Annotated in this window: 50 protein-coding genes (2 of these 50 cut by a window edge); 29 read left to right on the forward strand and 21 right to left on the reverse strand. The window is 35.1% G+C overall.

Annotated features, from left to right (window positions below; genetic code table 11):
• Nucleotides 1–334, reverse strand: the 5' portion of a protein-coding gene (locus tag C7377_RS07580; protein WP_116496752.1) for a DMT family transporter. The gene continues 605 nt to the left of window position 1, outside the view; the window shows 334 of its 939 coding nt (coding positions 1–334); its start codon is at nucleotides 332–334; its stop codon lies beyond the left edge, outside the window.
• A 78-nt stretch (nucleotides 335–412) separates the two neighbouring features.
• On the opposite strand from C7377_RS07580, the gene C7377_RS07585 reads away from it, so the two are divergent.
• From C7377_RS07585 to C7377_RS07595, 3 genes are read left to right on the forward strand one after another with little or no spacing between them, the layout of a single operon-like run.
• On the forward strand, nucleotides 413–1,189 hold the full coding sequence (locus C7377_RS07585) for a 5'-nucleotidase C-terminal domain-containing protein (protein WP_165806873.1): 777 nt from the start codon (nucleotides 413–415) through the stop codon (nucleotides 1,187–1,189).
• Nucleotides 1,182–2,045 carry a bifunctional metallophosphatase/5'-nucleotidase gene (locus C7377_RS07590; protein ID WP_116496970.1) on the forward strand — a complete coding sequence of 288 codons (864 nt, stop codon included), beginning with the start codon at nucleotides 1,182–1,184 and terminating at the stop codon, nucleotides 2,043–2,045. The genes C7377_RS07585 and C7377_RS07590 overlap by 8 nt, the downstream gene beginning before the upstream one ends.
• Nucleotides 2,046–2,060: 15 nt before the next feature.
• A complete protein-coding gene (locus C7377_RS07595; protein ID WP_207778468.1) occupies nucleotides 2,061–3,392 on the forward strand; it encodes a deoxyguanosinetriphosphate triphosphohydrolase in 1,332 nt (443 codons plus the stop codon).
• 325 nt (nucleotides 3,393–3,717) lie between these two features.
• Here the strand turns inward: C7377_RS07595 and C7377_RS07600 are convergent, their stop codons facing one another.
• Both C7377_RS07600 and C7377_RS07605 read right to left on the reverse strand, forming a co-directional pair.
• Nucleotides 3,718–4,269 carry an FKBP-type peptidyl-prolyl cis-trans isomerase gene (locus C7377_RS07600; RefSeq protein WP_116496755.1) on the reverse strand — a complete coding sequence of 184 codons (552 nt, stop codon included), beginning with the start codon at nucleotides 4,267–4,269 and terminating at the stop codon, nucleotides 3,718–3,720.
• A 4-nt stretch (nucleotides 4,270–4,273) separates the two neighbouring features.
• Nucleotides 4,274–5,242, reverse strand: coding sequence for a DHH family phosphoesterase (locus C7377_RS07605; protein ID WP_165806874.1), 969 nt, complete (start codon nucleotides 5,240–5,242; stop codon nucleotides 4,274–4,276).
• 97 nt (nucleotides 5,243–5,339) lie between these two features.
• Between C7377_RS07605 and C7377_RS07610 the strand changes: the two genes are divergently transcribed.
• Nucleotides 5,340–5,762 carry a nucleoside-diphosphate kinase gene (locus C7377_RS07610; RefSeq protein WP_116496757.1) on the forward strand — a complete coding sequence of 141 codons (423 nt, stop codon included), beginning with the start codon at nucleotides 5,340–5,342 and terminating at the stop codon, nucleotides 5,760–5,762.
• Nucleotides 5,763–5,778: 16 nt separating this feature from the next.
• Here C7377_RS07610 and C7377_RS07615 read toward each other — a convergent pair whose 3' ends face one another.
• The gene (locus C7377_RS07615; RefSeq protein ID WP_116496758.1) at nucleotides 5,779–6,417 is read right to left on the reverse strand and encodes a hypothetical protein; all 639 of its coding nucleotides are present in this window, start codon (nucleotides 6,415–6,417) and stop codon (nucleotides 5,779–5,781) included.
• Between the two features lie 160 nt (nucleotides 6,418–6,577).
• On the opposite strand from C7377_RS07615, the gene aroB reads away from it, so the two are divergent.
• From aroB to C7377_RS07630, 3 genes are read left to right on the forward strand one after another with little or no spacing between them, the layout of a single operon-like run.
• Nucleotides 6,578–7,591, forward strand: a complete 1,014-nt coding sequence (aroB, locus tag C7377_RS07620) for a 3-dehydroquinate synthase (RefSeq protein WP_116496759.1) — start codon at nucleotides 6,578–6,580, stop codon at nucleotides 7,589–7,591.
• Between the two features lie 3 nt (nucleotides 7,592–7,594).
• Nucleotides 7,595–8,587: a chorismate synthase gene (locus tag C7377_RS07625; protein ID WP_116496760.1), complete on the forward strand. Its 993-nt coding sequence runs from the start codon at nucleotides 7,595–7,597 to the stop codon at nucleotides 8,585–8,587.
• A 5-nt stretch (nucleotides 8,588–8,592) separates the two neighbouring features.
• Nucleotides 8,593–8,781, forward strand: coding sequence for a hypothetical protein (locus C7377_RS07630; protein WP_133241473.1), 189 nt, complete (start codon nucleotides 8,593–8,595; stop codon nucleotides 8,779–8,781).
• Nucleotides 8,782–8,785: 4 nt separating this feature from the next.
• On the opposite strand, the gene C7377_RS07635 is transcribed toward C7377_RS07630, so the two are convergent.
• Both C7377_RS07635 and C7377_RS07640 read right to left on the reverse strand, forming a co-directional pair.
• Entirely contained in the window at nucleotides 8,786–10,036 is a 1,251-nt protein-coding gene (locus C7377_RS07635) for a glycosyltransferase (protein WP_116496762.1), read from the reverse strand.
• Between the two features lie 80 nt (nucleotides 10,037–10,116).
• Nucleotides 10,117–10,752, reverse strand: a complete 636-nt coding sequence (locus C7377_RS07640; protein WP_116496763.1) for an OmpH family outer membrane protein — start codon at nucleotides 10,750–10,752, stop codon at nucleotides 10,117–10,119.
• A gap of 256 nt (nucleotides 10,753–11,008) precedes the next feature.
• On the opposite strand from C7377_RS07640, the gene C7377_RS07645 reads away from it, so the two are divergent.
• The 5 genes from C7377_RS07645 to C7377_RS07665 all read left to right on the forward strand — a co-directional run bounded on the left by C7377_RS07645 (nucleotide 11,009) and on the right by C7377_RS07665 (nucleotide 14,363).
• Nucleotides 11,009–11,914, forward strand: a complete 906-nt coding sequence (locus C7377_RS07645) for a proline dehydrogenase family protein (protein ID WP_116496764.1) — start codon at nucleotides 11,009–11,011, stop codon at nucleotides 11,912–11,914.
• Between the two features lie 70 nt (nucleotides 11,915–11,984).
• The gene (locus C7377_RS07650; protein ID WP_116496765.1) at nucleotides 11,985–12,545 is read left to right on the forward strand and encodes an FKBP-type peptidyl-prolyl cis-trans isomerase; all 561 of its coding nucleotides are present in this window, start codon (nucleotides 11,985–11,987) and stop codon (nucleotides 12,543–12,545) included.
• A gap of 14 nt (nucleotides 12,546–12,559) precedes the next feature.
• Entirely contained in the window at nucleotides 12,560–12,826 is a 267-nt protein-coding gene (locus C7377_RS07655; RefSeq protein ID WP_116496766.1) for a hypothetical protein, read from the forward strand.
• 4 nt (nucleotides 12,827–12,830) lie between these two features.
• Nucleotides 12,831–13,535, forward strand: coding sequence for a M48 family metallopeptidase (locus C7377_RS07660; protein ID WP_165806875.1), 705 nt, complete (start codon nucleotides 12,831–12,833; stop codon nucleotides 13,533–13,535).
• A 393-nt stretch (nucleotides 13,536–13,928) separates the two neighbouring features.
• Nucleotides 13,929–14,363, forward strand: coding sequence for a helix-turn-helix domain-containing protein (locus tag C7377_RS07665; protein WP_116496768.1), 435 nt, complete (start codon nucleotides 13,929–13,931; stop codon nucleotides 14,361–14,363).
• Here C7377_RS07665 and C7377_RS07670 read toward each other — a convergent pair.
• Entirely contained in the window at nucleotides 14,353–15,543 is a 1,191-nt protein-coding gene (locus tag C7377_RS07670) for an S-adenosylmethionine:tRNA ribosyltransferase-isomerase (protein WP_116496971.1), read from the reverse strand. The two genes, C7377_RS07665 and C7377_RS07670, sit on opposite strands and share 11 nt — an antisense overlap.
• Nucleotides 15,544–15,668: 125 nt before the next feature.
• Between C7377_RS07670 and C7377_RS07675 the strand changes: the two genes are divergently transcribed.
• Nucleotides 15,669–16,625: a Smr/MutS family protein gene (locus C7377_RS07675; RefSeq protein ID WP_116496769.1), complete on the forward strand. Its 957-nt coding sequence runs from the start codon at nucleotides 15,669–15,671 to the stop codon at nucleotides 16,623–16,625.
• A gap of 1 nt (nucleotide 16,626) precedes the next feature.
• Here C7377_RS07675 and ypfJ read toward each other — a convergent pair whose 3' ends face one another.
• Nucleotides 16,627–17,496, reverse strand: a complete 870-nt coding sequence (gene ypfJ, locus C7377_RS07680; protein WP_116496770.1) for a KPN_02809 family neutral zinc metallopeptidase — start codon at nucleotides 17,494–17,496, stop codon at nucleotides 16,627–16,629.
• A 45-nt stretch (nucleotides 17,497–17,541) separates the two neighbouring features.
• Complete coding sequence (locus C7377_RS07685) at nucleotides 17,542–18,423, reverse strand: lysylphosphatidylglycerol synthase transmembrane domain-containing protein (RefSeq protein ID WP_165806876.1); 882 nt, start codon at nucleotides 18,421–18,423, stop codon at nucleotides 17,542–17,544.
• A gap of 176 nt (nucleotides 18,424–18,599) precedes the next feature.
• Here C7377_RS07685 and C7377_RS07690 point away from each other — a divergent pair, with 176 nt between their 5' ends.
• Together C7377_RS07690 and C7377_RS07695 are read left to right on the forward strand one after the other, a co-directional pair.
• A complete protein-coding gene (locus C7377_RS07690; protein ID WP_116496772.1) occupies nucleotides 18,600–19,328 on the forward strand; it encodes a superoxide dismutase in 729 nt (242 codons plus the stop codon).
• Between the two features lie 68 nt (nucleotides 19,329–19,396).
• Nucleotides 19,397–20,479, forward strand: coding sequence for a CNNM domain-containing protein (locus C7377_RS07695; RefSeq protein WP_116496773.1), 1,083 nt, complete (start codon nucleotides 19,397–19,399; stop codon nucleotides 20,477–20,479).
• On the opposite strand, the gene C7377_RS07700 is transcribed toward C7377_RS07695, so the two are convergent.
• From C7377_RS07700 to C7377_RS07710, 3 genes are read right to left on the reverse strand one after another with little or no spacing between them, the layout of a single operon-like run.
• Complete coding sequence (locus C7377_RS07700; RefSeq protein WP_116496774.1) at nucleotides 20,472–20,906, reverse strand: hypothetical protein; 435 nt, start codon at nucleotides 20,904–20,906, stop codon at nucleotides 20,472–20,474. The genes C7377_RS07695 and C7377_RS07700 overlap by 8 nt on opposite strands.
• Nucleotides 20,907–21,170 (reverse strand): hypothetical protein, encoded by a 264-nt coding sequence (locus tag C7377_RS07705; RefSeq protein ID WP_133241474.1) that lies wholly within the window; start codon nucleotides 21,168–21,170, stop codon nucleotides 20,907–20,909.
• Between the two features lie 9 nt (nucleotides 21,171–21,179).
• On the reverse strand, nucleotides 21,180–21,878 hold the full coding sequence (locus C7377_RS07710) for a hypothetical protein (RefSeq protein ID WP_116496776.1): 699 nt from the start codon (nucleotides 21,876–21,878) through the stop codon (nucleotides 21,180–21,182).
• A gap of 156 nt (nucleotides 21,879–22,034) precedes the next feature.
• On the opposite strand from C7377_RS07710, the gene pheT reads away from it, so the two are divergent.
• Nucleotides 22,035–24,485 carry a phenylalanine--tRNA ligase subunit beta gene (gene pheT, locus C7377_RS07715; protein WP_116496777.1) on the forward strand — a complete coding sequence of 817 codons (2,451 nt, stop codon included), beginning with the start codon at nucleotides 22,035–22,037 and terminating at the stop codon, nucleotides 24,483–24,485.
• Between the two features lie 72 nt (nucleotides 24,486–24,557).
• Here the strand turns inward: pheT and C7377_RS07720 are convergent, their stop codons facing one another.
• A complete protein-coding gene (locus C7377_RS07720; protein WP_116496778.1) occupies nucleotides 24,558–28,016 on the reverse strand; it encodes a hypothetical protein in 3,459 nt (1,152 codons plus the stop codon).
• 311 nt (nucleotides 28,017–28,327) lie between these two features.
• Between C7377_RS07720 and C7377_RS07725 the strand changes: the two genes are divergently transcribed.
• From C7377_RS07725 to C7377_RS07745, 5 genes are read left to right on the forward strand one after another with little or no spacing between them, the layout of a single operon-like run.
• Complete coding sequence (locus C7377_RS07725; protein WP_165806877.1) at nucleotides 28,328–28,675, forward strand: MarR family winged helix-turn-helix transcriptional regulator; 348 nt, start codon at nucleotides 28,328–28,330, stop codon at nucleotides 28,673–28,675.
• Between the two features lie 43 nt (nucleotides 28,676–28,718).
• Nucleotides 28,719–30,086, forward strand: coding sequence for a TolC family protein (locus C7377_RS07730; protein ID WP_116496780.1), 1,368 nt, complete (start codon nucleotides 28,719–28,721; stop codon nucleotides 30,084–30,086).
• Between the two features lie 29 nt (nucleotides 30,087–30,115).
• Nucleotides 30,116–31,297 carry an efflux RND transporter periplasmic adaptor subunit gene (locus C7377_RS07735; RefSeq protein ID WP_116496781.1) on the forward strand — a complete coding sequence of 394 codons (1,182 nt, stop codon included), beginning with the start codon at nucleotides 30,116–30,118 and terminating at the stop codon, nucleotides 31,295–31,297.
• A complete protein-coding gene (locus tag C7377_RS07740; RefSeq protein WP_116496782.1) occupies nucleotides 31,284–34,748 on the forward strand; it encodes an efflux RND transporter permease subunit in 3,465 nt (1,154 codons plus the stop codon). Before C7377_RS07735 ends, C7377_RS07740 begins: the two co-directional genes overlap by 14 nt.
• Nucleotides 34,720–35,937, forward strand: coding sequence for a 3-phosphoshikimate 1-carboxyvinyltransferase (locus C7377_RS07745; RefSeq protein WP_116496783.1), 1,218 nt, complete (start codon nucleotides 34,720–34,722; stop codon nucleotides 35,935–35,937). The genes C7377_RS07740 and C7377_RS07745 overlap by 29 nt, the downstream gene beginning before the upstream one ends.
• 28 nt (nucleotides 35,938–35,965) lie before the next feature.
• Here C7377_RS07745 and C7377_RS07750 read toward each other — a convergent pair whose 3' ends face one another.
• A complete protein-coding gene (locus C7377_RS07750) occupies nucleotides 35,966–36,838 on the reverse strand; it encodes a polyphosphate kinase 2 family protein (protein ID WP_116496784.1) in 873 nt (290 codons plus the stop codon).
• On the reverse strand, nucleotides 36,828–38,144 hold the full coding sequence (gene hemA, locus C7377_RS07755; RefSeq protein ID WP_133241475.1) for a glutamyl-tRNA reductase: 1,317 nt from the start codon (nucleotides 38,142–38,144) through the stop codon (nucleotides 36,828–36,830). The genes C7377_RS07750 and hemA overlap by 11 nt, the downstream gene beginning before the upstream one ends.
• A 328-nt stretch (nucleotides 38,145–38,472) precedes the next feature.
• On the opposite strand from hemA, the gene C7377_RS07760 reads away from it, so the two are divergent.
• The 4 genes from C7377_RS07760 to C7377_RS07775 all read left to right on the forward strand — a co-directional run bounded on the left by C7377_RS07760 (nucleotide 38,473) and on the right by C7377_RS07775 (nucleotide 44,914).
• Nucleotides 38,473–40,335: a methylmalonyl-CoA mutase family protein gene (locus C7377_RS07760; RefSeq protein WP_116496786.1), complete on the forward strand. Its 1,863-nt coding sequence runs from the start codon at nucleotides 38,473–38,475 to the stop codon at nucleotides 40,333–40,335.
• Between the two features lie 57 nt (nucleotides 40,336–40,392).
• Nucleotides 40,393–42,534, forward strand: coding sequence for a methylmalonyl-CoA mutase (gene scpA, locus C7377_RS07765; RefSeq protein WP_116496787.1), 2,142 nt, complete (start codon nucleotides 40,393–40,395; stop codon nucleotides 42,532–42,534).
• 164 nt (nucleotides 42,535–42,698) lie between these two features.
• Entirely contained in the window at nucleotides 42,699–43,511 is an 813-nt protein-coding gene (locus C7377_RS07770) for a glycogen/starch synthase (RefSeq protein ID WP_116496788.1), read from the forward strand.
• Between the two features lie 14 nt (nucleotides 43,512–43,525).
• Nucleotides 43,526–44,914: a DUF4270 family protein gene (locus tag C7377_RS07775; RefSeq protein WP_116496789.1), complete on the forward strand. Its 1,389-nt coding sequence runs from the start codon at nucleotides 43,526–43,528 to the stop codon at nucleotides 44,912–44,914.
• Nucleotides 44,915–45,004: 90 nt separating this feature from the next.
• On the opposite strand, the gene C7377_RS07780 is transcribed toward C7377_RS07775, so the two are convergent.
• Complete coding sequence (locus C7377_RS07780) at nucleotides 45,005–45,688, reverse strand: hypothetical protein (protein WP_116496790.1); 684 nt, start codon at nucleotides 45,686–45,688, stop codon at nucleotides 45,005–45,007.
• 176 nt (nucleotides 45,689–45,864) lie between these two features.
• Here C7377_RS07780 and C7377_RS07785 point away from each other — a divergent pair, with 176 nt between their 5' ends.
• Both C7377_RS07785 and hemH read left to right on the forward strand, forming a co-directional pair.
• The gene (locus tag C7377_RS07785) at nucleotides 45,865–48,351 is read left to right on the forward strand and encodes an ATP-dependent Clp protease ATP-binding subunit (protein WP_116496791.1); all 2,487 of its coding nucleotides are present in this window, start codon (nucleotides 45,865–45,867) and stop codon (nucleotides 48,349–48,351) included.
• Complete coding sequence (gene hemH, locus C7377_RS07790) at nucleotides 48,344–49,384, forward strand: ferrochelatase (RefSeq protein ID WP_116496792.1); 1,041 nt, start codon at nucleotides 48,344–48,346, stop codon at nucleotides 49,382–49,384. The genes C7377_RS07785 and hemH overlap by 8 nt, the downstream gene beginning before the upstream one ends.
• Nucleotides 49,385–49,452: 68 nt before the next feature.
• Here the strand turns inward: hemH and hemL are convergent, their stop codons facing one another.
• The 5 genes from hemL to C7377_RS07815 form a co-directional block, all read right to left on the reverse strand.
• Nucleotides 49,453–50,748 (reverse strand): glutamate-1-semialdehyde 2,1-aminomutase, encoded by a 1,296-nt coding sequence (gene hemL / locus C7377_RS07795; RefSeq protein WP_116496793.1) that lies wholly within the window; start codon nucleotides 50,746–50,748, stop codon nucleotides 49,453–49,455.
• A gap of 4 nt (nucleotides 50,749–50,752) precedes the next feature.
• Nucleotides 50,753–51,427, reverse strand: a complete 675-nt coding sequence (locus C7377_RS07800; RefSeq protein WP_116496794.1) for a uroporphyrinogen-III synthase — start codon at nucleotides 51,425–51,427, stop codon at nucleotides 50,753–50,755.
• 14 nt (nucleotides 51,428–51,441) lie between these two features.
• The gene (locus tag C7377_RS07805) at nucleotides 51,442–52,491 is read right to left on the reverse strand and encodes a DUF2179 domain-containing protein (RefSeq protein WP_116496795.1); all 1,050 of its coding nucleotides are present in this window, start codon (nucleotides 52,489–52,491) and stop codon (nucleotides 51,442–51,444) included.
• 174 nt (nucleotides 52,492–52,665) lie between these two features.
• Nucleotides 52,666–52,842 carry a (2Fe-2S)-binding protein gene (locus C7377_RS07810; protein WP_116496796.1) on the reverse strand — a complete coding sequence of 59 codons (177 nt, stop codon included), beginning with the start codon at nucleotides 52,840–52,842 and terminating at the stop codon, nucleotides 52,666–52,668.
• Between the two features lie 4 nt (nucleotides 52,843–52,846).
• The gene (locus C7377_RS07815; RefSeq protein WP_116496797.1) at nucleotides 52,847–54,301 is read right to left on the reverse strand and encodes an aminoacyl-histidine dipeptidase; all 1,455 of its coding nucleotides are present in this window, start codon (nucleotides 54,299–54,301) and stop codon (nucleotides 52,847–52,849) included.
• Nucleotides 54,302–54,431: 130 nt separating this feature from the next.
• Between C7377_RS07815 and C7377_RS07820 the strand changes: the two genes are divergently transcribed.
• Together C7377_RS07820 and C7377_RS07825 are read left to right on the forward strand one after the other, a co-directional pair.
• Nucleotides 54,432–56,381: a glycogen debranching enzyme N-terminal domain-containing protein gene (locus C7377_RS07820; protein WP_116496798.1), complete on the forward strand. Its 1,950-nt coding sequence runs from the start codon at nucleotides 54,432–54,434 to the stop codon at nucleotides 56,379–56,381.
• 19 nt (nucleotides 56,382–56,400) lie between these two features.
• Nucleotides 56,401–57,671, forward strand: partial view of a glycosyltransferase family 4 protein gene (locus C7377_RS07825; RefSeq protein WP_116496799.1) — the 5' portion only. 16 nt of this gene lie beyond the right edge of the window; only the first 1,271 of its 1,287 coding nucleotides appear in the window; its start codon is at nucleotides 56,401–56,403; its stop codon lies off the right edge, out of view.

The raw sequence follows: 57,671 nt of genomic DNA on the forward strand, positions 1-57,671 counted from the left end.
GGGCTACAAATAATGGTGTTGTTGCAATAATGATAGAACCTGTTGTTGGAGACACCATGGAGATGCCATAGCTTTCACCGATGTAATACAACAAAGGCTCGAAAAAGGCAAGTAGCATTAAGTTCTTTACAGTGCCTTTTTTTATGGGGTTTAAACGCTTTAGAAGTTTTCCTATGACCAGTAATAAAATGGTGGAAAGAAGAAGCCTAAAAAAAACTAAAGTAATAGGAGTAAAGCTATCATAAGCCTCTTTAACCCAGACGTAGGAAACTGCCCAAAATAGCATAGCTGTAACTAAGCCCGCATATGGTAATAATTCTTTTCTTTCATTCATGCCACAAAGTTAGTAAATTGAAAGTGTATGTTCTCATATTTTTATTATTTTGCAGTAAAATTTTTGATGCTGAATAATATGTTAAAAAAGCTTTTGTCTTTACCGTTTATATTCGTAGTCCTATTATCGGTTGCCTGCAATACTACTCAGGTTGATAATAAAACGATTGACTATCAGAATTATCCTATTACAGAAGAAATTCAAGTTGATAGTTTGAGTGATTTCGTAAATACCATCAATACTTATCGAAAAGAATTAATAGATGAGATGAGTGTTGTAGTTGGATATTCCTCGATGTACATGCCCATTGAACGACCTGAGAGTTTACTGAGTAATATGGTGGCTGATTTTACGTGGAAATTAGGCAAGGAATATTGTAAAGAGAATCATTTACCTTACACGGTTGATGCTTCTATTATAAATATTGGTGGTCTGCGGAAACCATTGCCTGAAGGAGAGATAATTTTGAGTGATATTTATGAGATATCTCCCTTTGAAAATAAACTCTACATCGTTGCAATGTATGGAAAAGACTTGAGAAAGTTATTTGACCATATAACGAGGAGTGGTGGCGAAGGTGTTGGTAATATTCGATTGATTGCTGATAAAGAGACCCATAAACTAAAAGAAGCTTATATTAACAATGAGCCATTAAACGATGAAAAAATATATCACATCATATCTATAGATTACTTAATTTCCGGCGGGGATGGTATGGTTTCATTTAGTAAGAAAATTGATGAAATAGATATGAACTTGAAGTCCAGAGATGCATTATTGGAATATGTGAAACAAGAACATGCAGCAAACCGACCTCTAACCTCCAGATTAGATAAACGAATCAGTTATGAGTAGAAGAACTTTTTTAAAGCAACTCACTTTAGGTACAGCAGGACTTGCTTTAGCTCCAACATTAGCCACTGCAAAACCAAAGCAAAATAATGTAAAATTGACCATACTTCATACGAATGATATGCACAGTCGTATAGAACCATTTCCGGTGTCTGATAAGAAGTACGGAGGTAGAGGAGGCTTTGCTCGTATCCATTCTTTAGTTAATAGAATTCGCCAGCAGGAATCTAATGTATTATTGCTCGATAGCGGTGATGTTTTTCAAGGAACGCCTTACTTTAATATGTTTGGTGGTGAATTAGAGTATAAATTAATGAGCAAGATGGGTTACGATGCAGGAACTATTGGTAATCATGAGTTTGATAATGGAATGGATAATATCTTAAAGCAGATGAAGCATCTAAATTTCCCGTTAGTTAGTGCGAATTATGATTTTTCAAAGACCGTTTTGGCAAATAAAATTCCTGAATATACTATTGTTAAAAGAGCAGGTAAACGAATAGGTGTATTTGGACTTGGTGTGGCACTGAAGGGCTTGGTTGATAAGGGAAGTTATGGTAAGACGGTTTATAATGACCCGGTAATAGTGACTAATAGAGTAGCCAAGCATTTGAAAGAAGTCGAAAAATGCGATTTGGTTATATGTTTATCTCATATAGGATATTCTTATGACAATAGCCGAATTTCTGATGTTACTTTGGTGAAGCAGATACAAAATGTAGATATTATATTAGGAGGGCATACGCATACGTTCTTAGAACAAGCCGAAAAACATACTGATGCTTCAGGCAGAGAGGTTTTGATCAACCAAGTGGGTTGGGCAGGTATTGCCCTCGGTCGTATAGATTATTATATTTAGTTTGAAATTTAGATGATGAATTGGAAGCAATTATTGACAACAAAACGCCTAGGGCAAGAAGATTATATTTCTCATAGGATTGATGCCCGGACACAATTCCAAATGGATTATGATCGGTTGATATTTTCATCTCCTTTTCGTCGTTTGCAACATAAAACACAGGTATTTCCACTCCCTTCGGGAATATTTGTGCACAATCGGCTCACACACAGTCTTGAAGTGGCGAGTGTAGGACGCTCTCTGGGGAATATGGTGGCTTCAGGCTTAAAAAACAAAGGAAATGAAGAACCTTTGCTTCAAGAAATTGGAAGTATTGTATCTGCAGCATGTTTGGCTCATGATTTAGGAAATCCTCCTTTTGGTCATTCTGGTGAGGATGCTATTTCAAATTATTTTCGTTCGCAAGAGCGAGAAATACTAAAAACCCAAGTAAAAACAGAAGAGTGGGAGGACTTGAAGTGGTTTGAGGGCAATGCTAATGCATTACGCTTACTTACACATTCATTCAACGGATATAGAAAAGGAGGTTATGCGATGACTTATAGCACCTTAGCCTCTATTGTAAAATATCCTTATGATTCGTCTCAACGGGGAGATAAAAAGAAATATGGTTTTTTTCAAAGTGAAAAAACTATTTATGAAAAGATTGCTAATGAGTTAGGATTGATAAAAAGTGATGGAACTTTTATGCGTCATCCATTGGTGTATTTAGTAGAAGCCGCCGATGATATCTGTTATCAAGTGATGGACGTTGAGGATGCTTATCGGTTAAAATTATTCTCTGCATCTGAGACAATAACTTTATTCCGTAAATATTTTGAAGGTAATGAAAAGGCACAGCAAAGCATTTGTAAAGTCTTTAATATGGTAACTGATGAAAGTGAGCGAATCGCATATCTACGTTCTAAAGTTATCGGAAAATTAGTTGAGGAATGCAAGACGGTTTTCATTGAAAATCAAGATAAAATTATGACTGGTAATTTTCATTCTTCTTTAATAAAAAGCACACCAACTAATACAGCACAGACTTATAATGAAATTGCTAAGATTAGTTTTGAACAAATTTATAAACACCCTATGGTTGTGGAGATAGAAGTCTCTGCTTATAAAATTATTGAAACACTTTTAGATAAATTAGTCAAAGCTATATTGAATCCTTCTAATTCTTATGCTAAAAGTATATTACGCTTAATTCCTTCAGAGTATCGAGTAGCTGAAGAATCGAGCAATTATGATAAAATACGTTCTGTTTTGGATTTTGTTGCTGGAATGACCGATGATTATGCTTTGAATATGTACCGAACATTCGAAGGAGTGCAGTTACCCTACGCAAAGCGAGTTTATTGATTCAAAAATGAAATTCATTATTTTTCTGTAGTATAGATTTTGGAATAATTCTTGTTTTACATATTCTGAGATATAAAAACTAAAAAAAACATTATTATGAGAAATGTAAAGAAGTATTTGTTTTTATTATTAGCTACCTATATTGCCAAAAAGATTTTTGGGAAGTAATATAGGTACTATACATTCAAGCTGGTTGCATGTTTTTTTTGATTAAGGCTGTTATTTGCAGTTTGGTCATTTAACAATACGACTGTCAGTATTAATAAAACCAAAGGGAAGATGCTACGCATCTTCCCTTTGGTTTTGAAAACATATATTTTATTGGTTAGATTCCTTTACGAACCTCTTCGACCTCTATTTCAAAAACAAGCGTGGTATATCCAGGAATGTTTCCATTGCCATAATATCCATAGCCCATGTTCGATGGAACTACTATACGAGCTTTTGTGCCTTCGTGCATCTCTAGTAATGCTGGAGGCCATCCTCTTATTACACTTCCTGCAGCAACTCCTTGTCTTATGATTTGTGCATTATAGTTATCTTGTATATGGACAGTCATAGGCTCGAATTTACCGTACAATACATTTGAATCGAATACTAGTCCATCCAAAAAGTATCCTGTATAATAAACGACAACATGATCACCGGCTTCAACTTTCTTCGATTCTGTAGTGTCTGTAGGTACATACAGTTCTTGGTAATAAATTCCTTCGTCCAAGAGGTGTTCCTTAGTTATACCATGCTCATTTAGATATCGTTTCCGATCATTTCGCTCATCTTCTATACGTGTTTGGTATGTTTCATTATCATCGCAAGAAGCAGAGAAGAATACAATACTACTAAAAGCAAATAGGTACAAAATATATTTACGAATCATGGTTTTAAATTATGTTTTTACTATATAAATCAGTAGCTTCTTGAAGTGTTCCATAAAAACGTCCTCCGGAAGCATTTTGATGACCACCACCATTAAAATGGTTGCGCGCCAGCAAATTTACATCAAATTCTACTCTTGAGCGAAGAGATATCTTAATATAATCATCTTTTTCAATAAAAATAGCAGAAATATATACATCTTTAATTGTCAAAGGGTAGTTTACAAAATCTTCAGTGTCGTTGTATTTAGCATTCAATGAAGAGATTTCTTGTTCAGTAAGTGTGATATAAGCTGCATGATTACCAACTCTTTTCATTTTTTCATTTAATACAAATCCTAGAAGTCGTAACCGGTTTTCTGTATTGCTATAATATATTTGCTGAGTAACCTGTTCCTTATCAATTCCCAATATGATGAGTTCAGAAGTGATGCGAAATAACTGAGCCATACCTTTCCCATAGCGAAAATTGCCAGTATCAGTTATGATTCCGGTATATAAACATGTGCCCATTGTTTTAGATATGTGAGCATTTAATGCTACAAATATTTCATACAAGACACAGCAAGTTGCTGCGCTTTCTACTTCAGATATAGCTATTGCTACCTCTAAGTTAGGCGAAGGATGATGATCAATAAACACTCGTTTTTCTGTAGGCGCTGTTAGGTAATCTGACACAGAGCCATTTCTTCCGTCACTGCTATGGTCTACGAATACAACGGTATCAAACTCTTGAAGTTGTTTTTGGTGTGATTGTAAAGTCTCGTCAAAAATAAAAATATGTTCGCTATGTGGCATCCATAACAGATTCTCGTTGATAGGAGTAGGGCTAATGACTGTAGCTGAAGTTCCCGAATCATTAGCATACTCATAAAGAGCTAAAGCCGAACCCATAGCATCTCCATCAGGATTTTGGTGCATGACTACAGCTAGACGAGTAGACTCTTCAATCAGTTTTTTTAATCTTTTTATCATAGCTGTCATTATTTTCAGTCAAAGATAAGAAAACCTTATATATTCCACATTTTTTCCTATTTTTATGCTGAAATAATCAAAAGATACTATATATAATATGAGAACAAACAGAACTTTTACAATGATTAAGCCTGATGCAGTAAAAAATGGCTACACAGGAGAGATTTTAGACAAAATTATTAAAGCTGGCTACAAAGTTATTGCATTGAAATATACAAAGCTGACTAAACAAGAAGCTGAAGGTTTCTATGCAGTCCATTCTGATAAGCCTTTCTTTGAAGAACTAACCAATTTTATGAGTTCAGGACCTATTTATGCTGCTATTTTAGAAAAAGAAGATGCTATCAAGAGTTTTCGAGCATTCATAGGTGCTACCAATCCTGTGGATGCAGCTGAAGGCAGTATTCGTAAGTTGTACGCTACTTCCTTAGGGGAAAATGCTATTCACGGGTCTGATAGTGATGAAAATGCACTTATTGAGGGTAGTTATTTCTTTTCAAAATTAGAAGAAGTAGAATAGCTTGGTAGTTATTATATTAATGATGGTGTCCTAATGCATCATGTGTTCCGCTGAGAAAAAAGATGACAATAAGGACACCTAATGCAATTGATACAATTCCACTCCATTTGCAGATTTTCTGGTATAATTGCTCTTTGCTAGTGATTCTTGTTGGGATAAAGCAAAGCAGATAGGTAAATAGTACAACTGAGGCAATACTTCCGAAAGCAAAACCACCAAAATAACTAAAGAAGTCGGTATCATTCATTGAAATAGTGGGGGCTAAAGAATAAATGTGTGAAAAGCCTGCAAAACCATGTACAACTCCGGTTCCGATACTAATGCGTGAGAGATGTTTGTGGGTTTTGGGTGATGGTTTTAGTTTTATTCGTCCGCTTTTTACGACTACCCATATTCCAATAAGAATGAGTAGAATCCCTATATACAATAATGAGTAATGTGAAAAAGCATCAATGTTTATCAGCGATTTGAAGTAGTAAAGAAGAATTCCAAGTAGCAATAAGCCAATTAAATGACCAAATCCCCAAAGTAATCCTACTCGCCAACTTTTTTTGCTGTCCATTAGACTCAAAGGAATGAGAGCAGCTAAATGATCTGGTGAAGTAAATATATGGATAGAACCGATATAAAGTCCTGTGAATAGTAATTCTAACATGATGCAAAAATAGCTAAAAAGAATGAATGTTTTTTTTCGTAACGCAATATATTGAATATTTATAGCGACATATTTATTCTTTTAATTTTAGTGTCGAAAAGCAAAAACTGCTTATATTGTAGATGAAAATTATCAAAAAGGTGATTATTAGAAAGATTATATGCGAAAGATTGAGATAGAAGGCAGTAAAATTTATGTAGGTGAATCCTATCAGAATATAACCAAATATCTGCCAGATGCACAAATAATTATGATTTCGGATATGAATGTTTATACTCATTATAAGCATTTTATAGACAAATACGATAATATTATTATCCCCACAGGAGAGAAATCCAAAAACTGGAGCACTGTGGCCTTAATTGTAGAAGAACTACTTAAACTAAAGGCAGATCGAAATACTTTTCTTGTGGGAATGGGGGGTGGAGTTGTAACCGACATTACAGGTTTTGTTGCTTCTGTATTTATGAGAGGTGTACGCTTTGGATTTATTGCAAGTTCTTTATTAGCTCAAGTTGATGCGAGTTTGGGAGGTAAAAATGGAATCAATTTCCATACATTTAAGAATATGATAGGTGTTTTCAATACTCCTGAATTTGTTATATGTGATGCTGAATTACTTAAAACTTTGCCAAAACGAGAGGTGCAGAGCGGTTTTGGTGAGATAATAAAGCATGCACTTATCAAGGATCATGAATTGTTTGTTTACTTAAAAGAAAATTATAAACTTCTCTTAGAATTAGAAAATAGGACTTTAGAATTTGTAATTTGGAAGGCTATTGGTATAAAAGCACTTGTCGTTTCAAATGATTGGCTGGAAAAAGGAGAACGTAAGCAACTCAATTTTGGTCATACATTAGGACATGCCATTGAGAACAATAGCGACTACACACATGGTGAAGCTGTTGCAGTTGGAATGTATTGGGCAAGTAAATGGTCTGTAGAAAAAGGCATTCTTTCAGAAACGGATTTTGCAGAAGTACAACACATTTTGAAACTTTATCGATTGCCAATAAATTTCTCTTTAGATAAATATATTTTAACATCTTATCTTTTGAAGGATAAGAAAAAGCATGGAAGTGCTATAGATTTTGTATTTTTGAAAGAAATAGGAGCAGCTCAAGTAATGAGCGTACCTATGGAGGAATTAGTCAGAGCGATAGAACGTTTATAGATTATGAATCATTGGGGACGAATATTTTCAGTAAGTATTTTTGGCGAATCGCACGGTGCTGGGGTTGGTGTAACCATTTCGGGTTGCCCAGCGGGTATCTCTTTGAAATTAAAAGATTTCGAAGCAGACTTGTCACGTAGAAAATCAGGTGCTAAAGGTACTACACCAAGAATTGAAAGTGACAAGCCTCAGTTACTATCTGGTGTTTTTGAAGATAAGACGACTGGAGCCCCACTGACTGTCTGGTTTGAAAATAGGGATTCAAAATCCAAGGATTATGCTACAGTAATTAAGCAACCTAGACCGGGACATGCAGACTTTGTTGCGAAACAAAAATTTGCAGGATTTAACGATTACCGTGGTGGCGGACACTTTTCAGGCAGACTCACTTTAGCTTTAGTTGTCGCAGGCGTGATTGCCAAAAAAATTGTGAGTGAAGTTGAAATAGATGCATTTATTGAATCAATTAAGGGAAGGACTGATTTTGATGAAATTATAGAGGAAGCTTTGGCTAAACAAGACTCGGTAGGTGGGCTGGTGCGCTGCGAGGCAAAGAATATACCTGTAGGTTGGGGTGAACCATTTTATGATAGTATAGAATCTGTGATCTCACATTTAGCATTTGCAATACCTGCCATAAAAGGCATTGAATTTGGCAATGGTTTTAGTTGTACAGAACTATGGGGAAGTGAACATAATGATTTGATAATAAATGAGAAAGGGGAGACGGAAACCAATAATTCAGGAGGTGTTTCAGGAGGAATCACGAATGCGAATACGCTAACTTTCAAAGTCGCGGTAAAACCGACTTCAAGTATCGGTAAGGAGCAAAATACGATGAATTTTGAAGAAGGCAGAATTAAACCACTGATAATAAAGGGGCGCCATGATGCTTGTATTGCATTGCGAGTGCCTGTAGTTTTAGAAGCAATTACAGCTATGGCATTAGCAGATTTTAAATTGATACGAAAAACACAAACACAACCTAATAAATGAAACTAATGAAAAAAAAATTATATAGAAATGCAATTATTCTTTTTGTTGTAGTCTGGTTTATATTGGCTTCTGTATTGGTATATATTGTAGGTATTCCTTTCTCCTTTGCACTTGCCTTTAAGATAATGATTGGTTGTGCTATGATTGCGATGTCATACTACTATGTAGTGAGCCGGAACCATGATTTAGATTAAAAAACTACCCTTTTATAAAAGTTGTTTTTGTTAATTCTTCTCGCAGATAGTGGAGTAATACTTCGGGATTTGAGTATTGCCTTTTCCCTACGCTTGGCAGACATGCAATAGCATGAAAAATGCCTACTTTCTGCAAAAAATGAGTGTGCGTAAAGTTCAGATACTTTATGATTTGAAAAATAGAAAAACTTTCAAAAAACTTTTTTGAAAACATCGCTTTTGATGCACAATTTGCATTTATCTGTTCTAGTTCTTTAAAGAAATCATTGGCAACAAGCCAACTTTTTATTAAGCCCCCTAAGTCATTATAAATAATGTCTTCATAGGCTTCTTTTGTTATTTTGTAAAATGATGTGTGTTTATTAAAAAATACTTTAAGTTCTTCGAAGGCTTTGAAACTATGGGTTTGAAGTTCCATATTATTACTAATTAATTCTTGTATTGCTTTACCAGTACCAAAAGGAACACGATTAGATATTCGTGAAGAAGGATAAACACATGTAGAATTTAACTCAGAACATCTTCCTAATTGTAACATCTTTTGAATGAAATAAAAATCTTCACCAGCTTGTCGTCGGTTCATGCCATTTTGTTTACAATAGGCTGTTGCTTTTACTGCAAAAGCAGAACCAATAGTGTGAAATGCATTTGGGTGACCTACATATCTGTATGCTAGCGTCATATACCGTAAATACAATTCGTACTGAATGATTGCTAGTTGTTGCTCTTCAGACAGATTTTCTAGTTGATGCTGGTAGTTTATGATTAGGGTGTTTGTTTTAGTAAAGGTTTTAAAATGGCGATAAATTTCCGACAAATAATTGTTTTCACAAAGAGTATCAGCATCTAAACTTACAATGATGCCGTCTTTTTGATGATGAGCATATTGATTAATTGCTTCGTCCATGCCTAATTTTCTTGCTTCACCTACACCTGATGTGTTTTTTGGAAATTCAACCACAATAATTTCCAAAGTGCGCAAGCTGGTTTCGTACTTCTTTTTCCAGTTAACGAGTTCATGTAGAGTTTTTTTATTTTGAACTTTCACTGTATCAGGACTGTTGCTACTTTGATTTATAACAACAATAGTGAGCAAATATTCATCATAAGATGTGTTGTTCCAAAGTGACGAAAGTGTATCTAAAATATGAGGTTCATCATAACAAGGAATCACTACGATTATAGGAGCATAGTTAGAAATTGTGAGTCTTGGCTTAAAGTGTTGCCTGTTTAAATAGTCATTAAAAACTCTCATGATTTTGTGAAAATAAAAAACTCTCTACAATTAGGATTGTAAAGAGTTTTAGAATTTATGAGTAGTAGAAACTCTTAAATTTATTTTTCGGTATTTCCCTCTATTGTTTCTTCTGTGCTAACTTTCATATCATTAGAATCATCGTCAGAAACATCCCCTTTATACCCTTTATTTAATTGATTTACGAATTCTTCAGTGATGTCTAATTCAGGTTTTCCATACAAAACATTACCACCCTTAGTTGTACGTAGGATAAGGTCGTAGCCTGCCTTCTCATTGAACAATTCAAGCTCTTTCGAAATAGTGTCTTGCAATCTTGTGATTATAGCTTGGTATTCTTCAGAAAGTTCATTTTTCAAGGTCTGGTCTAGTTCCATTAACTCTTGGCGTTTTTTCTCAATCTGCTTTTGCTCGTTTTCGGCACGAGTTCTGCTGGCAAAACCGTTATTCTGAAGACGATATTGGAAAGATTTTACCATATCTTCAAATTTCCTGGCTTTCACATTCAAATCAGCAGTCATATTTTCCTGCTTTTTTGTGAATTCCTCGTTAAGATCTTTAGCAAACTGGTACTTCTCCATAAGTGTATCTACATTCACATAGGCGATATTTCCTGTGCTTGAATCTGCATTTTTAGTAGAGTTAGATTGTGGTTGATTACACGCTACTAAACTTAAAACTAAGATAACCCAAAGAGTTAAATATTTACTTTTCATATCCAGTATTTCTTTTGAAATTATTAGTGGGACAAATATAAACTTATTATTCGAAATTAGAAAATGGAATCATTTTACATTATTGTATTTTTATAATGAATGCCAAAATATGTTAAACAACTATTGAATATTGATACTGAATTGATATTCAGTATGAAATAAAAAGCTATTTTTGCTATACTCTAAAGATGGTGAATGACATCGTCATTATGCCTTGGATTTAGTCTTATTGTTAAAATTCTAAAACCGTAATGTTATGTTAACAAAATTAATATTGGCAATAATGCCAAAACTTCCCCAAAGTTTTATATGGAAATTTTCAAAGAAATATATTGTAGGCAAAACTCTTGATAAAGCCTTGGAAGTGTCAAAGTCGATGAATGATGATGGTTATATTATTACCATTGATTTGTTGGGAGAGTTTATAAAAGACCGCAGTGAAGCGGAACAAACGAAGGAGGACTATTTGGAGATTGTAGAAGCACTTCACAAACATAATATCAAAGGAGGAATTTCTGTAAAACCTACATTTTTCGGCTTGTTGATTGATGAAGAACTATGCTTTACGAATATTAGGGAAGTCGTTAGAAAAGCCAATGAGTACAATATATTTGTTCGTATCGATATGGAAGATTCTTCATGTACCGATAGGGAATTAGAGATATACGAAAAACTTCATGTTGAATTTCCCGGCATCGTTGGTATAGTACTTCAGGCATACCTGCACCGCACGTATGATGACATAGAAAGACTCCAGAAGATTCATACCACTGAGAATCCTATTAATATCAGATTGTGTAAAGGTATTTATATAGAGGATAAAAGCATAGCTTACCAGTCGTATGAGGATATCAATAATAATTTTATCAAGTTGTTGGACAAGCTCTTTGAGATAAGAGCATATGTGGGTATTGCTACACATGACAAAAACTTAGTCAAAGCTGCTTATGAATTGTTAGAAAAACATGAGGTGAGCAAGTCTCTTTATGAATTTCAAATGCTTTATGGCGTAGAAACGAGATTACGCAAACGGATTCACAATCAAGGACATTTGATGAAAGTCTATCTGCCTTTTGGGAAAGACTGGTTTGGCTATTGTGTGCGCCGATTGCAAGAAAACCCCAATATGGTTAGCGATATCATTAAATCAATATTCAAGTAGCATTTCGTCATTATTTTATATTTCAATATTAAATACTTACTTTTGATACGTATTTAAAAATTATAATAATATGAAGATTGCAAAAGATGCTATGGTAGCATTACAATATGAATTGTATGGTAATGAAAAAGGTGACCTTATTGAGAAAACAAAAAAGGAAGAACCTTTAGTTTTTTTATTTGGTCAAGGCACTATGTTACCGTCATTTGAAAATCATGTGGAGGGGTTGAGAGAAGGAGATACTTTTGATTTTAAATTGAAACCGGAAGAGGCATACGGAGAGTTCAATGAAGAAGCTGTTCAGGATTTAGATATCAATATTTTTAAGGGAGAAGATGGAAATGTAGATACGAATATTATCAAAGAAGGTAATGTAGTTCCATTGATGACTCAAGATGGACAACGTCTACAGGCCGTAGTCATAGGTGTAACAGAAGATAAAGTAAAAATGGATTTCAATCATCCATTGGCAGGTGAGACATTGCATTTTAAAGGAACTGTTGCTGAAGTTCGTGAAGCTACTGAGGCTGAATTGTCTGCAGTTCAAAGTTGTGGCTGTGGAGAAGGAGGCAATTGCTGTGAAGATGAAAAAGGTCATGGTGAATGTAATGATGGTAATTGTTGTCACTAAAAAAATAAAAACTTATGGGAAGCATTAGAAGATTAAAGAAGGATATTAATTATCTCACTGATGAGATTGTTCAGCATAGTTTGTTAATAAATTTGCTTTATAAAGACAATGATGATGAAATAAAGAAAGTGATAGAAACGGCTATGGAGAATAGAAATGATCTCATAAAGCGTGTGAATATTCGAAATCAATCAAAATCTGAATATAAGCAGATAAGAGAAGACCTTATTGCTAAAACTGATAAGGCTTTCGAAGAATTATCTAAACTCACTGAAAAGTAGGTTTTTGGCTGATGTAAAAATACACATAAAGGGAATTTCACAAGATATTACCCTAAGAAGAAACACCCGAATCAAACGATTATCGATAAAGATAAGTTCACATTCGGGTGTTGTTGTATGCATTCCTTACTTAATTAGTGACAAAAAAGCCTTGCAATTTATCCACTCACAAAAAGAGTGGATAAACGAACATCTTAAGAGTGACAAATATAAGTCCCAAGAAATTCCTTCAAAAATACTTCTTGTCAATGATAAGAAAATTATCTTCCAAGAAACTGAACATAATGTATTCGATATCTCTGAGATAAATACTGTTACTGTTGTAACTTTTCCAAAGGCTCTAAATTTCAAAGAGAAAGAGCAGTTGAAAAAAAAAGGTTTAGAAAAGATTTTAAGAAAAGAAGCAAAGATATTTTTAACACAGAGAGTGGAGCAACTTGCTTCTATACATGGATTTACATACAGCAAACTCAGCTTTAGAAATCAAAAAACAAGATGGGGAAGTTGTTCCTATCATAATAATATTAGTCTAAATATTCAATTAATGAGACTTCCTATCCATTTATTGGACTATGTTATTATTCATGAATTGTGTCATACAGTTCATAAAGATCATTCTGCCAAATTCTGGCAATTAGTTTACAATAAAATAGGCAATAGTCTTTACAAAAGTAAAGAAGAAATAAAGACAGTAAGGATAGAATTGTAAATACAGAAATCTACAATTATTGATTTACATATATATATACACTTCTGTTTATAGTTTGTATAATAATGTATATCTAAACATTTAATTACAAAAACAAGATATTATATCAGATTAATCATCATAATATCAACAACTTATAATGTTTATATATATTGTTTTATAGGTTTGACTCATTATAGAGTTATTCAGAGTCTATAAAGTAAGCTAGTAACTTACTTTGAGTGTTTTTAGTCAGTTACTTATAAATATTAATTCATCTTTATTATAGCGTTGTGGGCTGATAATTACATATTAATTTTAGCTCAATTTACAAGATGTATATAATTGTAAATCGTTAATGGTTTACAATTGTATTTATATGTTTGTAAATAAAATTATATATTTGTAATTGCTATGGAACAGGAAGATAAAGATGTATTAGATAGTATTACAGAGCGGATATTTCAATTTATAGATGCTGAAGGCTTAAGCAATGCTGATTTTGCAGCCTCTATTGATATTGGAGCTGCTGTAGTGTCGCATATGAAAAACGGACGAAATAAGGTTAGTTTAAATGTTTATGCAAAAATTTTAGATAGTTTTCCTAATTTGAATCCAGATTGGTTGCTTTTTGGAGAAGGAATAATGTATAGAAGCGTAAATAAGCTAAAATCAGGGAATCCAATTACTGACGAGCCCAATTTATTTAATACTATTCGTAAGCAAGAAAGCAATGAAGTGGAAACCGATAGAGAAAAAACATCATCAGCACCGCCTGTTACTTCGAAGCGAGTACAGAAAATTGTTGTCTTTTATGATGATAATACTTTTCAAGAGTTTAGCTCTTAAATAGCAGAGAGCTGTCTCCATAGCTCAGAAATCGGAAGTTGTTTTTTAAAGCATAGTCGTAAATCTCCTTCCATTTATCTCCTACTAAGGCAGAAACTAAAAGAAGTAATGTACTTTGAGGTTGATGAAAATTAGTTAGCATTCCTGAAATAATGTGGAAATCATAGCCTGGTGCAATCAATATATCTGTTTTTGCTGTGAGTTCATTCACTCCTAAGCTCTTCATATGATTTTTTATGGCATTAATTGCTTTATCTTTATTATATTTTGGCAACTCATAGCTTTCCCACTGGGATATATGCAAAGGACTTGCACTTTCCTGTATTAATTTAGCTCCGATTTGGTAAATACTTTCTAAGCTACGTACAGCAGTAGTGCCTACAGCAACTATATGTTCGTATTCTAAAATTTTGTCTAATAATTCAATTGAAAAACTAAACACTTCAGTGTGCATATGATGTTCTCCAATAGTTTCTGTTTTCACGGGTTTGAAAGTTCCTGCACCTACATGTAGCGTAAGTTGTGTAATATCTATTTGGTTTTGAGGTAATTTTTCTAAAAGCTCTGGAGTGAAATGTAGTCCAGCGGTAGGAGCAGCAACAGAGCCTTCATATTTAGAAAAAACAGTTTGATATCTTAATGTATCTATCTCTTCCGATGCTCTGTTTAAATATGGCGGAATCGGTATAGCTCCGGTTTTTTCTAATATCTGACTAAATGTAAATGTTTCGTTCCAATCAAACTGGATAATAAATGCGTCTTCCTTTCGTTCGATGATGCGGGCTTTGAGTGTGCAAGTATTATCAATCTTTAAGGCTATTTCAGATTCTTTCCAGCGTTTTAAATTACCTATTAAGCATTTCCATTGGCAAGTGTTTTTAGCCTGCAAGGCAAGAGCATAGTCTGAGGGCTGAAATGGTTCCAAGCAAAATATCTCAATAACGGCTCCTGTAGATTTTTTGAACTGCAATCTTGCACGTATCACTTTTGTTGTATTAAAAACAAGCAGACTATTTTCAGGCAATTGGGCAGGCAATTCTCTAAAAATATGTTCCTGAATCGTTTCATGATTATAGACAAGCAGTTTTGATTCATCACGAACTGGTAACGGATATTTGGCAATTCGATTTTCTGGTAAAGGGTAATTATAATCTTTAATACGGATATTTTTAGCTTGCATTGCTGAAATGTTTATGATTGATTGCAAAAATAGTAACTTTGCAGGACTTCTATCACTTTGATCAGACCAATCTGGTAGAATAATAAATCGAATGGATAAATTGACTGTTAAAATAAGAGAATAATATGGCATTGCAAATAGGTGATAAGGTAAAGTTTTTAAATGAAGAGGGAGGAGGTAAAATCACACAATTAATTGATAAAGATACCGTTATGGTACTCTCAGAAATAGATGATTTTGAAATCCCTGTATTAATAAGGGAATTGATTCCTCTACAGTCTAATGAAAGCGTTGACAACCAAGAAGTTAAAAATCTTGAAAGTCATAAGCGAATATCTAAGGTGGAGCCATCTTCAGTGCTATTCGCAGAAGAAAAAGACTACTATAATTGCTACCTTTACAATGGAAAGAGTACAACTTTGGTTTGTGCAGTTTTTGAGGAGATAGGTGAAAAAATTGAAGGTATTTTTTCGGGTATGATAGCTCCAGATTCTATACAAAAGATAGGGAGTTACTCTCTTAAGGATTTTGATAGAATATCACAATGGAGATTACATGGTTTTTACTTTGAAAAGCATCCCGACACTCTGCAAGCGCCTATAAACTGTGTAGTTAAATTGCATAGTAAGAAATTGTTTAATGAAGGAAGTAAAATATTTATTGAAAAGCTTAATCAAAAAGCGATTTCTGTGCCAATTGAAGGAAAGGCGAAAGAAGTGAAATTAACTGCGAACGACTTGTTTGAGAGTGTACCAGAGCTTGCTAAGCCGAAAGAGGAAAAGGTAGTACGCAAGGATACTAGGGAGTTGTTAGAGGTTGATTTGCATATCCACCAATTGCTTGATACAACCCAAGGTATGACAAACGCAGAGATGCTAGAATACCAATTGGATACTTTTCGAAAAGTTTTAGATGAGAATAAAAAGTACAAAGGGAAGAAGATTGTCTTTATTCATGGAGTGGGCAACGGTGTCTTAAAACAGCGCATACGTCATGAATTACAGAAACAACCAAGATATATGGTGCAAGATGCTTCATTCCAAGAATATGGCTGGGGAGCTACTATGGTTATCATCCGATAGATTACAATTCTTCCGAAAATGTATCGTGCTGTCTTAAGTCGCCCGTTTGAAATCCTTTCATAAACCATTTCATGCGTTGCTTAGAGGAACCGTGTGTGAATGAATCTGGCACGATGTGTCCTTGCATACGTTTTTGTATGGCATCATCACCAACAGCACGCGCTGCATCCATAGCTTCTTCAATATCACCTCTGTTGACTTCTAGGTAGTCCTTAGAGTAATGCGCCCAAAGTCCGGAATAAAAGTCTGCTTGCAACTCTAATGCCACAGAATATCTATTGGCTTCAGCTTCTGACCTGCTATTTTGTTGTGCTTTGTGTACCTTTTGTGATGTACCCAGCAATGTTTGCACATGATGTCCTACTTCGTGTGCTATAACGTAAGCCACAGCGAAGTCGCCTCCTTTTGCGCCAAAGTCAGTACGCAACTTTTTAAAAAAATCCATATCTATGTACAGTTTGCGATCGGCAGGACAGTAGAATGGTCCAGTAGCAGCACTCGCACCACCGCAAGCAGATTGCGTAGATTGGCTAAAAAGGACCAACGTAGGTTTTTGGTAAACACCTAACTCGTATTTTCTAAAAATTTTTGTCCAAACTTCATCAGTGCTTGTGAGGATAACATCAACAAATTGACCTATTTCTTTTTCTTCTTGGGTAAGTTTTCTGCTTTCTGCAGTTTGCTGTACTTGAGTTTGTTGGTTAAGTTGTTCTAATACCGGGGCAAGTTGTCTACCAGTATCACCTCCAAATATTTGAAACAATAATATTATAATACCAATTGCACCCCCGCCAATAGCAACTCTGCCTTTGTTGCTCATGCCTCTACGATCCTCAATATTTCCACTTTGTCTTTTTCCTCGCCATTTCATAAGATTTAATTTTAATGATATTTATTCAAAAATATATCTTTTTGTTTAAACTATAACATTTGAATTCAAATACATTTTCTTTTTAGTAAAAAGGATAGGATAGATGCCTGGAAGGGAAACTATCAAGCTTACAATAGTAAAAATGACTCCTACAGACACAGAGATCTGTGGTTCAAAATTAAAAAAAGGTGAAAATTTTAAAAAGATAAATTCTCTAATTCCTATTCCAGAGAATGAAAATATGCTTAACAGGGATGAGACAAAAAACAGGATAAAATATGCCATGAATTGTTCATGCTGATGCAGTGACAGCAGTATAAAGTAAACAGCTCCCAATTGTAATCCTTGTATGATAAAGGAATAAAGTAATAAATACGTATACTTCGGTGTGAAAGATGGAAATATTTTTGAAAACAAAACTTTCCCAATAATTACTCCGATGATAAGGAGGAGAGGTAGCCAGAGCAGACTATAAACAGTATGCAATTCTTTGATACTCATTGATAAGAGAACAATCCAACAGCAGATGGCTATTAATCCACTAGCTCTATCAGCAAGTACTACTGCGCTTAATTTTTTTATTGACCACCTAAATTGCTTATTGAGTAGGTAAACTTTATATGCGTCGCCACCTATACCTCCGGGTACAAAAAAATTATAAAACATTCCAACTAAATAAAGTAATCGGTTACTCTTGGGTGAAATGTAAAAATCCATTTGATAAAAACACAGTAATAAACGTTTCGCTGATAACAATTGGGATAGTGCATAAAAAACTAGTGCTATTATAAAAAAAATAGCCTTCGTCTCCTTAATGGTTTCAAGTACCAAAACAAAAGAAATTTTTGAATAAACGAGCCATAGGAGTACCAGACTTATACTAATTTTCAATGAAGTTGAAAATGTTTTTTTGAGTATCTTATTCACTTTATGTTTTATAATGTTACATATGATTAGCTGCGAATGTACTAATTTTAAAAGTATCTACCGATTTGTAAGTTTTCAGAGAGGTTTATTGCATAATTTTTGAGGAATTCTCTAACTAAAATATTTGTATAGTTTTCAATAGAATGTTACTTTTAACAAAATAAAAAGCGAATACTATGAAAAGGAAAGATTTTTTAGTAAAAACAGGAATAGCATGTGTAGGTGTTAGTTTACTGCCTACGGTTTCTTGTACAAATTCAAAACAAAAAGATACGAAACAGATCGGATCATTTGAACTGCCTGAGTTGGGTTATCCTTATGATGCATTAGAACCAGCTATAGATGCGCGTACTATGGAAATACACCATTCCAAACACCATGCTGGTTATGTGAAAAAACTAAATAAAGCACTTGAGAATCATCAGTTAAAAGGTCAAAATATAGAATCTATTTGTAAAAATGTCACTGCTAAAGATAAAGATACTGCTGTATTGAACAATGCAGGCGGTCATTATAATCATTCTCTTTTCTGGGAAGTAATAAAGCCCGGGGGGAGTAAAAACCCTGAAGGCGATTTGATGAAACGCATTAAACAAGATTTTGGTAGCTACAGTACTTTTGAAGATGAGTTTTCTAAAGCTGCGTCTTCAGTATTTGGTTCAGGATGGGCATGGTTAATTACTGATAATAAAGGTAAACTATCCATAACAGCAACTGAAAATCAAGAAAATCCATTGATGGAGAACGTAGTAGATCAACTTGGTACTCCGATTTTAGGCATAGATGTATGGGAGCACGCATATTACTTGCATTATAAAAATAAGCGTACTGACTATATCTCTAACTTTATGTCCATCATTAATTGGGATATGGTAGCAGATAAATATCAAAGTTCTTTATCTTAAAATTCTAAATACTTTTTAATAAAAGTGCAATACTTATTGTACTTTTGCAGGGAATTAATAAACTAGCTATGACATTACTTCTATTATATCTATTTTTAGCATTATTCGTTTCAGGACTCTGTTCTATTATGGAATCTGTTTTGCTTTCCACGCCAAAGGCTTTTTTAATGGTCAAAGAAGAGAAAGGCAATGCATGGGCAACGAGTTTTTTAAATCTTAAAACCAATGTAGATAAGCCTTTATCTGCGATATTGTCTCTGAATACAATTGCTCATACAATAGGTGCTGCCGGAGTTGGTGCACAGGCAGTTAAGGTATTTGGAGAAGAGTATTTTGGTCTCGTTTCCGCTATTTTAACGATATTAATCTTAATAGTTACTGAGATTATTCCGAAAACGATAGGTGCTAGGTATTGGAGAAAACTAGCTAAAGCTACTTCAAAAATAATAGGAGTGATGATTATCATTACCTACCCATTGGTTTGGCTTTCCGCTTTCATTACTAAATTATTTTCAAAGAATGCTCATTCCAGTTCTACCAGTCGTGAGGAGATTTCAGCTTTAGCTAGCTTAGGAGCTGACGAGGGAGTTTTTAATGAAAAGGAGCATAAAATCATTCAAAATCTACTTCGACTAAAAAATGTTTTCGTTACAGAAATCATGACACCGCGTATTGTAGTTGAAAAGGCTGATGATACAATGACATTACAAGACTTTTTTGAGAATAAAGATTTGTTGAGATTTTCACGTATTCCTGTCTATCATGAAAGTGAAGAAAACATTACCGGATATGTTTTCAGACAAGAGGTTTTTGAAAAAATAGCTGAAGGCGAATCTGAGCTTCAGTTGAAAAGTATAAGCAGACCAATTGTAACTGTCTCAAATAACAAAACTCTTTTTAGAGTTTGGGAGACTCTTTTAGAAAAAAGAGAACACATAGCACTCATCAGAGATGAGTTTGGTGGAATGGAAGGTATTGTAACTCTAGAAGATGTTATCGAAACCTTGCTCGGTTTGGAAATTGTCGATGAAAAAGATACAGTTGATGACATGCAAGAGTACGCCCGTAAACGTTGGAAGCAACGTCAAGCTAAGTATAATCAAATAAAAAATCTCAAGAAAAAGAATGACGAAAGTTCTCCGGCTAATTAGCCAGATTATTGTAATAATCTATTACTTTACTTAAATCTTTTGGGTCTTTTGTAGAAATTTTATTCTTCTTGATAAATTTTGACAACTCTTCCTGATGTGAAGGGAAGAGTTTAGCTAAATCACGTCTTCGTTTTATTAATTGTGCAGGTTTATCTCCAAATTTTACATAAAGTGTACTGCTTACTACTTCAAATCTAGGATGTTTTGCTACTATATATCCTTTAGATTTTTCAGCTTGTTTAAAAAACACCTTTTCTTTTTCTAGCAGTTGTACTTCACCATCCTTGTTAAGGATAAAATACGTAGTGTGAACCTTATTATTATGTATGTAAGCGGTATGCGTATAAACTTTGTCACCTATCTTTATAGTGGCTATTTTAGAAGGATTAACAATGTAGTAAGGTGTATTATCTTTTTCAAACTCCATCTACTCTTTATAAATGTTATAACGAAGAGGTATATTTGAGAAGACGTAGCTATCTTTCATCTTGACTTGACCTTTGATAAATTTTTCATTACTATAAGGTGACCCTTCGTAATTGACGTATCTTTCAGTGCCTGTTGCTTTTTCTACATTTTTAGATGAGCGAAACTGGTTGAAAAAGTCATAGGGTACAGTACTACTCTTTTGAGAAAAGAGAAAAATACAAGACATGAGTAAAAGGACAATAAAAAAAAGTAGTCTTTTCATGTAACTTTTCTAATTTCTAGCGCTAATCGAATTGAAATACTGAATTGCCTCAATTAAATCATCTGTATCTTTTGTAGAAATTTTCTTCTGCTTTACAAATTTCTCTATTTCTTCTTGATGAGAAGGGAATAATTTTAGAAAACCTTTTTTATTTTTTATTTCACGTGCAGAGTTTTCACCTACTTTTAAGTAAAGATCACTATTCTTTTTTGCAAATCTAGCCGGTTTTGCCTCTTTAAAGACATCTGGTTTTTCAGCTTCCTTAAATTCAACTTGCTCTTTCTCCAAGAGTTGAGCTTCTCCAGCATTATGGAGTAAGAAGAACGTATTTTTAAGTTCATTCTTATATTCATATGGAGCATATACGTAAGTTTTCCCATTAAAGTTAACTCTTGATATATTTTCAGGGTTTGGAACTTGGTAAACTTTTTTGTCTTTCACAAATTCTATAGCATCATCAAAGATGTTATATCTTAATGGTATTGCATCATAGGTATCACCGTTTTTCATCGTGATACTACCCAATACAAAATATTCATCATTATATGGTGAGCCTTTAATATCCCCATATCTATCTTTCATAAACTCTCCATTAATGTATCTCTCATTTTCGACATTTTCCACCAAATCTCTAAGATTAAAGCCTGTTTGTGCCCAGATGGTAGTTGTTATGCAAATGGTAACTAAAATCAATAATATACGTTTCATTAGATACTTTTTTTTATTGTTGATTCTCAAAGATAATGAAATATAAAAAACGAGACTAATAAATTGCCCCAAAAGTGATACTTAAAAAATTACTTTTAATCAATGAAATCTTGTATTTTTGTAGGAATTTAAAATTTGTATAGAATTTAATGCCTTATGAAGATAGCGTACAGTTGGTTAAAAGATTACATTAAGACAGATATTGCACCTGAAAAGATTGCAAACATACTTACTCAAACAGGCTTAGAAGTTGGAAGTATTGAAAAAATAGAGGCAATAAAGGGTGGATTAAATGGTGTTGTCGTTGGTGAAGTAAAGGAGTGCATGCCTCACCCCAACTCTGATCATCTAAATTTAACGAAAGTTGATGTAGGAAGTGGTGACTTATTACCAATTGTTTGTGGGGCACCTAATGTTGCTACCGGACAAAAAGTTATGGTTGCTACTGTTGGTACGATTTTCTATGATGAGGATAAAGAGTTTGTCATAAAAAAAGCGAAGCTCAGAGGAGAACCATCGGAAGGGATGATTTGCTCTGAAGCAGAATTGGGTGTAGGTAACGATGCCTCAGGAATCATGGTTTTACCACAAGAGGCAGTTATAGGCACACCAGCAAAGGAGTATTTTAATTTAAAAGACGACTATGCTATTGAAATAGATTTAACACCTAATCGCATAGATGGTGCATCGCACATTGGTGTAGCTCGGGATTTAGCAGCTTTTCTGAAAGTACATAATGAACCTACAGAATACACGAAACCTTCAGTAGCTGATTTCCATGAAGCTACAGCTATGAATCCTGTGAAAATTGTGGTAGATAGTTCTGAAAGCTGCCCTAGATATGCAGGAATAAGCTTGGATAATATCACAGTGAAACCATCACCCGATTGGTTGCAGAACCGCTTAAGAACAATCGGACTTACACCGATAAATAATGTAGTAGATATTACAAATTATGTGCTTTTTGAGACAGGACAACCGTTGCATGCGTTTGACAGAGTTCAAGTAGGTGATACTATACAAGTGAAAACACTTCCTGAAGGAACTAAATTTATAACACTTGATGGTGTTGAGCGTGAACTAAATGGCGAGGATTTGATGATTTGCAATTCTGAAAAACCGATGTGTATTGCAGGAGTTTTTGGAGGTATTGAGTCTGGCGTTACTGATGAGACGACATCCATCTTCCTAGAATCTGCATATTTTAATCCTGTGCAAGTGAGAAAGACTGCACGAAGACATGCTTTAAATACTGACGCTTCTTTTCGTTTTGAAAGAGGAGTTGATCCGGATATAACGATATACGCTCTTAAAAGAGCAACTTTGCTATTGCAAGAGATAACAGGTGCTACTATCAGCTCTGAGATTGCTGATTATTATCCCAAAAAGATTAAAGGAGCCACAGTTACACTTGCTTTATCGCAGGTAGAGCGACTAACGGGTGTGAAAATTCCTAAGCAGAAAATTATAGAGATATTAAAGGCTTTAGAAATCACTGTTACTGAAAATAGAGACGATGCCCTATTACTGGAAATACCGGCGTACAGAGTTGATGTGACTCGTGAAGCTGATGTTATAGAGGAAATATTACGTATCTATGGTTATGATAATATTCCTGTAAAATCTCAAGTAAATTCAGTATTGAGTTATGCTAAAAAGCCAGATACTTACCAGTTGAAAAATACAATAGGTGATTATCTTTCGGCAAATGGCTTCAATGAAATAATGAATAATTCATTAACAAAATCATTATATTACCAAGGCATAGAGGAAGTTGTGGAAGGGACAGAAGTGCTTTTAAAAAATCCATTAAGTCAAGATTTAGATTCGATGAGACGATCATTAGTTTTTGGTGGTTTGGAAAGCATCGCATATAATTCAAATAGAAAACGCAGTGATCTCAAATTTTATGAATTTGGTAAAACCTATCATTATTTTCACGATGAAGATGCCAGTCATCCTGTGAAAAACTATTCAGAATTTGACAAACTTGCGATTTTTATCACAGGAAAGACTACTGAGCAGTCTTGGAATGTAACTGCTACAGTTTCTGACTTTTATTATTTAAAAGCTTATACTTTTAATATCCTTGAAAAATTAGGCATAAATAAGGAGAGTATAGTAGAGGAAGATTTTTCAAACGAGTTATACGTAGAAGGTTTAAAGCTAACTATAGGCAAAAACATCATTGGGTATTTAGGACAATTGAAAAAACAAATAGTAAAGGTAGCCGATGTGTCGCAAGATGTATTTTATGCGGAAATAAACTGGGAAGTAGTGCTGGATTTGATAAAGACTCACAATATTGTTTTTAAGCCTTTAGCAAAGTACCCTGAAGTTCGTAGAGATTTTGCTTTATTGCTTGATGAAAAAATAACTTTCAAAGAGGTGAAGAAATTGATCAAACAAACAGAGCGAAAATTATTGAAAAACATCCAGTTGTTTGATGTGTACACTGGAGATAAGTTGCCTGAAGGGAAAAAATCATATGCTGTTGCAGTAATATTGCAAGATGAGAACGCAACCCTTACCGATAAGCAAATTGATAAAGTAAGTCAAAAACTCCAAAGGGCTTTTGAAAAACAATTAGGAGCGAGTTTGAGGTAAGCAATATAATCATTTTACAAAAAAAGGACGACACTAATACAGTGTCGTCCTTTTTTTACTAATCTGATCAACTTATCCTTTGTAGATCAAATCAGCTCCAATAGTTCCAACTAATTTTTGCAAATATTCGTCAGATTTAAAGTAAGCTAGTTTTTGCTCTGCTAGACTCAAGCGTTTTTTCAATTTCAATTTATTAACTACTTCTTCATTATTAGGCTTCGACATATACTCTTTGATATAAGTAATGAAGTTAATAGTTGTCGAAATATCAATCTGCTGTTTGCGTTTTAGGCGTTCTTGATACCAATCAGAATTGATAACATACTCCCTATCAAACAATCCTCTTAACTCTGGGTCAGAGATATCTTTGTTTTCGTAATGCCCATGAGCCATGATGTGTAATAAAACCTTTAATGGCGGAATGGTTGCTTCTACACTTCCATCTTTAAAGTAGTTTAATGCTACTCGTTGTTGTGTTTCAGTAATATTGTTGATTCCATCAACAAATTCCTCCATGCTTTGTAGCTCTGGTTTTAACATTTCCTCAGTGAAAACTGCTTGTGGCTCATTGAACACACGATTCATGTACTTGAAGCAGAAAGTCGAATTAATTCTATATCCTAATCTGCTTGCTAATACTTTCTTGCCGTTGTATTCAAAATCCTCTAGTTTTTCGAGAGCATTTTCTGCAATGAAGCTTTTCGCATTACGCTCCTCAGGTTTGATGCGCGACCATATCTCAGGCATCAATAATGAAATATCATGATCAAATCTATAGTTTCGTCCAATATATCCTGCAGCTGAAGTAAAGCCCTCGTAACCTGTCAGAATATATGACAAAAGTGCATTGTTAAGGTCTGCAGTTGCATTCAGCATATTGAATGGCGCTTTAGTCAAGGCACCTTCAGAACCAGCACCCGTTGTGGATGGTGATTTCCCGGTTAAACTAGTAATAAAGTCCATAAATAACTCTGGCAATTCCTGATAATGAATAGGATTATAAACTGCTAGAGGTCTGATTCCTTTTTCTGGTTCTGCAGGATTATTTCTTCTTCCTGCAAGCACTGCGTCAACACCTATTTTTACAGGTGTGCCACATGGAATTTTCTTAGAGAACCTTACGCTAGTATCCGTCATATATTCTTCCAGAGGATCTACCAAATCAGGTCTAACTTGTAGATACCTTGGGTTTGTAGAACGTGAGCCATCTTCCAATACACGAGTATGAGAAGGACTAATAAAGTATAAATCTTTATTTTTTGCTCCTTTCTTAATCAATTTTTTGATTGGATCGGTATATTTATCAAAATTGATAGCATCTGCAATGATTTCCTCAGCATCAGAGGCTGATAAAGGCTCGTAATTTGAGGTGAAATTCCCCTCTAACGAAAGGTCACGTTCGGCATCTTTATCATAACCTCTATGAATAGCTTCATCAGGTCTCTGGAAGAATTTCTCTTCACAGTTTTCCGTTAGTTTTAAACTAGGATAATTAGCTCCGTAGTTACCAATGTGCTGTAATTGATCTCTTGGTATCACGATAGATGCAGTGATATCATCTTCTGTCTGAATCTTTGATGCTGCCACGAAGTCCGTACGAAGTTTGTGTAGCAACCAAGAACCATCTTTGCTAAATCCTACACGAAGGTAGCTACCTAATATCTTACGACCATTGAAAATAAGCTCTTTACCATTGCGTCCGTTGACTTTATCAACAGTGAAAAACTCTTTCCAATCCGCATTGTGACGTTCTGGTCTGTAAAAACGTTTCACAAATAAAACTAAAGACTTGATATGTTCTGGAATGGAAGATATAAAATCATTGTACTCGTCTGTATATTGTATAGAAGGGGTAAGTAATTTTATCGCCGAGCCCAAAGTACGGGTACTGTCCAAAATCGAAAGATTATCACCTTTGTCAAATTCTGGTTTACTGCGCTTAGAATAGTCGTAGTTGATGATTTCATCAGCTCTCTTAAAATCATTTTCGAAATCATCAATAGCAAAAGGACTATAGATGATAGCATTTTGCAATGATTTAGAAATCTCGGACTTACCACCACCGGATACCGTACAAGGTTTGTGACAAAACGTACCGTCAGCAAATGTACTTACAAGTCGCCATGATGCAGTACCAGAAGGTGTTTTCTCTAAAGTTAAGCGATGTCCACTAGGATAAATATAATATTTCTCAGGTGAAAGTTTGAAGCTATGAGTCTTGCCGCCATATTCCCACCAAATATCTCCCTTGTAGATGTCAATCTTACTGTTTTCTGGGATATAAACAATCTCACTATTCTTTTTATCAACACCATAATTCTCTGGCATGATATTCATTATCTCACCATAGTGTTGCTTTATTTCTTCAAAATTATAAAAGTCCTTTTTAAGTTTCTTTTGGAATAATTCACCATCAAACTGAGTACCTAAGTTCTTGCGTGGGAAAGCAATGGCACCACCAGCATGTTCTTCTTCTGCTAAACCGAATAGATTTGCAGAATATGTTATCATTGTTTTGATTTCTTTCTTAGAATAACCAAAGTAGTTATCTGCAATTAGTGTGACTGCCACACCACTTGCATCACGACAAGTAAGTTTGAAAGCAGAACCATTATTATATAATTCATTTTCATCTTTCCAGCACATACCTTCTGCACGCTGACGTTCTGTAGCATCATCATAATGAGGTAAGCCTACATCCTTTTTCTTCATTTTTGTAAGGTGGGGAGCAAGGATAACACAGCCAGAATGCCCAGTCCAATGTTCGACATCAAGCCCAGCATCGTTTTCCGGATGGTTTGGATTTCCTGCATTACCAAAAATAGATTCCACAAAATCTAAATTGCTCACGAAATTACCTGGCACGAAAAAGCGTACCTCTAATGATTTTTCTTCAATAACTCCCTCAACCTTTGGAGAAACGATAGGACGTGCCAAAAAGGACACAAATGTAGCTGCTTCAGATCCATTCGTAGAAGTAAACGGAAGCTTCATCATTTCCTTTGGTGGATTAAGTGCTGCTTTTAATAGGTGAGCATACGTAATCTTAGGCACAAGAAATTTTTCAGGTGGCACAGGAAGTCCTTCATCTGCAATATGAAAAGAACCTTTTGTAGTACGTCTATCATGCTCAGGGTTGTGCAAAACCCCTTGTTGTATTCTGTATGAATGAATGTTCTGTGTATGAAATTCATTTGCATCAGGTGGTAAACTAAGTTCCCGTGCAATGCCTCTTTGGTCAAGAATGAAGGACTTAGAAGGCACTTTTAATTCCTCAACAAAATCAATATCATTAAAATACCTGCTTAGAAAGTTATTGATACGTTTGTCTGCAGGGCAATAGTAATCTACAAGATTTCGAGATTTACTACGGTAATTCTCAATAAGATTATTCGCTATCTTTAAAAACTTTTTATCTGAGATAGCCTTTATATCTGAATCCTTCTTTATTACAGGATCAAATCCAAGAGCTACCAACTTCATGTTGATATATTGAATAATGTCCTCTCGTTGTTGTTCTTTTTTACTCATTATTTTATATTTTATTGAAAATAAAAAAATCTTTTCAAAGTTAGTATAATACTTTATAAAAATAAACTTTTTTTACAACACTTTACGGGTAGTTGCAATCTAAAACGATTGCGTATTTTTAACAATATTTTCACTGATTTTTTTCATCGATTTAATTCAAATTACATACATTTGCACCGTGAAATATTGATAGTGCAACTATGTTAAGTGAAGACGTAAAAAAATATAAGGACAAGAGTATTTCATATCAGATTAATCAACTGCGGTTAATGATGTCGAAATCGTTTAACCGTTGCCTAAAGAAATGTTCTGTGGATTTAACACAAGAGCAAATGCAATTGCTGGGTTTATTGCTTGAGAAAGATGCTTTTTTTATGCATGAAATTTCAAATGAGCTTATGGTTGATAATTCAGCGATAACTCGTTTGGTAGATGCATTAGAAAAAAAAGGATTTGTGAGCCGAAAAGTTTCAAAACAAGACAGAAGACTTCGAGTAATTGCGATTACTGAATCTGGAAAGAAAGAAATTTGCAAGGCAAAAGAACTTACAGAAATCCACAAAGAGGTTTTGATAAAGGGGATTGAGAGTAGCGAACAAGAGCAATTCATGAATACGCTAAGAAAGATGAAATCTAATATGGAGCAAAGTTATAAGTGATAATAGTTTTGTTTTAGTTTGAGTAAATATTAAAAATAAATAAATGAAAAAGATATTTATAACAATTTTTATAGCATTACTGGGGACTGTATTCGTGGTAGCTCAGGAGAATTCTGAGACTACTGTTAAGAATAGTTTTACGATTGAGGAGGCCACAGAATTTGCCAAAAAACATGCTTATGAAGTGATTAGTACAGGTTATGAGATGCAACAAGCCAAAAAGAAAATTTGGGAAACCATAGCCACTGGATTGCCCCAGGTTAGTGCAGAAGCAAATTATAATGACAATTTGGAGTTACAAACCTCTCTGCTTCCAGCAAAAATTTTCGACCCCGAAGCAGGAGATGATGCATTTGTGCCTGTGAAGTTTGGGCAACAATATACATCTGATGCTTCAATCACAGCTACACAGCTTATATTTGATGGTACATATATAGTAGGATTGAAAGCTTCTAAAGTTTACTATCAACTGTCTGCTGACAAGATGGATAAGGTGAAGGAAGGTATTCAAGAAGGAGTTATGCTAGCTTATTATTACGTATTGGCTGCCGAAGACAATTATGAAACATTGAAAGAAACTTTAGCAAGCAGTAAGAAAATTTATGAAGAAGCTAAAGCATATTACGAGGAAGGACTTCGCGAGGATACAGATGCAGACCAAGCAGCTCTATCTGTTGCAAATATTACAGCAAAAGTCAATGAGGCACAACGAAGTATTGTTACTGCACGAATGGCACTAAAATACTTAATGGGGTTAGATGTGAATAGCCGAATAGAGCTGGAAAGTACACTTGATCAATTAATTAATTATGTGCTAATTACTGAACAGCAACAAGCATTAGATTTTTCTACTCACATTGATTATAGAATTTTGGAAACACAACTGCAAGCACAGCAATTGATGGTGAAAAAAGAACAAGCCACATATTTGCCTACGTTGTCAGCATTTTATCGATATGGTAAAAATGCCTCAACAAACGAGTGGAATGTTTTTGATAAGGATACAGAATGGTTCACGTCATCTATTCTAGGTTTCAAAATAAGTCTGCCGGTTTTTTCTTCAGGGATTCGTTATTCTAAAGTGATGCAACAAAAATTGGCTTTGTATGAAGTGGAAAATCAAATCGATCAAAAGTTGCAAGAGATGAAGCAAAATAAGTTGGTGGCAGAAAATGATTTAGCAACAGCCAAAGCAAACTATTTTACGAGCGAAAAAAGCAAACAGTTAGCCAAGAAAATATTCGATAAAACTAAACTGAAATACACAGAAGGCGTAAGTAATAGTTTTGAGTTAAGCCAAAACGAGCAACAATACTTGGAAGCGCACTCTACTCATGTAGAAGCAACTTTAGAATTGCTAAAAGCGAATATTGCCTACGAAAAGGCTATCGGGATATTATTAAACGAATAATTAGAATAAAAAATTAAATAAAATATTTTATGAAACGGTTAGTTTATGCAATCACCATCGTTGTCTTGATGGCAAGTTGTGGTAAAGAGCGCAAGAGAAATTCTGTTGAACATCTTATTGCAAAGCAAGATATTGAAGGCTTAAAAGAAAAGCAAACAGAATTGCAAGAAGAGTATAATGAAGTTACTGCAAAGTTGACGGAAATTCGGGATGCTTTAGATGAATTGGAAGGAGAAAATCAGAATCCTATCGTTACAACATTTGCTGTTGTAGATACTTTATTTGAACATAAAATTCAAGTGCAAGGAAACGTTGATACAAAAAACAATACGATGCTTTTCCCTGAATTTTCAGGAGTATTAACAAACCTATACGTTAAAAAAGGGCAACGAGTTGGGAAAGGACAAATTATTGCGAAGGTAGATGATGGAGGTTTGTCACAACAACTTGGACAGGCTGAAGTGCAGTATGATTTAGCCAAGACAACCTTTGAAAGACAAGAGCGTCTATGGGATAAAAAAATAGGATCTGAGATACAATATCTTCAATCTAAAGCCAATATGGAAGCAGCAGAGCGTGCAGTAAACCAACTTAAATCACAGTTGTCTAAAGCAACAATTCGTGCACCATTTGCAGGTGTCGTGGATGACGTACCCGTTAAGCAAGGTTCAGTGGTGTTGCCGGGCCAAACACCAATTGCACGTTTGGTCAATCTGAACGATATGTATGTACGAGCCGACTTAGCAGAGACCTATTTGGGCAAGATAAAGGTAGGAACTCCCGTTTTGGTGAAATTCCCTGCTATAGGTGAAGAAATAAGTAGCAAGGTAAGACAAGTCGGAAACTTTATTAATCCACAAAATAGAACTTTTTATATTGAAATAGATATTCCAAACAAGGGTGGAGTTATAAAACCAAACCTAATGGCAATATTAGAAATTGCTGATTATAGTAATGAGAATGCATTAATCGTTCCTGTGAATGTTGTACATGAAGATAGTGAAGGACGATCTTATGTTTATACTATCAAGAATGAAGATGGTAAGAAAATCGCATCAAAAGTGCATGTTACAAAAGGCTTCACTCAGAATGATTACGTGGAGATCACAGAAGGTTTGGAAAAAGACATGATTGTGATCAACAAAGGAAGTCAAGGAATGCAAGAAGGAATAGAAATTGAAGTTAAAAACACAGAAGATGAAGGTAGATAAGGAATTTTCAATATCATCCTGGGCGATAAACAATAGAAATACTGTATTTATTATTGTAGCCATCCTGTTTATTGGAGGATTGGTATCATATAATGCAATGCCTCGTGAATCACTTCCTGAGGTGAATATTTCTACAATATTTGTAAGCACTGTTTATCCGGGAAACTCTGCAGAGGATGTAGAGAAGTTTGTCTCTGAACCTTTAGAGGAAGAGATTAAAAATATCACAGGAATTCGAGAAATCAAGTCAACCTCTAAACAAGATTATTCACTGATAGAAATTGAGTTTGAAGAGGACATTACTTCCCAAGACGCCAAGCAGAAAGTAAAAGATAAGGTTGATATTGTGACTGGACAAAGTGACTGGCCTACGCTAGATGGAGGCTCAAAACTTGATCCATACATTATGGATATCAACATCAGTGAGCTTGTTCCAATAATGAATATTAACTTGAGCGGAAACTATACTCCTCAGCAATTGAAAGAATATGGAGAGCTCTTGCAAGAGGATATTGAGATGCTTTCTGAAATCAAAGAGGTCAATATTCGCGGGGTGGAAGAAATGGAGGTAGAAGTAGCTGTAGATATTTATAAAATGACAGCAGCTACTGTCACTATGGGTGATATAATAGGAGCCATACAGCGCGAAAATGTTACTATCTCTGGCGGTAATATTGTGATGAACGACCAACGAAGGAATATTCGCGTTATTGGTCAGATAACAGAGCCTAAAGAATTAAATGATATTATTGTAAAAAATGAAGGCGGGTCTGTTTATTTAAGAGATGTAGCGGATATCAACTTCAGACATAAAGACAAAACAACCTATGCTAGAGAATATGGCAATGCGGTAGTTATGCTAGATGTCATGAAAAAAGCAGGTAGAAACCAGCTTGATGCTGCTGATAAAATTTATGAACTTGTAGATGATTTTAAAGATAAAGAACTGCCGCAAAATGTTCATGTTTCTATTACAAGTGATATGTCCACACGTACAAAAGCACAAGTTTCTGAGATGGAAAACAACATTCTCTTTGGTGTCTTCTTAGTGGTTGGAGTATTAATGTTCTTTTTAGGCGTTCGCAATTCGTTATTTGTGGGTATCGCTATTCCACTTTCTATGCTGATGTCTATTATGATATTGTCAGCGATGGGGCTTACGCTTAATACCATGACATTGTTTGCATTGGTGATGGGACTTGGTATGCTGGTAGATAATGGTATTGTTGTCGTCGAGAATGTTTATAGGCTCATGGACGAAGGCATGCCACGTAAACAAGCAGCAAAACAGGGTGTTGGAGAAATTGCATGGCCTATTATCGCCTCTACAGCTACTACATTAGCTGCTTTTGCTCCTTTAGGTTTTTGGCCAGGTGTAGTAGGGCAATTTATGATGTATTTCCCAATTACGCTTTCTATTGTTTTAGGTTCCTCATTATTTGTGGCATTAATCATCAATTCGATGATTACCTCAAGATTTATGATTGTAGATGAAAAAAATATGTCCAATAAGAAATTATTTATTTCTGTGGGGATTATGGCAGGGATTGGAATTATTTTATTGATTATAGGCTTTTCAATCGTTAACAAACTCATGATTGGTTTTGGTAATGTGATGATACTATTAGCAATCATGTTTATCTTACAGCGTTATGTCTTTTCTCATGTGGTTGATTATTTCCAAAGAAGATTTTTGCCACGATTAGAAAATGCCTATGAAAAGTTTTTAACTTTTGCATTAAGCGGAAAGAGAGCATACTTTTTCTTCTTCGGAACTATTATTTCACTAATATTAACTATCATATTGTTGGTACTCTTACAACCAAGAGTTTTATTTTTCCCAGAGTCTGACCCAAATAAGGCGATTGCTTATATTGAATTTCCTGAAGGTACAGATATTGAAAAGACGAATAGGTTTACTAAGCAAATTGAAGAAAACGTCTTCAATGTTCTAAAAGAGTATGAGGAAAAAAGAGATGACGGATCGGTATACAACTACATGGCAGAGAGTATTATTGCACAAGTAGGTGAAGGTGCTGGAAATCCTCAGGTTGATGGAGCATCACAAGCTGAAATGCTCAACAAAGGTAAGGTAACAGTGCTTTTCCGAGAATATAAATATCGAAGAGGCAAAAGTAGTGCTGATGTATTGACGGATATTAGAGAAGCTGTAAAGGGATACGCAGGCGTGAATATTGTTGTTGATAAAGACCAAAATGGTCCTCCGACAGGTTATCCTATAAACTTAGAATTGAAAGGTGATGATTATAATGTATTGATGAAAACGGCTCAAAACATCAGAGAGCAAATCAATGCATCTGGAATTCCGGGAATCGAAGAGTTAAATATAGACGTGAATCAGAATAAGATGGAGCGACAGGTTATTGTAGATCGTCAAAAGGCCGGACAGTTAGGCTTGTCAACCGGTCAGGTAGGTTCTGCACTGCGTGAAGCTATTTATGGTTTCGACGCTTCAACTTTCAAGGATGGGGAAGATGAATACGATATTATGGTGCGCTTTAATGCCGACAACAGGTATGATATGTCTGCTTTGATGCATCAAGAGCTCATGTTTAGAAATAGCCAAGGTCTATTGTATAAAGTGCCTATTGCTTCAGTGGCTTCTGTTAAAGATGTTGCAACATTTAGTTCTATTAAACGGAAAGATCTAAAACGTGTGATAACTATTTATTCGAATGTTTTAGAGGGATATAATGCTAACGAGATTGTACAAAAAATGAATACGAACCTTGAAGGCTATGATTTCCCAGAAGGTATAACTTATGAGTTTACGGGTGAGCAGGAAAAAATGAAGGACAATATGGACTTTCTCTCTAGGGCGCTGTTAGTCGCATTAGCACTGATTATGCTGATTATTGTAACACAGTTTAACTCTATTAGTAAACCAATATTAATCATGCTTTCAGTACTCTTTAGTTTTATTGGAGTATTCTTAGGAATGTTGATTTTTGGTAATGATTTTGTGATTATGATGACTATGATGGGAGTCATCGCATTGGCTGGTATTGTGGTAAATAACGCGATTGTATTGATTGACTATACTCAATTACTAATTGATCGAAAGAAACGAGAATTGGGTATAGATGAAGAAATGCTGTTGCCAAAAGAAGAGTACTATAAAGCCATCGTTCAAGGAGGAAAATCAAGGCTGCGTCCTGTATTATTAACAGCTATTACAACGATTTTCGGATTGATTCCTTTGGCTATTGGGTTCAACTTTGACTTTTTCTCCTTCTTTACTACCTATAATCCTGATATACATTTCGGAGGTGACAATACAAAGTTTTGGGGACCACTGTCTTGGACAATCGTCTATGGATTGACCTTTGCCACGTTCTTAACTTTGATTATTGTTCCTGTGATGTTTTATCTTTTAAATAGAGGGAAAATACGCGTAAAAGGTGAAAAAGCAGTTGGTGAAGTTAAGTAAAAATGTAGCGGGTAGCGTAAAGCTACCTGCTTCTAAAAGTATCTCTAATCGTGTGTTATTAATACGAGCATTGAGTTATAGTTTCTTACCAATTCATAATCTCTCTGAAGCAGAAGATACCCTTTTATTAGACAAAGCACTTAACTCGAACACGAACCGCTTTTATACAGGTGATGGTGGCACCACATTTCGGTTTATAACGGCATTTTTGTCTAAAATAGTTGGGGAGTGGTACATTGACTGCTCTGAACGAATGAAAGAGAGACCTGTGAAGGTATTGGTAGATGCTCTCAATGAACTAGGAGCACAAATTACATATACCGAGAAAGAAGGCTATCCGCCTCTGCATATTCTAGGTTCTAATTTAAATAAGAGCAAACTTTCTATTGATGGGAGTATTAGTTCGCAATATATTACAGCACTTTTGCTTATTGCACCAAGTTTAGTGAATGGCTTAGAACTCAAAATTAAAGGAAATATTGCTTCACGCCCCTATATGGAGATGACTCTAAAACTCATGGAGGAGTTTGGGGTGAAAACATCATTTGTAGATAATAAAATTTCTATAGCTCCACAAGATTATCAATTTAAGCCGTTTACAGTAGAAGCTGACTGGTCAGGAGCTTCATATTTTTACGAACTGCTTTCTTTATCGGAAAAAGGAGAATTGTTTCTTGTCGGCCTTACAAGAAATAGTTTGCAAGGAGATGCGCAACAAGTAGAATTGTGGAAACAGTTAGGAATTCAAACTAGCTACGAAGAAACAGGAGTGAGGCTAACTAAAGTTCCACGAACTATTGAAAAGTTGCATTTTGATTTTTCAGATATGCCAGATTTGGTACAAACTTTTGCTGTCGTTTGTTGTTTCAAAAATATTCCATTTCAATTTACGGGTGTAGAAACGTTGAAGATTAAAGAAACCAACCGAATAAAGGCTTTGATTCAGGAACTGAAAAAGTTTGGCTATTTACTAACTGAGCAGAAAGAAGGAACTTTGTCGTGGTATGGTAAAAGAAAAGGTATTGATGAGAAAATGGTGAGCATTAAAACTTACGGTGATCATCGTATGGCGATGGCATTTGCTCCAGTAGCAATTATCCATAGCATTGAAATTAAAAATCCTGAGGTTGTGAAAAAATCGTTTCCTGATTTTTGGCAAGAATTAAGAAAATTCGATTGCAACCAATGATAGAATGATATCGTTAGAAAAGACGCTCTTATTTTTCTTCTGTCAATTTATCTTTTGCAATGTCAAGACGTTCTTCCTCTTCTTTAGAGATTTCAGGGTATTCAAGATTCATATCTTCAAGTGCCTCAATTATAATTTGGCAGGCAGTCATTCGCGTAAACCATTTTTTATCAGCAGGCAAGATATACCAAGGCGCATAATCTTTTGAGGTTTCGTTTATAGCATCTTCATAAGCTTTTTGATAATCGTCCCACAATGCACGTTCGTTCATATCTGCAGAAGAAAATTTCCAATTCTTATCGTCTTCATTTATCCTGTCAAGAAAACGCTCTTTTTGTTCTTCTGGTGAAACGTGCAAAAACAGTTTAATGATTTTAGTGCCATTATTGGCTAAGTGTTTTTCGAAGTTGCGAATGCTCTGATAGCGATTATTCCAAAATTCTTGATCAAAATCACTTACGTCATCCCAAACCTTTTCATTCAAATTGTATTCCGGATGCACTTTGCATACTAAAACACTTTCGTAATGGGAGCGATTAAAAATACCAATTTTACCTTTTCGAGGCAATTCCAAATAATGTCTCCACAGAAAATCGTGAGCATAATCATTAGACGTAGGCGTTTTAAAGCTAGAAACTCTGCATCCTTGAGGATTTACTCCACTCATTACATGCTCTATAAGGCTGTCTTTCCCAGCAGCATCCATAGCTTGCAATACTATTAATAGAGATTGACTGCCATCGGCATAGAGTTTTTCCTGCAAATCATACAGGCGTTCTTTTTCAACCACTAGAAGTTTTTTGCCTTCACTCTTAGTGAGTTCGCCTTTATAAGTGGTTGGAAAATCTTTAAGTTTTATATCCTTTTTTACAAGAAAATCTTTTGAAAAATTAATTTTCATGATGTCTGTTTTTATGCTCTTTTTTCAAGCTGTGAGGATGAATACCAGCTGATTGTTTTGCATAGTCACCAAACATTTTTGAGAGTACTTCTCTGCTTCTTTTTTCGGTTTTAAAAACGTCTTTAATGTGGGAAATGCTCATTCTAGCTATACGGTTTACAATATTTGATGCAATCAAATCAACTTTTTCGAACTCTTCGTCTGTTAAGTTTGTCCGATGGTAAGCCAGCTCTTGTTCTTTCATTTTGTTTAGCCCCATTTGTACACCTTTAAAAATAGGAGAGAGGTGTTGCATTTCAATCCATTCGTGGAGCTCTTCGCTATTCTGTTTGATGATGTCCTCTGCTAAGGGCACATTTTTAATTCGCAATTCAAGTACCTCGTTATTAACCTGAGACAATTCGTCGATATCAACTAATTTTATGTTAGGTAATTTAGAGACATTTGTTGCAACATTTCGTGGTACAGAAAGATCTAAAATAAGTTTTCGTTCCGTATTTCCTTTGAAAAACTCTTTGGCAACTGTCGGATTTTGAGCACCAGTAGCAACTATGATTACATCTGCTTTCGCGATCTCTTGTGGCAATTCTTTTTCAGATTTGTAAGAAATACTGTATTTTTCGGCTAAGCTTGCTGCTTTGTCCTCACTGCGATTGACTAAAGTGAGCGTTTTTTTATTCATGTGTCTAACTAAGTTATCACATGTTGTTTTGCCAATTTCTCCAGTACCATACAGCAGGAAATTCACTTGGTCTAAATCAACTACATTCTCTTTAATATATTGCACAGCAGCATGCGATACAGAAGCTGCTCCATGACTTAATTCTGTTTGATTTTTAATCTTTTTACTTGCTTGGAATACATGTGCGAAAATGCGATTGAGCATAGTGTTCACCATTTTCATCTTCTCAGACAGGCGGTAAGCATTCTTTAGTTGCCCGATAATTTGGAAATCTCCTAAGATTTGTGAATCCAAACCTGCACCAACTCTATATAAATGATTTACAGCTTCGTCTCCAACAATATGATAACCGAATTCTTCAAACAGTTTCATAGGACCATTGGAATATTTAACCAACAGTCTCTTTACTAAGTCAATATTATCTGTTTGTGTATATACTTCGGTACGATTGCAAGTAGATAGAATAACTACGTTTTCTAACCCGAGAGATTGAGCATCTTTTAAAAAAGCTATTTGCTCATCATTACTTACTGAAAAAAGTTCTCTGATGTCAACGGGCGTTTGTAAATAACTAACGCCAATAATGTGAAAATTTTTCAATATATCTTGTGTCTTAAATTCCATAACAACTTTTTCAATATCAAACAACCCGTTTTTCAAACTAGGTTTTTACAAAAATAACTAAAATCACATCAGAAGCAATGTGTAATGCCATTGATTGAGATATTTAGAACTATTAAAAATAAAGGGATGTACGATATTTTTATTTTTAATTTACTTTTTGTTTTCATGAGCAAAATACCCCATTAACCCTGCTAAATAATTTCCTTAAAAAAACGACATTTTTTACTCTAAAATATGCTCTGTAGCCATTCTGCTTAAGAATATTGTCAATTATAGGCTTTTTTTGTACTTTTGTTGCTGGTAACATTAGATATTAAATATAAACAATATGACCTTAGGAAAAGATTTTTTTAAAGAGTTTCCACCCATTTCTACAGAGCAATGGATGGATAAAATCAATGCAGACCTGAAAGGTGCAGATTTTAATAGGAAATTAGTATGGCGCACACAGGAGGGGTTCAATGTAAATCCTTTCTATCGTTCAGAAGATTTAGAAGAAATAAATCATCTAGGCACACTTCCTGGTGAATTTCCATTTGTGAGAGGAAATAAGAAAGGAAAGAATGATTGGTTTATTCGCCAAGACATTAAAGTAAACGATCTTAAAGAAGCCAACAAAAAAGCATTGAATGTGCTGATGCGTGGTGCTGACAGTATTGGATTTATTCTGGATTGCAAAAAGGAATACACTAAAGAGGATATCAAGACATTGATTAATGAATTTCATCTTGAAGTTATTGAGGTGAATTTCATGAATGCTTCTGGAAAAGTATTACCTCACTTTGTAGAAATCGTTGATGAGCTTGGCGTTGATAAAACCAAAGTTCGAGGTGGTGTTTGCTTTGCACCGTTCAAGAGATTGAACTGTAAAGGATCATTCAAAAGCACTGCTAAAGAGCAATTCGAAAAGGCTAAAATGCTTATCGAAGTTAGCAAAGACCTGCCTAACTTTAAGGTCATAAACTTGCAAGCCAAGGTTTTCAATAATGCTGGTTCTTCTATTATTCAAGAGGTAGGATATTCTCTTGCAATGGGAGTAGAGCTACTAGAAGGTCTATTAGCTGAAGGCTTAAAAATTGAAGAAATTACTCCGAAGATTCGTTTCCACTATGCAGTTGGGACAACTTATTTTATGGAGATTGCTAAATTCCGAGCTTTACGTTTATTGTGGGCTAAGATTGTAGAAGCTTATAAACCAAAAAATACAGATTATTGTAAAATGCACATCCATGCTGAAACATCAGACTGGAACAAAACAGTTTACGATCCATACGTAAATATGTTGCGCACACAAACTGAAGGAATGTCTGCCGTATTAGGTGGTGTTGATTCTTTTGTATTGAAACCTTTTGATACAGTATTTGAAGAATCTGCAGAATTCTCAGAGCGTATTGCAAGAAATCAACAATTATTGCTTAAAGAAGAAGTAAATCTGGATAAAGTTGTTGACCCTGCCGGAGGAGCCTATTATATTGAATATCTAACACAAGCTATTGCTGAACATGGTTGGGATATCTTCCTACAGGTGCAAGATCTTGGTGGTTATATCAAAGCTTTTAACGAAGGTTTTGTTAAAAAACACATTACAGAAACGGCTAGAAAGCGTGATATGAATATCGCAACCCGTCGCGAAAATTTACTAGGAACCAACCAGTTTCCTAATTTCGAAGAAATGATTACTAACAAAGACAAAATTGCAGATAAGAATACTTGTTGTTGTTCAAGTAAATCTAATGACAATGGGTTGGAAATCTATCGTGGTGCCGAGGCTTTCGAAGAGTTGCGTCTGAAAACTGATGCTTATTCTGAAAAGAATGGACGTCCTAAGGTGCAGATGTTAACTATCGGGCATTTAAATATGCGTAAAGCGAGAGCACAATTTGCGTGTAACTTTTTTGCTTGCGCAGGATTTGAAGTGCATGATCATAATGGATTTAACAGCATTGAAGAGGGAGTGAAATATTGCGAAGAGCAAAAAGCAAAAATTGTAGTGCTGTGTAGTTCTGACGATGAATATGCTACGTTAGCTCCAGAAGCCTATGAGAAATTGGATAAAGATGTCATTTTTGTTGTAGCGGGTGCACCTGCTTGTATGGATGAATTAAAAGAAAAAGGAATTACTAATTTCGTCCACGTAAAATGCAATCTATTAGAGACTTTACAACAGTATCAATCAAAACTTGGAATATAATCCAATAAAAAAGATTGTAGCAAAATTAGTAAGTAGTTAATCAAAAACAACAAAAAAATGAAACCCAATTTTAAAGATATAGATATAAAAACAAAGAACTCAGGATCTGCTCCATCTCCAAAAGCAGAGAGCACATGGATGACTGCAGAACAAATTCCTGTAAAACCGACATATACGAAAGAAGATTTAGAAGGGTTAGAGCATTTAGAATATGCAGCCGGTCTTCCACCATATTTAAGGGGACCTTATTCTGCTATGTATGCGATGCGCCCATGGACAATCCGTCAGTATGCTGGTTTCTCGACAGCTGAAGAGTCTAATGCATTCTATAGAAGAAACTTAGCTGCAGGTCAAAAAGGACTTTCAATTGCCTTTGACTTGGCCACTCACCGTGGATATGATTCGGATCATGAACGTGTAGTGGGTGATGTGGGTAAAGCTGGTGTAGCTGTGGACTCTATCCTAGATATGGAAATCTTATTTGACCAAATTCCTTTGGATAAGATGTCTGTTTCCATGACAATGAATGGTGCTGTTCTTCCTATTATGGCTTTCTACATCGTTGCAGGTTTGGAGCAAGGCTGTAAGCTTGAGCAACTTTCAGGAACTATTCAAAATGATATCTTAAAGGAATTTATGGTGCGTAATACATACATTTATCCACCAGAATTTTCAATGAAAATTATTGCAGATATTTTTGAATACACATCTAAACATATGCCTAAATTCAACTCAATCTCTATCTCTGGTTACCATATGCAAGAGGCAGGTGCAACCGCTGATATAGAGTTAGCATATACTTTAGCTGATGGTTTAGAGTATTTGAAAACTGGTACTAAAGCAGGATTGGATGTTGACGCCTTTGCGCCACGTTTATCTTTCTTCTGGGCGATTGGAATGAATCACTTTATGGAAATTGCTAAGATGCGTGCTGGACGTTTACTTTGGGCGAAGATTGTAAAAGAATTCAATCCTAAAAATCCAAAGTCTTTAGCATTACGTACGCACTCTCAAACTTCAGGTTGGTCATTGACAGAGCAAGACCCTTTCAACAATGTGGGACGCACATGTATAGAAGCGATGGCGGCAGCATTAGGTCACACTCAATCATTGCACACCAATGCGTTAGATGAGGCGATTGCATTGCCAACGGACTTCTCAGCACGTATTGCACGTAACACACAGCTGTACATTCAAATGGAAACAGAAACTTCACGTTCTCTTGACCCATGGGCTGGTTCCTATTATGTAGAAGCATTGACTAATGAGTTAGTAGAAAAAGCATGGGCACACATCGAAGAGGTTGAAAGTCTTGGAGGTATGGCGAAAGCTATTGAATCTGGTGTGCCAAAACTTAGAATTGAAGAAGCAGCAGCCCGTACACAAGCTAAGATTGATGCAGGACATCAGACTATCGTGGGTACTAACAAATACCGATTGGCAAAAGAAGATCCATTGGATATTTTAGAGGTAGACAATACGACAGTTCGTTTAGCACAGATTGAAAGATTGAAAAAATTGCGTGCTAACCGTAACGAAAAGGAAGTTCAGAAGGCATTACAAGCGATAACTGAGTGTGCAAGAACAGGTAAAGGCAACTTGCTAGAGTTAGCTGTTGATGCAGCTAAGAAGCGTGCATCATTAGGGGAGATTTCAGATGCCTGTGAAGAGGTATGTGGTAGATATAAAGCAAAAATTCAAACAGTGTCAGGAGTATATTCATCAGAAGCAAGAGAAGATAAAGATTTCAAAGAAGCGCAAAGATTAGCAGACGAATTTGCAGATATGACAGGACGTCGTCCTCGTATCATGATTGCTAAAATGGGACAGGATGGTCACGATAGAGGTGGTAAAGTTGTCGCTACAGGTTTTGCTGATATAGGTTTTGACGTGGATATGGGACCATTGTTCCAAACGCCAGCTGAGACTGCAAAACAAGCAGTTGAGAATGATGCACATATTGTAGGTGTATCTTCATTGGCAGCTGGTCACAAAACATTAGTTCCAAATCTTATCGAAGAGCTTACAAAGTTGGGAAGAGAGGATATTATGGTATATGTTGGTGGAGTAATTCCTCATCAAGACTATGATTTTTTATACGAAGCAGGAGCTATTGGAGTATTTGGACCTGGAACCAAAATCCCAGCATGTGCAGTTGAAATTCTGAAGATTCTTATTGAATCATATAAAGAAGAGTAATACATAGTTCACATAATTATCTTGGAAGGGCGTAGCATTTTTTTGTCTACGCCCTTTTTTAGGCTCTAACTCGTTGTAGATTTAGGAAGTCTTAACAACTTACAAATGGCAAAAACAAATATTTTAGCTATCTTTGTATTCTCATATATAGTTAAATAAATTTTATGGAAAAGACTAAGGTTTTATATATCTCACAAGAAATAACACCATTTTTACCAGAGTCTGTAATTTCAAACATCAGCCGACATTTACCACAAGGAGTTCAAGAATCCGATATGGAGATTCGTACTTTTATGCCTCGTTATGGGGTCATCAATGAGAGACGAAATCAATTGCATGAAGTGATTCGCCTTTCTGGAATGAATATTATCATTGATGATTATGACCATCCGTTGATTATAAAAGTTGCCTCAATACAAGCAGCTAGAATGCAAGTATATTTTATTGATAATGAAGACTTTTTTCATCGAAAGCATGTTTTAAAAGATAAAAAGACAGGAAAATTTTTTGATGACAACGATGAAAGAGCCTTGTTTTTTGCACGTGGTGTACTGGAAACAGTGAATAAGCTACAGTGGAGACCGGATATTATTCATTGTCATGGATGGTTTACCTTTGCTGTACCTTTATTATTAAAGAAAATGTACAGTTACAACACCTTGTTTTCTGATGCTAAAATCGTATATTCATTATACGAAGATAAGTTTGATGGAAAACTCTCTGAAAATTTAAAAAATAAAATTGAGGATGAAAATATCAAAGAGAGCGATCTGAAATGGCTTGAAGATCCTGATTTTAATGCTGTTTCAAAATTTGCTATTGATAGTAGTGATGCTTTCGTAATAGCTGAAGAAGGAGTGAATGAGGAACTAAAAGATTATGTAAAGCAAACAGAGAAGCCAGTCCTAGACACACCTGGACTCGAGGATTACACAGGGAAGTATGTCGACTTCTACAATTCATTAATTAATAAATAATTCAAACTATTTTTATGAAACATTTATATTTAGCTGTTCTGCTATTATTAGGTAGCCTTTGTTTTTTTTCAGCTTGTTCTGATGATGAGGGGTCTGTAGGAGAGGAGTTGTTAGGCACCAGTAAAGTAAATGTCTCCTACGTGGAAGAAGATAATATCACGATTACTACTAATGAAGATAGACTTTCTGATTTATCAAGTATTTCCACAATTTTAGTTGGTACACTCAATGATGAAGTCTTTGGGAAAACGAGAAGTGGTGCCGCTTTTCAAGTAAGACTTCCAGGTTCGGTTCGTTTAGACAGGGCAACTATAGATTCTGTTAAGCTTTTTTTAGCGTATAGTGATTATTACGGTCGAGACTCATTAATAAACCAAACCGCAAGGGTTTATTTGCTGAAAGATGATATTCAGTATGCTAAAATTTATAATGCTTCAAGCGAAATAGCTTCAATAATAGGAGAAGACGTAGGCAGTGTTTCATTCAATAAAAAGATGGCGAGTGATACTATTTATTTAAAATCCGAAATTGATAATACACAAGATTCTTTGATAGATTCCGTAAAGCAAATAGATACTGTGCTACAACACCTTACTGTGAAACTAGATAAGGATAAGGTAGGACAATTTATTTTAGATGCCCCTGAGGAAGTATTTGAAAGCAGTGCTAATTTTATAGAATATTTCAAAGGTTTTTATGTTAATTCTGATGATATTTCTCAATCTTTAGGAGGTATTTATAGTTTTAATGTTTATTATTCTTACTTACAATTATATTATAAAAACCACGCTACATCTTCAAGTACTGGGAATGATACAGTTTACGAAGCTAAGTTTGCTCTACCAATAACCGATAACTCTGCAAGATTTAATATGCCAGAGTTCAACACACCTGATGATGTTTTGACATCTTCAGAATATATTTATCTGCAAGGAATACATGGAACAAAGGCAAAAATTCAAATGCCTGAGCTTAGAACATGGAAAGACTCCACTCAAGTGAGTATAAATAAAGCTCAGCTTAACTTTAATATTGCCATAGATAGTCTTGAGCGTACAAAGTACCCGTTGCCTTATCGCTTAGAGTTGTTAGCTGTTGATAAGAATGGTGATAAAATACCATTACGATACAATTCTTCTTTTGGAAATATTCCTACAGGTTTATTGGATTTGAGCACAAACACCTACACATTTGAAATCCCTGAATTGTTGCAAATGATTATTGATAATGAATTTGATTTTGATTACTTTGAGTTGTCAACAGGAACTATTGAACAAAGGTTGTCAGGATCGAATGAAAGAACAAGTTATCCCGGTGATGCAAAGAACTCCGTTTCGAGAGCAATTTTGCATAATTCAGGAGAAAAGAAACCCACATTAAAAGTTACTTATACACATTATTAATTTTCTCCAACAAAGAGAATCGTTACAGAATAAAAAAGAGGGTGTTTCAAAAAGTTTTGAGCACCCTCTTTTCTTGTGCACTTCCATAGATTACTTACCCCATACAATATTTTTTGTGGCTATAAATTCTCCTGTAATTTTATTGATATCACCATTCTTAAGATTAAATGCATGAACAGAAACAATGTAAACTTCACCATTTTGTGCCGCTGAAAACCATTTTAATGTCGATTTTTTGATGGTGGTAGTCAATTGCGTATTCTCTTCAATCTCTTCAGTGTCTGGAATTAAATTAAAACTTTGAAATATAGGTGATTCAGTAAGGTTTGTGGAAATTTGGACGATAAACATATCGGCATTCGTATTTTCCCATGAAACTATCAACTCAGATCTTTCTGAGATATAATTAGTCTCGGTAATTTTAAAAGGTTCAGGAACAGTTGACAAAGAAATTGATGCATTTTTTTCAATATTCTGTTCTGTATCTTCAAATATCGCTGTGAATTTGAAAGTGTTTTCCTCCAGAGGTGCTTTTGAATAATCAGTCTCTATAGGTATCCAGCGATAGGAATAGTCTCCTGCCCAATAAGATTCAAGCACATACTTATCTTCATTTTTATCAATAGCTGTCAAACTGACAGGTTTAGGATTGAATTCTGCAATTAATACAGGTGCATAAACTGCTGTATCATTTAGATAGATTCCTTGAAAATAGGCACCCACTTCTAAATTGTAATTAACTACATCATCGTCATTACACCCTATAAAAGCCATGACTATAAGCACTATTAATGAAAATCTACAATAATTCATTATCTTTAAATTACTAGTTTAACGTGCTCCAAAGGTAATAAAAATAAGAAAAGCAACGTTTTCTTGGCAGATTTTTTGATAATTGTAAGGTATAATGGTAATTTTACCAATAATAAGCAAAGTAAGAGGAATAGTAAATGAAGAATTTTTCACAGAGAATAAAAAATATCATCTCATACAGTAGAGAAGAGGCAGAACGCCTAGGCAATGATGCTGTTGGGGTTTCACATCTATATTTAGGGATTTTAAGAGAAGGTGCTGGCGAAGCATTTGATTATCTTAAAGAACTAGATGTTGATATACCAAAAACCAAAAAACTTATAGAAAGTAATATTAAACAAAACGAAATATCTCGTTTAAATGAGCATATGATCCCATTTGATACTGATGCACAACGAGTGTTGAAGTTTATTACACTGGAAGCCCGAAGCCTTAAGGACGAAACGATTGACACTGAACATCTTCTATTAGCAATACTAAAAGATGACACTTCAGAAGTTGCAAAAGTACTCAATGAGTATGACGTAAATTATCATTCCATGAAAAAAGACATGAGTTTATCGACCCGAATGCAAAGTGAGGAAACAAGTGGTGATTTACATGAAGGAGAAGGGAAATCAAAAGGTGTGCATACTGAAGGTAGTCGGACGAAGTCAACTACGCCTGCATTGGATAGTTTTGGTTTTGATATCACCAATGCGGCCAAAGAAGGCGCATTAGATCCTATTGTGGGGCGTCAAAAAGAAATAGAGCGTCTCGTACAGATATTAAGCAGACGCAAAAAGAATAATCCTATTTTGATTGGTGAGCCCGGAGTGGGTAAATCAGCTATAGCTGAAGGACTTGCTCTGCGAATTATTGACAAGAAGGTTTCACGTGTATTGTATGATAAACGTGTGTTGTCATTGGATTTAGCCTCGATAGTTGCAGGTACAAAATATCGGGGACAATTCGAAGAGCGCATGAAAGCCATCATCACAGAATTGCAGAAAAATAAAGATATTATTCTGTTTATAGACGAAATTCACACCTTGGTTGGAGCTGGTGGTTCTACGGGTTCTTTAGACGCGGCAAATATGTTAAAACCTGCCTTGGCAAGGGGTGAGATACAATGTATAGGTGCAACAACTTTAGATGAGTATCGACAGCATATAGAGAAGGACGGAGCGCTTGATCGCAGGTTTCAAAGAGTAATGGTCTCACCAACTACTGTCGAAGAGACTCTTGAAATACTTGAGAACATTAAAGAGAAATATGAAGAGCATCATAATGTAACTTATACTAAAGAAGCTTTAGAAGCTTGTGTAAAACTTACCGAACGTTACGTTTCTGATAGAAATTTACCGGATAAAGCTATTGATGCATTAGATGAAGCAGGTTCTAGAGTTCATATTGCTAACTTAGTTGTATCTCCGAAAATTGAGAAAATAGAAGAATCATTAGAAGAAGTTAAAAAGAAAAAAATAGAAGCCGTAAAAGTACAGGACTTTGAATTAGCAGCAAGATTTAGAGATAAAGAAAAAGCTCTAACAGAACAACTCCAAGCTGAAAAGAAGATTTGGGAAGTTGAACTAAAAGCACACAAGCAGACAGTAGATGAGGAACATATCGCCGAGGTTGTAGCTATGATGACAGGCGTTCCTGCAAAACGTATTGCACAAGCTGAAGGCATTCGTTTGAGAAGCATGAATGATATCCTAAAAAGTAAAGTGATTGGTCAAGATAAAGCAATTGAAAAGATTGTTCGCTCTATAAAGAGAAACAGAGCCGGTTTAAAAGATCCTGATAGACCAATTGGTTCATTCATCTTTTTAGGACCTACAGGAGTGGGTAAAACACAATTAGCAAAAATTCTTTCAGAGTATTTATTCGATACTAAAGATGCACTGATACGCATAGATATGAGTGAATATATGGAGAAATTTGCAGTCTCTCGCTTAGTTGGAGCACCTCCGGGATATGTGGGTTATGAAGAAGGCGGACAACTTACTGAAAAGGTTCGAAGAAAGCCATATTCTATCGTTTTATTAGATGAAATAGAAAAAGCGCACCCTGATATATATAATATTCTATTGCAAGTGCTTGATGAAGGACAATTGACAGATAGCTTAGGAAGAAAAGTAGATTTTCGAAATACGATTATCATTATGACTTCGAATATTGGCTCACGTCAGTTGAAAGATTTTGGTCGTGGAATCGGTTTTGAAAGTTCACAAAGTGAAAGTCATTCATCGTATGCGAAGGGGGTGATTGAGAAAGCTCTAAAGCGTACTTTTGCCCCTGAATTTTTAAATAGGGTTGATGATGTAGTCTTATTTGATTCTTTAGATAAAGAGTCTATTCGCAAGATCATTGATATTGAACTAGAGGATGTGTATAGTCGAGTTTCAGAAATAGGATATACTCTTCAAATCACTGATGAAGTAAAAGATTTTATTGCCGATAAAGGGTTTGATAAGGAATTTGGAGCACGTCCGCTAAAACGCGCCATCCAAAAATATATTGAAGAGGAATTGGCTGAAGTGATTATTGAAACAGATTTGGAAACAGGAGATACAATTATAGCTGATTTAGATAAAAAAGAATCAACGATTGTTATTCATAAAAAGGAATTGCATGTCTAAATCTCGTAAGTGCCTGCTTTTGTTGAATGTAGGCACTCCTGATAGTCCTGAAAAATCAGATGTACGCAGATATCTTACGCAGTTTTTGAATGATAAACGCGTGATAGATTTGCCATGGCTTGGACGTAAAATTTTAGTAAATGGTATTATCATCCCTTTTCGAGTAAATACTTCAGTCAAGATTTATTCAGAGTTGTGGGCAAAGCACGGAAGAATTTTAGACACGCTCACTCAACGATTAACGATGAAATTACAAAAACATTTTGAGGGAGACTTGGCGGTGAAATATGCCATGCGTTATGGAAATCCTTCTATGGACAAGGCATTTGATGAAATAAAAGAGGAAGGGTATGATGAGCTAATACTCTTTCCTTTATTTCCACAATATGCAATGTCAACCACTCAAACATGTTTAGAAGAAGCTCATAGACTGATAAAGAAAAAAGGGGTGAAGCTTAGGACTGAGATTGTACCAAGTTTTTTTAATGATGAACTATTTGTTGAAGGAATAGCAAAACAGGCAAAAACTCAATTTGATATTGAAGCATATGATCATATCCTATTTTCCTATCACGGTTTGCCAAATAGACATTTGAGAAAGGCTCATAAAAATATAGGCTATTCTTCTAATACCATTGAAGGCTGTAGTTGTGAGAAACGGTTAGAGGGCTTCAAAATAGGTTGCTATAAAGCGGAATGTTACGAAACCTCAAGGTTGTTAGCAAAAGAGTTAAATATTTCAGAAAAGAATTATACTGTTGCCTTTCAATCACGGTTGAGTAAGGATTGGCTGAAACCTTTTTCCGATGTCACTGTCACAGAATTGGCAAAACAAGGAGCAAAAAAAGCACTTGTTTTCACACCTTCTTTTACGATTGATTGCCTCGAAACACTTAATGAGATAGGCGAGGAGTATGCCGAGGAATTTTACAAGGCGGGAGGGAAGCAACTCGATTTAGTTCCTTGCCTAAATGATAGTGATGAAATGGTGAAATTGGCAGATTCGTTGCTTAAAAACGTTGTTTCTGAATAAAAAAAGGTGAATAGATTATCTCCTACGAATAATCTTTCACCTTTTACTAATTTTAGATAATCTAAATTTTAATCAAACTTCATTCTGGCTAAGCTTTCTATAGTTGCGTTGATGATATGGTCCAACTGTTCATAAGACAAAGAATTCGCTAAGAAATAAGATTCATAAGGAGAAGGTGGCAAATAAACACCTCTGTTCAGCATCGCATGGAAAAACTTGCCAAAGAGTTCACTGTTGTTTTGTGAAGCGGTATCGAAATCAACCACATCTACATCTACAAAAAATACATTTATCATTGAACCAATATGGTTGATTCTATAGTCGTAAATGCTTTCAGAGAATACTCGTTCTAATCCTTCTGCTAAATATGTTGTCTTTTCTGCTAATCCCTCATATATTTGAGGATTTTGATACAATTCTTTGAGCATAGTATAACCGGCTATCATTGCAATAGGATTTCCGGATAGTGTTCCCGCTTGGTACACTGGACCATCAGGAGAGAGGTAATTCATAATTTCCTCACGACCTCCGAATGCGCCGACAGGCATGCCTCCGCCAATAACTTTACCGTAGGTAACTAAGTCTGCATTTATTCCAAAATATTCCTGAGCACCACCTTGTGCTAATCGGAACCCTGTCATTACTTCATCAAAAATGAGCAATAATTCATACTTATCACATAGCTCGCGAATACCTTCCAGAAACCCTTCTTTCGGCAATACACATCCCATATTTCCACAAACAGGCTCTAAGATAATGGCAGCTACTTCGCCTTTATTCTCTTCCAGTAGTCTTGCAACATCTTCTAAGTCATTATAGCGAGCTGTTAATGTGTCATTTGCAGTTCCTTTAGTAACTCCTGGACTGTTCGGCACACCAAAAGTGGAAGCTCCACTACCAGCTTTTATGAGAAAACTGTCGCTGTGCCCATGATAGCAACCGTCAAATTTGATAAATTTATCTCGCCCAGTGTAGCCTCTTGCTAACCTTATAGCACTCATACAAGCCTCTGTACCAGAATTCACCATACGAATTTTGTCAATATTCGGAGCCATTTTAGTGATAAGCTCAGCTATCGCAATTTCAATCTCAGTGGGAGCGCCAAAGGAGGTAGAATATTCCACTTTATTGTTAATAGCTTCCGCAATTTTAGGATTCGCATGACCAAGAATCATCGGACCCCAAGAAGCGATTAGGTCGATATATTCATTGTCATCTTCGTCAGTTAATATGCTACCTGATGCTTTTTTAATGAATAGGGGAGTCCCTCCAACTGATTTAAATGCTCTAACTGGAGAATTCACACCGCTAGGAATCACGTTTCTTGCTCTATTGTATAAATAGGTACTTCGGCTAATGTTCATTGTTTTAATTTTTATAATGTTCTTCTAAATAATTAAGCATACTATCTATTGTTGCTTTCTTGGCAACATGTATTCTGTTTTTGTGACTATTTAATACTTTTGCTGTCGTATTGCCTATGCAGAGAATATCCTGATGTGGCAATAGTTCATATTTCGTTAAAAAACTTTCTATTGACGATGGACTGCAAAAGCATAGCCATTGGTAGTTTTTTGTATCTAAATTTGAAGGAGGAGAGAGGATCGTGTCATAAACCTCAATCACTTGATGCTTTTTTTGATTTGTTTTAAAATAATCTTCTAATTTTGGGAGTCGTTTCTTCCCACAGAAATAACGAAAATTATTACTGTTATTTTGTTCAAATAATTCAATTAATCCTTCGGCATTATATTGATTATAGGGAACTTGTATGTTTTTAAAAGCTGCGTATTCTAACAGTTTGGCTTTGGTAGACTTTCCAACTGCGTAAATTGATTGCGTTGTATTGATTTCATATTGGGAAAGAACAGCATCTACAGCATTCTTGCTAGTAAATACGAAATGAGAAGCAGGAGTAGTGGTGGGGAAATGAAAATCCAACATTTCAATAGAAATAAAATCATAGCAATCCAGAGCAATATTAATACTATTTTTCTGATTATTAGTAATTTTCTTCGTAAACAATACCCTTGATTGTGTCATAATTATCTATAAAATTATAAATAAATTTCATGATTCCATAAATAATGTACGGGCAATCGGTAAGAAGAAAACCAAAGTGTGATAGATTGTTTGTTTTTAGGACTTTCAGAAGGGGCTACTTTCTGGATTAACATAGGTTTATAACCTATCATTCCACCTCTTTGGACATCACAACTACTTGGAAAAGTATTGTTTGTTATCAATTTAACTTCTAGTGGACTCAATTCTCGCTGATGAGAGCCGGGGATCACTTGCAATGCACCAGTTTGACAGTTTACATCCTTTAGGAATAATTGGATAATGAATGTTTCTTCAAACAATTTAGGCATATCAGGGGTCTCATGTTTTTCTTCTGCAGGATATCCCCAGAGAGTTAAATTCTGAGGAATCCTTCGCTGCCGCATGGGTAAACTTAACTCTTGCTTGAAGTCAAAAGCTTCTTGATAATCATTATAAACAGCATCAACTAAGAAAGCTCTAGGATTAATTTTTTTTATGAGGTTTTTCAATTTTGTATTCAGCACAGAGTACAGTAAAGTTTCGTCTTCTATAAAACTTTGTTTATGAGTAAGTTTATGATATCGAACAAGGTTATTTATCTTTTTGAATTCAGAAGCATTTATGAACGACTGACTTGTAAAGAAACCTTCATTGGAAAGTTGCTGCACGCAAAACTTAACATAATCTAATGACTTAGATTTGTCTTTACGGGGTCTAATAGAATGTAATGTGTCTTTATAATGCTTGTATTTTGGGAAATCACTTATTTCTTTTACAAAGTCGATGCATTCAATGAACTGATCCTCTAGCTTTTGTGGAATCTTATTTTTTAATATACTATAATTCGGATCTTTGTACGTGTAATATTTTCTATCATTGACGATTACAGGCGCACCGTTATCTCTTAAAAATTGAATATCTGATTGAATTGACCTTTTACTAATATTTTCATCTAAAATTCTTGAGCAATGTACAATGAGCATCTCTAATGTCCATTTCTTTTTACTACGAAAACATTTATCAAGTGTTTTATAACGTAAGAGTATTTTATGACCGGGAAGCATAACTGTGCCAATTTTTCCTCTAAATTACGAAATTTATTCCTACTGCGCACTATGAATACATAGAAACTAAATTAAGAGCTTACTAATTAGAATATCCCACATTGTGTTTTCAACATAATTTATATTATGTTCAATTGTGTAGGTGTTGAGAAAAGAGGCATCTTACCTCTTTCCTTAACTTGATCTCTTACTTAGAATTTGCTTTACTTGTGTAGAACAACGTCCGCAACCCATAGCAACAGCTGTTAATTTTTGAATATCTTCCAAACGAATAGCTCCAGCATTGATTGCTTCGTGCATTTCACCAAGCGTAACTTGAGAGCAATTACAGATTATAGAAACCTTTTGCATCAATTTACTTATCTTTGGGAAGATGTACTAGCATATCTAGTAGATGTTTCCAAAATTTCTGAGTGGATTCTATGTGTAATCGTTCATCGGGTGAATGTGCACCTTTAATATCGGGACCTATGGAAATCATATCCCAGTGCGGATATTTCTCTAAAAATAGACCGCATTCTAGCCCTGCATGAATTGAACGAACTACTAAATCCTTCCCAAACAATCTTTTATAGCTCTCAACAGCTACCTCCATTATTGGAGAATCCGGGTTGGGCGTCCAGCCAGGATATCCATCAGAATGTTTTACATCAGCACCTGCTAGATGAAATACGCTTGAGACCATTTGTGCCATATTAAATTTCTGAGAATCAACTTCACTGCGTTGAGAAGTCGTAATGATGATTTCATTATCCTCTTGTTTTATAGCTGCTAAATTTGTTGAAGTCTCTACCATTCCTTCAATGGATTGACTCATTGAGAAAACACCATAAGGACAGGCATATATTGTATGCAACAAGGTGTTTTTTAGCTCCTTGTCCCAAACAGTTGTGTTCATTTTAGTACTTCCTAATTCAAAATGAATTTTTGGTTCTGTTTTTTTCCAAAGCTTTTCTTGCTCCACTGAATACACATTGAAAGCTGCACGAATATCTTCTTTAAATTCATTATTACATAAAACTATTGCTTCTGCTTCACGGGCTATGGCATTTCGTAAATTCCCTCCTTTGAAAGAAACTATTTCAATGTCATATTTCTGATTGATTTCCCATAGAAAACGGCCTAGTAATTTAATGGCATTACCCCTGCCCTTGTCAATATCATCCCCTGAGTGCCCACCAAGCAAACCGGTTACTTCTATTTTGATAGGAAAATATTTTGTTTCATCTACAGTAGTGGTTTTAAGTGGAAAACGAGCAACAGTGTCTATTCCTCCCGCACAACCAATAAAGGCTTCTCCATCATCTTCAGAATCTAAATTCAATAGTATTTCCCCTTTTAATATGTTGGGTTCTAAGTGAAAGGCTCCTGTAAGTCCTGTTTCTTCATCAACAGTAAATAAACACTCTATAGGGCCATGTGCTATATCTTCACTTGCTAAAACAGCCAACTGAGCTGCCACTCCTATCCCATTATCTGCACCCAAAGTAGTTCCTTTGGCTTTTACCCACTCACCATCTACATAGGTAGAAATTGGGTCTTTATCAAAGTCGTGTTCAGTACCTTCATTTTTCTCACAAACCATATCTACATGAGATTGTAAAACCACCGGTGTTAAATCTTCATATCCTTTCGTGGCAGGCTTACGCATTATCACATTACCGATACTATCTTTTTGTGTCTCTATATTATGCTTTTTACCAAACTCAATTAAGTATTGAATAATCTTCTCTTCCTTCTTTGAAGGTCTTGGAATTTGGCATATTTGATGGAAATAATCAAATAGAATCTTAGGCTCTAAGTTTAACATTATTTATGAGTTTTATTAAAATATGGTTAAGTATTGCAAAAGTAACAATATATTCTTAGGTATAAAATAGTCTAATCAATCAAGTTTTCTTATCTTTAAGGACTAATAATATTATTGAAACATTTACAATATGCCTTATTTAAAATTTGACAAATTAGAATTAGTAAATTTACAATATTCTACTTCGAAAGAGCTATTACGAACTAACCGTTCTGGATCTTATTCCAATACTACAGTTAGTGGTTGTAATACTCGAAAATACCATGGGTTGTTGGTAAGTCCTATCGAGGCATTTAACAACTCTATGCACGTGCTTCTCTCCTCTTTAGATATTTCTGTGATTCAACATGAACAAGAGTTTAATTTGGGATTGCATAAGTATGCTGGAAATCATTATAAGCCTAAGGGACATAAGTATTTGAAAGATTTCAGTGTTGATACTATCCCATTATTTACCTTTCGCGTTGGTGGTGTTGTCCTCAGATTAAGTAAAATATTGGTAGAAAAAAATGAACAAGTTTTAGTACGCATAAGTTTAGATAAAGCACATTCGAAAACCAAGATACGTCTAAAACCAATGCTTACATTTAGAAACATACACGAGCTTACTAAAGAGAATATGCATGCGAATACGCGAGTGCAACCGACCAACAATGGTGTTATTGCTAAGCTATATGAGAACTATCCGGAGCTTTATATGCAGACCTCCAAGAAAGGTGAATTTGTCTCTATCCCTTTGTGGTATAAAGATGTTGAATACATAGAAGAACAAAAACGTGGCTACGCTTACAAAGAAGATTTGTTTTCACCGGGATATTTTGAATTGCCGATTGAGCCAGGAGAAACAATTTATTTTTCTGCTTCACTGAAAAAGAAAGTGCCTTCAAAATTTGAGTCATCCTTTGATGAATCTAAAAATAAGAGAGTTGACAGAGGCAGTTTCTTGAAGTGTTTGCATAATGCAGCACAACAATTTATTCGTAAAAAAGGCAAAAGTATTGAACTCGTTGCAGGATTTCCTTGGTATGATGTAATCCCTCGTGATACTTTGATAGCAGCACCTACACTTTTATTTGAAAACAATGACAAAAACAACTACAAAAGTTTAATTAGCAACTTAGTTGATAATCTAGAGCTCGAGACTGGAGAGATATGGGGCAGTAAGCAAGTAAGTGTAGATGCTCCATTATGGTTGTTCTATTCGCTCTATCAATATGAACAATATAAATCTAAATCTAATATTTGGAAAGATTATCGGAAAGTAATAAAACAAATACTAACAGCTTACCGAGAAAATCAATTAAAACATATAGAATATCGTGATAATGGACTTTTGTATATAACTAATGAGCAACTGCCTCTTACTTGGATGAATAGTAATATTAATGGCAGGGCTGTCGTAAAACGACATGGCTATGTGGTGGAAGTTTGCGCACTATGGTACAATGCTATTTTCACAGCAATGCAATGGGCAAAGAAAGCAAAGGATGCTAGCTTTATCAGGGAGTGGGCACCAATTGCTCAATTGATTGAAGAGAATTTCAAAAAAACGTTTTCTGACGAATCACATAGCTACTTAGCAGATTACGTCACGAATGATTATCAAAACTTTGACTTCAGACCCAACCAACTGATAGCTATCGGCCTCCCCTATACTCCCTTAGAGAGAGAGGATATTCTTATCATAAAAAGATTGGTAAAACAAGAACTACTTACACCTAAGGGAGTTCGTACTTTGTCACCACAAAATAATATGTATTCTAAAAGCTATGAGGGGAACCATCTCGAGCGTGAGCAAAAAGCTCATCAAGGTACGGTTTATCCATGGCTATTGTTGTTTTATTGTGAGGCGTATTTAAAATTGCATTATAGAAGCATTCCCGGTGTCTTGCAAGAGATTATTGATAATTTCGAAGAGGATGTAACTGTTTACGGAATTGGAACGATAAATGAAATGTACGATGCAGATCCGCCACAGACACCAAGAGGAGCTATTTCTATGGCAACTTCTGTAGCTGCAATCTTGAGAATTTATCGATTGCGCGAACAGTGGATGGCTACACACACGATTGAAGAATAAAAATAAATAAAAATATCATATGAAAGTACTAATGTTTGGGTGGGAATTTCCCCCACATATTTCAGGAGGCTTAGGAACCGCTTGCTATGGTCTTACTAGAGGGCTATCCACTTTTGAAGATATGGATATACTGTTTGTCGTGCCCAAAACGCACGGAGATGAAGAACCTAAAAGAATGGAACTTCTAGGTGCTGAGAATGTTGCTATTGATTTTTCAAAATTAAATACCAATCGCTTTAAGAAGTTGCAGGTCTATTCTCATCTTGTTCCCTATACTTCCCCTGATGAATATTATGCCTTTCAAGAACAAAGTGAAGAGAGTCAAATCAAACACATAAAATCCAGGGGGAAGACATTCTTTAATTTCACAGGGAAATATGGGAAAAATTTGATGGAAGAAATTTCAGACTATAGCATTGTAGCTTATAACATCGCGCAAGAGCACGACTTTGATATCATCCATTCGCATGACTGGCTCACCTACCCCGCGGGCATAGTGGCTAAGGAGGCTACTGGAAAACCATTAGTAATTCATGTGCATGCTACAGACTTTGATCGTAGTGGCGGGAATGTGAATCCTGATGTATTTAAAATCGAGAAAGACGGCATGGAGGCCGCAGACAGTATTATTACAGTAAGTAACCTAACTAGAGATACCGTTATTCATAAATATGGAATATCACCGGAGAAGGTAACTACGGTTTATAATGCTGTAGAACCTTTGAAATTGTCTGATAATATTAAAAAAGAATCTAAGTTAGACGAAAAGATCGTCACATTTTTGGGTAGAATAACGCATCAAAAAGGACCTACATACTTTATAGAAGCAGCAAAAAAGGTTTTAGACAAAACAGATAATGTCCGTTTTGTAATGGCAGGAAGTGGTGATATGATGGAGAAAATGATTCGGCATGCGGCTAGTTTAGGCATAACCGACAAATTCTACTTTACCGGATTTCTAAAAGGTGACGATGTCTTTAAGATGTTTTATCAAAGTGATGTATATGTGATGCCCTCAGTTTCAGAACCTTTTGGGATTTCTCCCTTAGAAGCTATGCAAACTGATGTTCCTACTATTATTTCATATCAATCAGGAGTGGCAGAGGTGGTAAAACATGCTTTAAAAGTGAACTATTGGGATACCGATGCGTTGGCAAACGCTATTTACGGATTGATTACTTATCCTTCTATGGCAAAGACATTTAAGGAGTTTGGTCGTAAAGAGGTGGAAAGCCTAAAATGGGAAAATTCTGCGGCAAATGTGAGAGATGTTTATTTTAAAACATTAGA

This window comes from Balneicella halophila, assembly GCF_003096835.1.
GTDB lineage: Bacteria > Bacteroidota > Bacteroidia > Bacteroidales > Balneicellaceae > Balneicella > Balneicella halophila.

Coding starts and splice junctions, on each gene's coding strand:
- hemH (WP_116496792.1), top strand. CDS start 48,344: ATGTCTAAATCTCGTAAGTGCCTGCTTTTGTTGAATGTAGGCACTCCT.
- C7377_RS07750 (WP_116496784.1), bottom strand. CDS start 36,838: ATGAAAATTAATTTTTCAAAAGATTTTCTTGTAAAAAAGGATATAAAA.
- C7377_RS07820 (WP_116496798.1), top strand. CDS start 54,432: ATGCCTTATTTAAAATTTGACAAATTAGAATTAGTAAATTTACAATAT.
- scpA (WP_116496787.1), top strand. CDS start 40,393: ATGAAACCCAATTTTAAAGATATAGATATAAAAACAAAGAACTCAGGA.
- C7377_RS07805 (WP_116496795.1), bottom strand. CDS start 52,491: ATGCTTCCCGGTCATAAAATACTCTTACGTTATAAAACACTTGATAAA.
- C7377_RS07740 (WP_116496782.1), top strand. CDS start 31,284: ATGAAGGTAGATAAGGAATTTTCAATATCATCCTGGGCGATAAACAAT.
- C7377_RS07590 (WP_116496970.1), top strand. CDS start 1,182: ATGAGTAGAAGAACTTTTTTAAAGCAACTCACTTTAGGTACAGCAGGA.
- C7377_RS07675 (WP_116496769.1), top strand. CDS start 15,669: ATGGCATTGCAAATAGGTGATAAGGTAAAGTTTTTAAATGAAGAGGGA.
- C7377_RS07710 (WP_116496776.1), bottom strand. CDS start 21,878: ATGAAACGTATATTATTGATTTTAGTTACCATTTGCATAACAACTACC.
- C7377_RS07595 (WP_207778468.1), top strand. CDS start 2,061: ATGAATTGGAAGCAATTATTGACAACAAAACGCCTAGGGCAAGAAGAT.
- C7377_RS07610 (WP_116496757.1), top strand. CDS start 5,340: ATGAGAACAAACAGAACTTTTACAATGATTAAGCCTGATGCAGTAAAA.
- C7377_RS07640 (WP_116496763.1), bottom strand. CDS start 10,752: ATGAAAAGTAAATATTTAACTCTTTGGGTTATCTTAGTTTTAAGTTTA.
- ypfJ (WP_116496770.1), bottom strand. CDS start 17,496: ATGAAATGGCGAGGAAAAAGACAAAGTGGAAATATTGAGGATCGTAGA.
- C7377_RS07645 (WP_116496764.1), top strand. CDS start 11,009: ATGTTAACAAAATTAATATTGGCAATAATGCCAAAACTTCCCCAAAGT.
- pheT (WP_116496777.1), top strand. CDS start 22,035: ATGAAGATAGCGTACAGTTGGTTAAAAGATTACATTAAGACAGATATT.
- C7377_RS07690 (WP_116496772.1), top strand. CDS start 18,600: ATGAAAAGGAAAGATTTTTTAGTAAAAACAGGAATAGCATGTGTAGGT.
- C7377_RS07670 (WP_116496971.1), bottom strand. CDS start 15,543: ATGCAAGCTAAAAATATCCGTATTAAAGATTATAATTACCCTTTACCA.
- hemL (WP_116496793.1), bottom strand. CDS start 50,748: ATGAACATTAGCCGAAGTACCTATTTATACAATAGAGCAAGAAACGTG.
- C7377_RS07720 (WP_116496778.1), bottom strand. CDS start 28,016: ATGAGTAAAAAAGAACAACAACGAGAGGACATTATTCAATATATCAAC.
- C7377_RS07650 (WP_116496765.1), top strand. CDS start 11,985: ATGAAGATTGCAAAAGATGCTATGGTAGCATTACAATATGAATTGTAT.
- C7377_RS07735 (WP_116496781.1), top strand. CDS start 30,116: ATGAAACGGTTAGTTTATGCAATCACCATCGTTGTCTTGATGGCAAGT.
- C7377_RS07760 (WP_116496786.1), top strand. CDS start 38,473: ATGACCTTAGGAAAAGATTTTTTTAAAGAGTTTCCACCCATTTCTACA.
- C7377_RS07600 (WP_116496755.1), bottom strand. CDS start 4,269: ATGATTCGTAAATATATTTTGTACCTATTTGCTTTTAGTAGTATTGTA.
- aroB (WP_116496759.1), top strand. CDS start 6,578: ATGCGAAAGATTGAGATAGAAGGCAGTAAAATTTATGTAGGTGAATCC.
- C7377_RS07770 (WP_116496788.1), top strand. CDS start 42,699: ATGGAAAAGACTAAGGTTTTATATATCTCACAAGAAATAACACCATTT.
- C7377_RS07705 (WP_133241474.1), bottom strand. CDS start 21,170: ATGAAAAGACTACTTTTTTTTATTGTCCTTTTACTCATGTCTTGTATT.
- C7377_RS07800 (WP_116496794.1), bottom strand. CDS start 51,427: ATGACACAATCAAGGGTATTGTTTACGAAGAAAATTACTAATAATCAG.
- hemA (WP_133241475.1), bottom strand. CDS start 38,144: ATGGAATTTAAGACACAAGATATATTGAAAAATTTTCACATTATTGGC.
- C7377_RS07780 (WP_116496790.1), bottom strand. CDS start 45,688: ATGGCTTTTATAGGGTGTAATGACGATGATGTAGTTAATTACAATTTA.
- C7377_RS07585 (WP_165806873.1), top strand. CDS start 413: ATGTTAAAAAAGCTTTTGTCTTTACCGTTTATATTCGTAGTCCTATTA.
- C7377_RS07625 (WP_116496760.1), top strand. CDS start 7,595: ATGAATCATTGGGGACGAATATTTTCAGTAAGTATTTTTGGCGAATCG.
- C7377_RS07655 (WP_116496766.1), top strand. CDS start 12,560: ATGGGAAGCATTAGAAGATTAAAGAAGGATATTAATTATCTCACTGAT.
- C7377_RS07700 (WP_116496774.1), bottom strand. CDS start 20,906: ATGGAGTTTGAAAAAGATAATACACCTTACTACATTGTTAATCCTTCT.
- C7377_RS07730 (WP_116496780.1), top strand. CDS start 28,719: ATGAAAAAGATATTTATAACAATTTTTATAGCATTACTGGGGACTGTA.
- C7377_RS07775 (WP_116496789.1), top strand. CDS start 43,526: ATGAAACATTTATATTTAGCTGTTCTGCTATTATTAGGTAGCCTTTGT.
- C7377_RS07665 (WP_116496768.1), top strand. CDS start 13,929: ATGGAACAGGAAGATAAAGATGTATTAGATAGTATTACAGAGCGGATA.
- C7377_RS07615 (WP_116496758.1), bottom strand. CDS start 6,417: ATGTTAGAATTACTATTCACAGGACTTTATATCGGTTCTATCCATATA.
- C7377_RS07630 (WP_133241473.1), top strand. CDS start 8,593: ATGAAAAAAAAATTATATAGAAATGCAATTATTCTTTTTGTTGTAGTC.
- C7377_RS07810 (WP_116496796.1), bottom strand. CDS start 52,842: ATGCAAAAGGTTTCTATAATCTGTAATTGCTCTCAAGTTACGCTTGGT.
- C7377_RS07695 (WP_116496773.1), top strand. CDS start 19,397: ATGACATTACTTCTATTATATCTATTTTTAGCATTATTCGTTTCAGGA.
- C7377_RS07605 (WP_165806874.1), bottom strand. CDS start 5,242: ATGATAAAAAGATTAAAAAAACTGATTGAAGAGTCTACTCGTCTAGCT.
- C7377_RS07785 (WP_116496791.1), top strand. CDS start 45,865: ATGAAGAATTTTTCACAGAGAATAAAAAATATCATCTCATACAGTAGA.
- C7377_RS07815 (WP_116496797.1), bottom strand. CDS start 54,301: ATGTTAAACTTAGAGCCTAAGATTCTATTTGATTATTTCCATCAAATA.
- C7377_RS07635 (WP_116496762.1), bottom strand. CDS start 10,036: ATGAGAGTTTTTAATGACTATTTAAACAGGCAACACTTTAAGCCAAGA.